Annotated in this window: 47 protein-coding genes, 1 tRNA gene and 1 pseudogene; 30 read left to right on the forward strand and 19 right to left on the reverse strand. The window is 69.1% G+C overall.

Features of this window, described 5'->3' with window-relative positions:
- Positions 1-315 (forward strand): hypothetical protein (locus tag AC3WLN_RS04765; protein WP_492479941.1); only part of this gene is annotated, 315 nt, incomplete at its 5' end.
- 280 nt (positions 316-595) lie between these two features.
- Positions 596-751: a hypothetical protein gene (locus tag AC3WLN_RS04770; protein ID WP_492479942.1), complete on the forward strand. Its 156-nt coding sequence runs from the start codon at positions 596-598 to the stop codon at positions 749-751.
- Positions 752-807: 56 nt separating this feature from the next.
- Here AC3WLN_RS04770 and AC3WLN_RS04775 read toward each other — a convergent pair whose 3' ends face one another.
- Both AC3WLN_RS04775 and AC3WLN_RS04780 read right to left on the reverse strand, forming a co-directional pair.
- Positions 808-1,446 carry a TetR/AcrR family transcriptional regulator gene (locus AC3WLN_RS04775; protein ID WP_492479943.1) on the reverse strand — a complete coding sequence of 213 codons (639 nt, stop codon included), beginning with the start codon at positions 1,444-1,446 and terminating at the stop codon, positions 808-810.
- Positions 1,447-1,788: 342 nt separating this feature from the next.
- Positions 1,789-2,634 carry an MBL fold metallo-hydrolase gene (locus AC3WLN_RS04780; RefSeq protein WP_492479944.1) on the reverse strand — a complete coding sequence of 282 codons (846 nt, stop codon included), beginning with the start codon at positions 2,632-2,634 and terminating at the stop codon, positions 1,789-1,791.
- 165 nt (positions 2,635-2,799) lie between these two features.
- On the opposite strand from AC3WLN_RS04780, the gene AC3WLN_RS04785 reads away from it, so the two are divergent.
- The 5 genes and pseudogenes from AC3WLN_RS04785 to AC3WLN_RS04805 all read left to right on the forward strand — a co-directional run bounded on the left by AC3WLN_RS04785 (position 2,800) and on the right by AC3WLN_RS04805 (position 5,767).
- Entirely contained in the window at positions 2,800-3,711 is a 912-nt protein-coding gene (locus AC3WLN_RS04785) for an alpha/beta hydrolase (RefSeq protein ID WP_492479945.1), read from the forward strand.
- A 36-nt stretch (positions 3,712-3,747) separates the two neighbouring features.
- Positions 3,748-4,251 (forward strand): tautomerase family protein, encoded by a 504-nt coding sequence (locus AC3WLN_RS04790; protein WP_492479946.1) that lies wholly within the window; start codon positions 3,748-3,750, stop codon positions 4,249-4,251.
- Between the two features lie 203 nt (positions 4,252-4,454).
- On the forward strand, positions 4,455-4,907 hold the full coding sequence (locus tag AC3WLN_RS04795) for a winged helix-turn-helix transcriptional regulator (protein ID WP_492479947.1): 453 nt from the start codon (positions 4,455-4,457) through the stop codon (positions 4,905-4,907).
- Positions 4,908-5,076: 169 nt separating this feature from the next.
- A pseudogene (locus tag AC3WLN_RS04800) lies at positions 5,077-5,133 on the forward strand (hypothetical protein); the annotation flags it as partial.
- Between the two features lie 172 nt (positions 5,134-5,305).
- A complete protein-coding gene (locus AC3WLN_RS04805; RefSeq protein ID WP_492479948.1) occupies positions 5,306-5,767 on the forward strand; it encodes a transposase in 462 nt (153 codons plus the stop codon).
- On the opposite strand, the gene AC3WLN_RS04810 is transcribed toward AC3WLN_RS04805, so the two are convergent.
- The 5 genes from AC3WLN_RS04810 to AC3WLN_RS04830 all read right to left on the reverse strand — a co-directional run bounded on the left by AC3WLN_RS04810 (position 5,730) and on the right by AC3WLN_RS04830 (position 12,086).
- Positions 5,730-8,129, reverse strand: coding sequence for a M10 family metallopeptidase C-terminal domain-containing protein (locus AC3WLN_RS04810; RefSeq protein ID WP_492479949.1), 2,400 nt, complete (start codon positions 8,127-8,129; stop codon positions 5,730-5,732). The genes AC3WLN_RS04805 and AC3WLN_RS04810 overlap by 38 nt on opposite strands.
- Before the next feature lie 651 nt (positions 8,130-8,780).
- A complete protein-coding gene (locus AC3WLN_RS04815; protein ID WP_492479950.1) occupies positions 8,781-10,091 on the reverse strand; it encodes a Gfo/Idh/MocA family protein in 1,311 nt (436 codons plus the stop codon).
- Between the two features lie 102 nt (positions 10,092-10,193).
- Positions 10,194-10,526, reverse strand: a complete 333-nt coding sequence (locus AC3WLN_RS04820) for a PilZ domain-containing protein (protein WP_492479951.1) — start codon at positions 10,524-10,526, stop codon at positions 10,194-10,196.
- 150 nt (positions 10,527-10,676) lie between these two features.
- Positions 10,677-11,450 (reverse strand): phosphatase PAP2 family protein, encoded by a 774-nt coding sequence (locus AC3WLN_RS04825; RefSeq protein WP_492479952.1) that lies wholly within the window; start codon positions 11,448-11,450, stop codon positions 10,677-10,679.
- A 105-nt stretch (positions 11,451-11,555) separates the two neighbouring features.
- Positions 11,556-12,086, reverse strand: a complete 531-nt coding sequence (locus AC3WLN_RS04830) for a 2'-5' RNA ligase family protein (protein ID WP_492479953.1) — start codon at positions 12,084-12,086, stop codon at positions 11,556-11,558.
- 196 nt (positions 12,087-12,282) lie between these two features.
- On the opposite strand from AC3WLN_RS04830, the gene AC3WLN_RS04835 reads away from it, so the two are divergent.
- The 8 genes from AC3WLN_RS04835 (at position 12,283) to AC3WLN_RS04870 (ending at position 18,477) form a co-directional block, all read left to right on the forward strand.
- On the forward strand, positions 12,283-13,263 hold the full coding sequence (locus AC3WLN_RS04835) for an alginate O-acetyltransferase AlgX-related protein (RefSeq protein ID WP_492479954.1): 981 nt from the start codon (positions 12,283-12,285) through the stop codon (positions 13,261-13,263).
- Positions 13,264-13,306: 43 nt separating this feature from the next.
- Positions 13,307-14,350, forward strand: a complete 1,044-nt coding sequence (locus tag AC3WLN_RS04840; RefSeq protein ID WP_492479955.1) for a glutathione S-transferase family protein — start codon at positions 13,307-13,309, stop codon at positions 14,348-14,350.
- The gene (locus AC3WLN_RS04845) at positions 14,350-14,859 is read left to right on the forward strand and encodes a hypothetical protein (protein ID WP_492479956.1); all 510 of its coding nucleotides are present in this window, start codon (positions 14,350-14,352) and stop codon (positions 14,857-14,859) included. The genes AC3WLN_RS04840 and AC3WLN_RS04845 overlap by 1 nt, the downstream gene beginning before the upstream one ends.
- A gap of 185 nt (positions 14,860-15,044) precedes the next feature.
- Positions 15,045-15,944, forward strand: coding sequence for a thioredoxin (trxA, locus tag AC3WLN_RS04850; RefSeq protein WP_492479957.1), 900 nt, complete (start codon positions 15,045-15,047; stop codon positions 15,942-15,944).
- A 28-nt stretch (positions 15,945-15,972) separates the two neighbouring features.
- Positions 15,973-16,641 (forward strand): LON peptidase substrate-binding domain-containing protein, encoded by a 669-nt coding sequence (locus AC3WLN_RS04855; RefSeq protein ID WP_492479958.1) that lies wholly within the window; start codon positions 15,973-15,975, stop codon positions 16,639-16,641.
- 26 nt (positions 16,642-16,667) lie between these two features.
- Entirely contained in the window at positions 16,668-16,874 is a 207-nt protein-coding gene (locus AC3WLN_RS04860; RefSeq protein WP_463772795.1) for a Trm112 family protein, read from the forward strand.
- Positions 16,875-16,888: 14 nt separating this feature from the next.
- Positions 16,889-17,884, forward strand: coding sequence for an asparaginase (locus tag AC3WLN_RS04865; RefSeq protein ID WP_492479959.1), 996 nt, complete (start codon positions 16,889-16,891; stop codon positions 17,882-17,884).
- Between the two features lie 197 nt (positions 17,885-18,081).
- Entirely contained in the window at positions 18,082-18,477 is a 396-nt protein-coding gene (locus AC3WLN_RS04870; RefSeq protein WP_056476981.1) for a hypothetical protein, read from the forward strand.
- A gap of 60 nt (positions 18,478-18,537) precedes the next feature.
- On the opposite strand, the gene AC3WLN_RS04875 is transcribed toward AC3WLN_RS04870, so the two are convergent.
- Together AC3WLN_RS04875 and AC3WLN_RS04880 are read right to left on the reverse strand one after the other, a co-directional pair.
- A complete protein-coding gene (locus tag AC3WLN_RS04875) occupies positions 18,538-18,897 on the reverse strand; it encodes a SpoIIAA family protein (protein ID WP_463772803.1) in 360 nt (119 codons plus the stop codon).
- 54 nt (positions 18,898-18,951) lie between these two features.
- The gene (locus AC3WLN_RS04880) at positions 18,952-21,207 is read right to left on the reverse strand and encodes a primosomal protein N' (protein WP_492479960.1); all 2,256 of its coding nucleotides are present in this window, start codon (positions 21,205-21,207) and stop codon (positions 18,952-18,954) included.
- A 96-nt stretch (positions 21,208-21,303) separates the two neighbouring features.
- Here AC3WLN_RS04880 and AC3WLN_RS04885 point away from each other — a divergent pair, with 96 nt between their 5' ends.
- The 5 genes from AC3WLN_RS04885 to AC3WLN_RS04905 all read left to right on the forward strand — a co-directional run bounded on the left by AC3WLN_RS04885 (position 21,304) and on the right by AC3WLN_RS04905 (position 26,111).
- Positions 21,304-22,020, forward strand: a complete 717-nt coding sequence (locus AC3WLN_RS04885) for an alpha/beta hydrolase (protein ID WP_492479961.1) — start codon at positions 21,304-21,306, stop codon at positions 22,018-22,020.
- Positions 22,017-23,093 carry an ABC transporter ATP-binding protein gene (locus AC3WLN_RS04890; RefSeq protein WP_492479962.1) on the forward strand — a complete coding sequence of 359 codons (1,077 nt, stop codon included), beginning with the start codon at positions 22,017-22,019 and terminating at the stop codon, positions 23,091-23,093. The genes AC3WLN_RS04885 and AC3WLN_RS04890 overlap by 4 nt, the downstream gene beginning before the upstream one ends.
- A gap of 136 nt (positions 23,094-23,229) precedes the next feature.
- Positions 23,230-24,252: an extracellular solute-binding protein gene (locus tag AC3WLN_RS04895; protein ID WP_492479963.1), complete on the forward strand. Its 1,023-nt coding sequence runs from the start codon at positions 23,230-23,232 to the stop codon at positions 24,250-24,252.
- A 45-nt stretch (positions 24,253-24,297) separates the two neighbouring features.
- On the forward strand, positions 24,298-26,022 hold the full coding sequence (locus AC3WLN_RS04900) for an ABC transporter permease (protein ID WP_492479964.1): 1,725 nt from the start codon (positions 24,298-24,300) through the stop codon (positions 26,020-26,022).
- A 14-nt stretch (positions 26,023-26,036) separates the two neighbouring features.
- Positions 26,037-26,111 (forward strand) — tRNA-Val (locus AC3WLN_RS04905).
- A gap of 329 nt (positions 26,112-26,440) precedes the next feature.
- Here the strand turns inward: AC3WLN_RS04905 and nhaA are convergent.
- From nhaA to AC3WLN_RS04925, 4 genes are all read right to left on the reverse strand, one after another.
- Positions 26,441-27,655 carry a Na+/H+ antiporter NhaA gene (gene nhaA, locus AC3WLN_RS04910; RefSeq protein ID WP_492479965.1) on the reverse strand — a complete coding sequence of 405 codons (1,215 nt, stop codon included), beginning with the start codon at positions 27,653-27,655 and terminating at the stop codon, positions 26,441-26,443.
- 98 nt (positions 27,656-27,753) lie between these two features.
- Entirely contained in the window at positions 27,754-28,011 is a 258-nt protein-coding gene (locus tag AC3WLN_RS04915) for a hypothetical protein (protein WP_492479966.1), read from the reverse strand.
- A 137-nt stretch (positions 28,012-28,148) separates the two neighbouring features.
- Entirely contained in the window at positions 28,149-29,693 is a 1,545-nt protein-coding gene (gene garD / locus AC3WLN_RS04920; RefSeq protein ID WP_492479987.1) for a galactarate dehydratase, read from the reverse strand.
- Between the two features lie 33 nt (positions 29,694-29,726).
- Positions 29,727-31,055, reverse strand: a complete 1,329-nt coding sequence (locus AC3WLN_RS04925; protein WP_492479967.1) for an MFS transporter — start codon at positions 31,053-31,055, stop codon at positions 29,727-29,729.
- Between the two features lie 275 nt (positions 31,056-31,330).
- Between AC3WLN_RS04925 and AC3WLN_RS04930 the strand changes: the two genes are divergently transcribed.
- Positions 31,331-31,561: a tautomerase family protein gene (locus tag AC3WLN_RS04930; protein ID WP_492479968.1), complete on the forward strand. Its 231-nt coding sequence runs from the start codon at positions 31,331-31,333 to the stop codon at positions 31,559-31,561.
- Between the two features lie 7 nt (positions 31,562-31,568).
- Here AC3WLN_RS04930 and AC3WLN_RS04935 read toward each other — a convergent pair whose 3' ends face one another.
- Positions 31,569-31,910 carry a hypothetical protein gene (locus AC3WLN_RS04935; protein ID WP_492479969.1) on the reverse strand — a complete coding sequence of 114 codons (342 nt, stop codon included), beginning with the start codon at positions 31,908-31,910 and terminating at the stop codon, positions 31,569-31,571.
- Between the two features lie 1,323 nt (positions 31,911-33,233).
- On the opposite strand from AC3WLN_RS04935, the gene AC3WLN_RS04940 reads away from it, so the two are divergent.
- Both AC3WLN_RS04940 and AC3WLN_RS04945 read left to right on the forward strand, forming a co-directional pair.
- The gene (locus AC3WLN_RS04940; protein WP_492479970.1) at positions 33,234-34,496 is read left to right on the forward strand and encodes a nucleotide sugar dehydrogenase; all 1,263 of its coding nucleotides are present in this window, start codon (positions 33,234-33,236) and stop codon (positions 34,494-34,496) included.
- A 35-nt stretch (positions 34,497-34,531) separates the two neighbouring features.
- Positions 34,532-35,821, forward strand: a complete 1,290-nt coding sequence (locus tag AC3WLN_RS04945; protein ID WP_492479971.1) for a glycosyltransferase family 4 protein — start codon at positions 34,532-34,534, stop codon at positions 35,819-35,821.
- A gap of 224 nt (positions 35,822-36,045) precedes the next feature.
- Here AC3WLN_RS04945 and AC3WLN_RS04950 read toward each other — a convergent pair whose 3' ends face one another.
- A complete protein-coding gene (locus AC3WLN_RS04950) occupies positions 36,046-36,168 on the reverse strand; it encodes a hypothetical protein (RefSeq protein WP_463772851.1) in 123 nt (40 codons plus the stop codon).
- A gap of 185 nt (positions 36,169-36,353) precedes the next feature.
- Complete coding sequence (locus AC3WLN_RS04955; protein WP_492479972.1) at positions 36,354-37,067, reverse strand: SDR family NAD(P)-dependent oxidoreductase; 714 nt, start codon at positions 37,065-37,067, stop codon at positions 36,354-36,356.
- 404 nt (positions 37,068-37,471) lie between these two features.
- Here AC3WLN_RS04955 and AC3WLN_RS04960 point away from each other — a divergent pair, with 404 nt between their 5' ends.
- Entirely contained in the window at positions 37,472-38,629 is a 1,158-nt protein-coding gene (locus tag AC3WLN_RS04960) for a helix-turn-helix transcriptional regulator (RefSeq protein WP_492479973.1), read from the forward strand.
- 28 nt (positions 38,630-38,657) lie between these two features.
- On the opposite strand, the gene AC3WLN_RS04965 is transcribed toward AC3WLN_RS04960, so the two are convergent.
- Entirely contained in the window at positions 38,658-40,157 is a 1,500-nt protein-coding gene (locus tag AC3WLN_RS04965; RefSeq protein WP_492479974.1) for a CoA-acylating methylmalonate-semialdehyde dehydrogenase, read from the reverse strand.
- Between the two features lie 33 nt (positions 40,158-40,190).
- Positions 40,191-41,528, reverse strand: coding sequence for an omega-aminotransferase AptA (gene aptA / locus AC3WLN_RS04970; RefSeq protein ID WP_492479975.1), 1,338 nt, complete (start codon positions 41,526-41,528; stop codon positions 40,191-40,193).
- A gap of 191 nt (positions 41,529-41,719) precedes the next feature.
- On the opposite strand from aptA, the gene AC3WLN_RS04975 reads away from it, so the two are divergent.
- From AC3WLN_RS04975 to AC3WLN_RS04985, 3 genes are all read left to right on the forward strand, one after another.
- Complete coding sequence (locus tag AC3WLN_RS04975) at positions 41,720-42,268, forward strand: cupin domain-containing protein (protein WP_492479976.1); 549 nt, start codon at positions 41,720-41,722, stop codon at positions 42,266-42,268.
- Between the two features lie 90 nt (positions 42,269-42,358).
- Positions 42,359-43,285: a histone deacetylase family protein gene (locus AC3WLN_RS04980; protein WP_492479977.1), complete on the forward strand. Its 927-nt coding sequence runs from the start codon at positions 42,359-42,361 to the stop codon at positions 43,283-43,285.
- 91 nt (positions 43,286-43,376) lie between these two features.
- On the forward strand, positions 43,377-44,204 hold the full coding sequence (locus tag AC3WLN_RS04985) for an endonuclease/exonuclease/phosphatase family protein (RefSeq protein ID WP_492479978.1): 828 nt from the start codon (positions 43,377-43,379) through the stop codon (positions 44,202-44,204).
- On the opposite strand, the gene AC3WLN_RS04990 is transcribed toward AC3WLN_RS04985, so the two are convergent.
- On the reverse strand, positions 44,095-45,540 hold the full coding sequence (locus AC3WLN_RS04990) for a phospholipase D-like domain-containing protein (RefSeq protein ID WP_492479979.1): 1,446 nt from the start codon (positions 45,538-45,540) through the stop codon (positions 44,095-44,097). The genes AC3WLN_RS04985 and AC3WLN_RS04990 overlap by 110 nt on opposite strands.
- A gap of 303 nt (positions 45,541-45,843) precedes the next feature.
- On the opposite strand from AC3WLN_RS04990, the gene AC3WLN_RS04995 reads away from it, so the two are divergent.
- The 3 genes from AC3WLN_RS04995 to AC3WLN_RS05005 all read left to right on the forward strand — a co-directional run bounded on the left by AC3WLN_RS04995 (position 45,844) and on the right by AC3WLN_RS05005 (position 49,050).
- Entirely contained in the window at positions 45,844-46,164 is a 321-nt protein-coding gene (locus tag AC3WLN_RS04995) for an ATPase inhibitor subunit zeta (protein ID WP_463772875.1), read from the forward strand.
- Between the two features lie 54 nt (positions 46,165-46,218).
- Positions 46,219-46,524, forward strand: coding sequence for a hypothetical protein (locus tag AC3WLN_RS05000; RefSeq protein ID WP_492479980.1), 306 nt, complete (start codon positions 46,219-46,221; stop codon positions 46,522-46,524).
- A gap of 444 nt (positions 46,525-46,968) precedes the next feature.
- Positions 46,969-49,050, forward strand: a complete 2,082-nt coding sequence (locus AC3WLN_RS05005; RefSeq protein WP_492479981.1) for a right-handed parallel beta-helix repeat-containing protein — start codon at positions 46,969-46,971, stop codon at positions 49,048-49,050.
- Positions 49,051-49,245: the final 195 nt, after the last annotated feature.

Raw genomic sequence — 49,245 nt, forward strand, 5'->3', positions numbered from 1 at the left:
CAGTATGTCTCGAAGCAGGTGATGGACTCCATCTTCTGCACGAGCGGTGCCTTCGGCGCGGACCCCGCCCCCGGGACGGTCAAGGCCTGTCAGATCGTCGGCGCCGCCGGCCCGGGGCCGACGAGTCCCGTCGTCACCGCCTGCTCGGCCGAACGCGAGACCTGCGTGGTGACCAACGGTCCGAAGACGGTCCGCTTCGGCGCCGACGGACAGTACGTTTCACGACAGGTGACGGGCTCGATCTTCTGCACGAGCGCCTCCTTCGGCTCGGACCCCATCCCCGGCGTCGTCAAGGCATGCCAGGTCGTCCAGTGACGGACCGCACCGACGCGCGCCTCCGGCCTTCGGCGCGCGTCGGTACACCCTCGGCCGGTCGATCGATGCCCGCCTGAACCGCGCGGTGAATCGAGCGACGTCGGCCGACGCCAGGACTGACCCACCACACGGACCGTGGCCGTCAATCCGCTGCCGAGGCTTATCGGACGGTGCTGGGCCCAGCATGGGGTCATCGGTTCGATGGGCCGGCGTGGCAATCCCTGCGACAACGCCAAGGCCGAGCGCTTCATGAACGGGCTCACGGTCGAGGGTGTCCCCAATGGCGTTCGAGACCTTCGCCGATGTGGCAGCCGAGCCACCGCGCTCCATCGACGTGGTCTACGATGCCAAGCGGCTGCACGCCGTGCTCGGGTATCTCAGCCCCGTGCCGTTCGAGGAGCAACCCGCCCGGCCGACGGTCAAAACCGCCGCCTGACCGTGCCCACCGTCAGGGGCCCACTCCAGTTGGAATCAATAGACGACGTGGACAATCTATTTTGGCAGAGCACAGTCGCCGACCGGCACGGGTTCGATCGGAGCGACGTTTGCGCGACCGGGTCCACCCAAACGAGATCGGCCTCCCGGGCCCAAACGGGCGACCGAGGAATGCGCCGCCTGTAGGAGATCGTTCGCCAACGTCTCGTCGTTGACGGCGCGCGCCAGGACAACGGCTCCGATGAGCGTCGTCAACGTTGCGAGGGAGTTCTGCCGACGGCGCTGCCGCGAGGCCTTCGGTGTCAGATTGGCGAGAACAGAGGCCAGATGTTCAACGCCATAGGTGAACCGTATCCGGACGGGACTGCCTGGCGCTTCCCGCGAGACGTCGATCGCCAGGGCCGCCAGGGGACACCCCTTCCCGGGCGACTGGACGTGCCCGAGGGAGAGGTAGGTCGCGAGAATGGTGTCCACGTTCCAGCGCAGATCCTCGGCGACCGCGCAATCGAATGCCTCGACGGCCAAGGCGTCCTTATTGGCGAATTGGCCGTAGAACCCGCCATGGGTCAGGCCGGCGGAGGCCATGATATCGGCGACGCCGACCCCGTTGAGGCCGCGCTCACGAAACAGGGCCGCGGCGACCTCGACGACGCGTTGGCGGTTGATCCTCGCCTGCCCCTGCGAAACCCTTGCCATAGGCCGATCGATCCCGTCTGCAAGACCTCTATAGATTATGTTTATCATTTTAGCCGGCCGATGTCCGCTCGGCAGGGGTTTGGCGCAAAACTGGAAACCCCTTTCGCGAAACCGGCTTGCCGGAAGGAACGAGCGTAAGCCCAAAGCCACCTCGGTCTGCGCCAAAGTGAGCGGGACCAGAGACTGGCCATTGGTCCGCTTGCCCAGCGCGCCGGGATACCGGCGCGGCAACCCGACTGAGCGGATCTCCTCCATCCCACACGACACGGGCCGCCTGCTCCAGTCTGTGGAGCACCTTTCGAGGTGCTCCACAGACGCCTCTTCCTGAAGTCGACGGGCCGATTACTTCATCTTCCGATAGTTTTCGAAATAACTCCAGGCTGAGAATTGAAGGGTCCAGAGATTACCGAAATCCCAGAACTTCTGCGCCATCGCACCCACAAATTCCTCGACGCTGCCAGCCTTCGGTGCCAGTTCCGCGAAGGTCTGAACATACGCGCGCGACTCGTCGATAATGCGGCGCGCGTCGGTGTCCGGTTTCTCCACACGCTTGTGCCCGCAGATGATGATCTTCGGGTCGAGCGCTTCGAGAATGTCGATGCTCTTCAGCCAGTCTTTCCATTGATCCGGGCCGGTAAAGGCGAGCATCATGTGAATCTTGTTGTAGAGCGCATCGGCGCTGATCAGGGCGCCGAGTTCGGGAACAAACACGGCCGTGGTCGGCGCGATGTCGGCCTGCGGCAGGCTGATGATGTCCATCGCGTGCCCCTCGATGGTGAGAGGGCCTTCCAGCAGTTCGGGCAGCGTATCCGGCACGATCGCGCGCGGGCCGAAGCTGGTGCGCCAAAAGTCGGTAAGCTCGGGCGATGCATTCTTGATGTCTTCGAGCACCGCCGCCGTGGCGAAGGCCCGGGCGCCCGGAAAGCGCCGGATGATCTCGCCAATGCCGAACCAGTGATCGGGGTGGCCGTGCGTGACATAGATCGACGTTAGACGCTTTCCAGTGCCGGCGATCATTTGGATCAGCTCTTCGACGTCTGCCCTCATGTGCTGGGCATCAATGAGCACCGCGTCCTTCTCGCCGACGAGCAGAGCCGAACTTGATGGAGAGAAGGACCCGGTCTTGTCGTCGTAGGAATGCATCTGCCCGACATAGGTCATGACCGACAGTGCGTTTGATTGAGCCATCGCTTGGAATCCTGCTGAGCGCTTCGACTGTGTGACAGGCCGTTTCTACTGCGAATGGTTTCATGACGCAACGGAAAAGGTTGCATCATAAAACCGGAATTGTTAGACGATGGCGTGCCTACCAGCGCAGCGACGCTGGAGTGCCAACGACAAGGGAGGTCTATGATGGAACGCAAGGTCGAATTCCGAGCGTGCGACGGCACGGTTCTGCGCGGCAAGATTTACGCGTCGGACAATGGGCCGGCGCCCGGAATCGTCATGGCGCATGGCTTCGGCGGCATGCGGGTGATGCTGGACCACTATGCCGACTATTTTTCGCAGGCAGGCTTTGCCGTGCTTGTCCATGACCATCGGGGCTGTGGTGAGTCCGACGGCCCCCGCCACGACATCAACCCCTATCAGCAGCTTTCGGACTGGAAGGACGCCATCACCTTTTTCGAGGCGCAGCCGGAACTCGACCGGGCGCGCGGTCTCGGGATCTGGGGATCGAGCTTTGCAGGTGGCCTGGCGATGGTCATGGCCGCGAACGACCCCAGGATCAGCTGCGTTGTCGCGCAAATTCCCAACGTGAGCGGGCATCGCAATACCAGCCGCATGTTCACCCCGCCCCAGTTGACCGATTTGCGCAACCGAATCGCGGGGGACCGCAAGGCGCGGCTCGCCGGGGCAGAACCGGGCACGTACCCGCTGTTCCAGGTAGAGCCGGATCAGTACGCGGCGTACATGTATGGCATTCCAAGCCACTTCATGGATCTGGTGCATTCAATGCCAGCAGAGACATGGAAGAACGAAGTAACGCTCACCTCAATGGAGCATCTCCTCGAATTCGAGCCGATCGCCTGGGGGCCCTATGTAGCGCCGAAACCCCTGATGATGATCGTCGCTACGAACGACGTCTGTACCTTTACAGATATCCAGCTCGTCGCCTTTGCCGGACTCAATGAACCCAAGAAACTGGTTACTTTTCCGGGCGGCCATTTCGACGCTTACGAAGCGTTCTTCGCCGAAACCGCAGGCCCGGCCCGTGAATGGTTCCGCGAGCATCTGCTGGCTGGTCCACGCGCCACCATGGCGTGAATTAAGAAAACATCCAACGAAGAGGAGGAAACTACCATGCCGCAATGGAACATTGCACATCCCCCGGGCGCCTTTGATCCAGAGATCAAGAAGGCATTCGCCAAAGAAATCACAAGGATTTATAGCGAGCTTGGGCTGCCGCGATTCTATGTGAACGTGTTCTTCTGGGAGTGCGCCAAGGACGACTGCTTCATCGGCGGCGAGCCGACGGATGATTTCGTTCGTATCTGGATCGACCATATCGCGCTCGATACCATCGACGAGACCAAGTACACGATGGATCAGACGCGCGCCTGGGTGGGAATGAGGATCGGTGCGACGGTCAAGCCGTTCGTCAAGGACCGGGGCTATCGCTGGGAATTGCACATCGACGATACGCCCTTCGAACTATGGATAGTCGATGGCATATTCCCGCCCCGGATCGGCTCGGACATGACGAAGACCTGGGCCGAGGCCAACAGGCCGATCGCTTTCGACTACAGCTCGCCAGAAAATATTCCTAAGCTCGAGAACATGCCTACTCCCCCGATTCCGGCGTAGTAGGTCCATCGCTCGTCGGAGGATTCGTCGCTGTGCCCCCTGACGCCAGGGGGCACAGGTCGCTAGCTGAGGCATGGGAACGCAGTTGCATGATGAGACCATAGGCGATATGCGTCGTAGCCGGACCAAGGGTTCATATAGGTGTTCGGCCACAGGGCCTTTTGGTTGGGATTGGGTCAAAGCCGGATGATTTGGCTTTCTTCATGCTGAAAAACGACTATGCCGACCAAAATTGTTCCATTGCGCGCACGCTGGAAGTGGTTGGAGAACGCTGGACGTTGCTCATCGTCCGCGAACTCCTGATGAAGGGTGCCTGCCGCTTTGTCGAATTACAGCAAACTTTAGGTATTGCAAAGAATGTGCTGGCCAATCGACTTGAAAAGATGGTGGCACGCGGGATCGTCGAGAAAATACAGCTTAACAAATCTGGAAGTTGGGGTGAATACAGGCTGACTGTGATGGGAAAAGATCTTTTTCCGATCATGAATGCGTTGATTGCCTGGGGCGATCGCCACGCATCGCCAGATCATCCGCCGGTCGTTCTCCGACACAAGACCTGCGGGAACCCGGTGGGGAACAAGTTGGTCTGCGAATGCTGCGGCGAGCCTCTCATTGCCGATGCTATTGACGTTATTTTCCAGGCTCCGGACCCATGAGTTTGGCTTGGCGGGCGTGCCTGTGATTCCTTCCGGGGGAAGGAGGCGCCCATGGCCGAGTTTTGGTTGACCCACGAGCAGTTTGCGAAGATCGCTCCGCACCTGCCGACCGACACCCGGGGCAAGGCGCGCGTCGACGATCGACGCGTGATCAGCCGGGATCATCCGCGTGTTGAAGTCCGGCGGGCGTTGGACGGACGCCCCGCGGGAGGTCTACGGCCCGAAGAAGAAACTCTACGATCGCTTCGTGCGCTGGGCGGCCAAGGGGGTCTGGGGTGATCTGTTCGAGACCCTGGCCCGGGCCGGTGGGCCGCCCTCCCAGGTGCTGATCGACTCCTCGGCCGTGAAGGCGCATCGCTGCGCCTCCGGTGGAAAGGGGTGGGGAGCAAAGCCAGGCCATGGGCCGCTCGTGGGGCGGCCGCACGACCAAGATCCATGCCCTCACCGACCCGTTCTGCCGCCCGCTCGCCGTCCTGTTGACGGGCGGACAGGTGGCCGACTGCAAGGCAGGCGCGCAACTCCTGGGGCGCGCGCCGACGTGCCGGATCATGATGGCCGACAAGGGCTCCGACAGCGACGCCATCCGTCGTCAGATCGAAGCGACGGGGGCGGCGCCCAACATCCCGCCCAAGCAAGTCCAACCGGCGATGGAAGCCGTGCTTCTCCCCCGTCCTGTACAAGGGAGGCAACGCCATCGAGCGCATGTTCGGGCGCCTCAAGGACTTCCGCCGCATCGCCACACGAAACGACCGTCTGGCCGCCAACTCCCTGGCGGCCGTCTGCATCGCCGCTACCGTCAGCTGCTGGTCATGTGTCCAGAGCCTAGGACGGGAAGTCGAAGTCGAAGTCTCTGGCGGTGAGGGCGTGGGTTCCGGCCAGATTGATGGCGAAGTCAGCCCGCCCATCGCCGCTGACATCGCCCTCGATCAGCGTCGCGCCATCGGAATGCGTGTACCGAATTTCACCGCGCGTTCCGCTGAAATCCACGTCGCCCACGACGTGCAGGAAGTTCGGATCCCAGTAGCCGAAGTCGTGCAGGTTGATCACGTCGCCCGTCTGGAAATCCAGGATCGTATCCGCCTGGCTGCGGAGCGATCCCGTGTCGCCGTCGAGGAACACGAAGATGTCGTTGCCCGCGCCACCGATGAGTTCGTCGACGCCCGCACCGGCGTGCAGGCGATCGTTCCCGGCGCCGCCGCTCAGAGAATCGTTCCCGGCGCCGCCGGTCAGGAGATCGTTCCCGTTGCCGCCGGTCAGGCGATCGTTCCCGGCGTCGCCACTCAGGGAATCGTTCCCGCCGTCGCCGTTCAGGCGATCGTTCCCGGCGCCGCCGGTCAGGAGATCGTCCCCCCCGCCGCCGGTCACGACGTCATCTCCCTCTCGTCCGTCCAGGACGTTCGCCGCCTGATTGCCGACGATGATGTTTGACAGGGCGTTGCCGGTCCCATCGATCGCCTGACGCCCGGTCAACGAGAGGTTCTCGACGTTGGCGCCGAGCACGTAGGAGATGCTGCTCTCGACGTGATCGATGCCCTCGCCGGTGCGCTCTGTCACCACGTCGCCCGCATTGTCGACCACGTAATGGTCGTCGCCACGTCCTCCCTTCATCTGGTCGCGGCCGCCGCGACCATCCAGCACGTCGTGGCCGTCGCCCCCGCTCAGCACGTTCGCCGCCTCGTTGCCGATGAGCGTGTTGTCGAGTTCGTTGCCGGTGCCGTTCAGGGCCGCGAAGCCCGTCAGGGTGAGATCCTGGAGCCACGCGCCCAGCGTGTAGCTGATCGAGGCCTCGACGGAATCATGGCCGCTGTTGCCGGCCTCCGAGACCACGTCGCCCCTGTGGTCGACCACGTAGGTGTCGTCGCCCTTGCCGCCGACCATCGTGTCCGCGCCGGTCCCGCCGTCGAGGCGATCGTTGCCGGCGCCGCCCTTCAGGCGATCGTTGCCGGTGCTGCCGGTGAGGATGTCGTCGCCGGCCCCACCGTCGAGGGTCCAGGCCGCTCCGGTGGTGGCGGTCAGCGTGTCGCCCCCAGCGGTTCCCGTCAGGGTGGGGACCGGCGCCGGTGTGCCGATCGGTTTGAAGACGCGCTGACCGAGATCGTAGACGCCGTCCGAGAAGATCGCCTGCTCGACGTTCTCGAGCCGGTCGACGCCCTCCCCGGTGACCACGGTGACGGCGCCTTCGACGCGCAGGGAATAGGTCTTGAAGGCTCCGCGGTAGACGGCGCTGTCGAAGCCCTCTCCGCCGTCGAGGGTATCGTTGCCGGCTCCGCCATCGAGCCGATCGTTGCCGGCATTGCCCCGGAGGACGTCCCTGCCGCCGAGACCCGTAAGCGTATTGGCGGCGTCGTTACCGACGAGGATATCGTCGGCCCTGTTGCCCGTCGCGTTCTCGATCGTGACGCCGTGTGCGATCGAGTAGCCCCCCTGCAACGGCTCGGAGGTGGAGATCCAGCCGCCGCCGCCGATCTCGTTCCCGAGGGTGGCGGCGCGCAGGTCGATCTTGGCCCGGCTGGTTCCGACATACTCGATGGTGTCGGAGCCGCCGGTGTCCCAGATCGTCGTGTAGCCGTGGTTGAAGTCGACATCGTCGCTGAAGCGATAGGTGTCGTTGCCGGTGTTGTGCGCGCGCGCTCCGTAGAGGTGCTGGAGGGCGGCGATGTCGAGAGCCGCGAAGGAGCCGGGCTGGACTTCGACCCTGGTGCCGGGATCGTAGGCAACCGTGAAGGGGTTGTCCTCCGGCAGGAACGACCACGTGTAGGTCAGGGTCGTGGTCAGTTCCGAGTTCAGGAAGGTCGTGCCCTGGTCGCGGTCGTCCTTGATGCCGGGCAGCATCCCGTAGGGGCCATCGGCGTCGTCGTGGGGATGCTTCAGGCCGAGCGCATGGCCGAACTCATGGAACCAATAGACGGAATGCGTTCCGAGGCGGACGACCTCCGCTGAGGCGGCCACGTCACGGGCGATCCCGACGACGCTGTCGACGTCAGTGACGCCGAGCGCCGGCGTACCGGACTCTCCGCCGCCGTCCAACCACAACTTGAAATTGATGTTTCCCTGCCCGGAGACTTCGCGCAGCCTGATATCGGCGAAGGTTTCGACGTTGGTCGTCATCTCACGATAGAACGATTTCCAGTCACCCTCGTCGAAATCGTTGATCCCGTTCTCGTTGATATCGCCATATCGGAAGCCGAACGTGATCTCGGAGCCAGACCAGGCTTGCCCCATCAGCAAGCCATCGATGACGGCATTTCCGGACGACGAAGCCGATATACCCATTGATGGCATAGGATAACTCTCCGACCAATCTATATTTTGTTCGAGGCAATATTCTATCAAACGTCCATTCCTGTTTCTATATTTATAGATCTGTCATATATCCTTGGATTTAATCTTAATGAATCAATCGCCAAATGGAAGGTTAGATTAAATCGCCAAAATGTGGGATTCGGGTTCCCGCTGATTGCTTCGGATCGAATTCCCCCTGAAGGCGTATGGGGTTAGCCTGTTCACCGTCCTGCGGAGGCGAACATGGCTCACGTCGCCGAACATCTGAGCGTGAAGGAACTGGGCCGGCGGGCTCGCACGAGCGCGGACGCCTGCGCGGCGCGGCACCATCAGGCGATCTGGCGTCTGCCCCCCGCGCTTCCGGATCGCCTGCACACGCGCCTGGAAACGGCGCCGCCCGATGGCGGGGCATGGAACACGACCAAGATCGCCGCCTGGATGGCAGCCGAACGCGCGCGGGCACGCCGCGGGCGGGGTCTGTTCGGTGAAGGAGCCAAGCGTCGAGCGATCCCGGGCGCGGTCCCGCGCCATGCCCGCCTCACCTCAGGCGGATTGCATGACGCCCAGGCAACCGTCCCCGACGGTGCCGGATCAGCCGGCCCCGTCGAGCTCGGGGCCGCGCGTGACGTCGAGGCCGCCCGGCGCGCCCGGGGGCGGACCGACCGGGACGGGCCGGCCGGTGCGCGCCGCCTCGTAGATGGCCTCCATCAGGACCTGATCCTGCAGCCCCTCCTCGCCGGGGGTGCGCGGGCGCCGATCCTCCTGGACGCAGCGGGCCATGTGGTCGATCTCCAGGGCGAACTGGTTCTTGGGCGTGAGGATGCGGGTGTCCTGCGATTCCACCGGCCCGTCCGGCCGCGCGATCACGAGGCGCTGGCCCCGGTAGGCGAAGGCGTTCTGCAGGTCGATATCGGCCTTCTCGGTGTGAAGCTGGAGCCGGCGCGATTCGTGCACCCCGTAGCTCGTCAGGCACTGGGCGATGAGATTCGAGGGGAAGCGCAGGGTGAAGGCGACCGATTCCTCGACCTCGGCGAATTTCGGATCGCCCTCGGGCGAGTGGATCTGCGCCGTCACCGAGACCGGCTCCTCGCCGGTGAGTGCCCGCACGCCGTTGAGGCAGTAGAGCCCGATATCCGGCAGGGCGCCGCCGCCGGCCAGCGCCTTCTTCAGGCGCCATTGCTGGGGCAGCCCGGTGGTCTGGCCGTTGAAGGCCTGGATCAGGCGCGGGCGGCCGAACTCGCCGGAGCGGGCGAGGCGCACCACCTCGCGGTTGTAGGGCTCGTACTGGCAGCGATAGGCGATCATCAGCTTGACCTTGGCCGCCGCGCAGGCCGCGATCATGTCCCGCGCCTCCGCCGAGGAAGTCGCCATCGGCTTCTCGCAGAGCACGTGCTTGCCGGCCTTGGCCGCGGCCAGCACGTCGCCGCGATGCACGGCGTTCGGCGTCACGATGTAGACCGCCTGGACCGCCGGGTTCTGCGCCAGGCGGTCCCACTCGTCGTAGCCGTAGACCGCCTCCGGCGCGATGCCGTACTGCTCGGCCACGAGCTTCGCCTTGGCGGGGGTGCCCGACATCAGCGCAACCACGCGGGCCCGCTTCGTCTCGCCGAAGGCCGGCAGGATCTCCTCCAGGCTGAGGCGCCCGAGGCCCACGATGGCGAAGCCCACGCGCTGGCCCGGCGGCATCGGCGCGGGCGGCGGCGGGGGTGCCCGGTCGCCGGGGCCGCGCCAGTTCGGGAACATCACCCTGCCGCCCTGCACCGCGCCGGTATCGGCCGGCACGGAGGGGCCCGGAAGCCCCGACTGCGCCCCCGCGCCCGTCACCCCGAGGGCGAGGCCGGTCAGCGTCGCGCTGCCCGCGCGAAGGACGTTGCGGCGGGAAAGGGGGCGTTCATCCGTCATGTCGCTCGCTGTCGGTTCCGGCGGGTCTCCCCTCGGGAACGTCACGGCGAGAAACGCGGTTCCGGCGATCCGGACGCCCGCGCCGACGGGAGGCCGGCCGGTTCAGGCCTCGTCGCCCCGCGCGGCCAGGCGGGCCCGCAGGGCGTCGACCTCCGCGCGCGCCGCCCGAAGGTCGCGCATCAGGCCGATGGGGACGGGCACGGCGGCCGGCGGGTCCGGCACGAACCGGACGCCGACGCCATCGTCCCCCCGCCAGATCAGGCGCACCGTCCGGCTCTGCCGGGTCTTGTGGATGTGGAGATCGAAGACCTCCGGCAGCGGCACGCCGTCGCTCAGGGCGAGGCGCAACCCGTCCGGGCCGCGGTCGCGCACCAGGCAGGCGGTGTCGGAGGCGAACGGGGCGATGCGGATATCGGCGCCGAGGAGGCTCCGCAACCGGCATCCGTTGCGACGCTCGCGAATGGGCGGAACCATGTGACCCTCTCCAGAAGTAGCAGGTGGGGTAACCTGGTTGCGAGCCGCCGGTGCCGCCCGGCACAAGCGTCGGCGCGATTTTTCGTCCCGTAGGGTTAAGGCGTCGTTCGGCTAAGGCGTTCTGCCGGGCTCCCCGTGGCGGGTCGGACCCTCGACCTCGCCGCGCTGCTGCAGCACCAGGGCGACGAACCAGCACAGGGCGGCCCAGGCCGCGCCGACGCACCAGCCCGCGACCACGTCGCTCGGCCAGTGCACGCCCAGATAGATGCGGCTCAGGCCCACCAGCAGCGTCATCGACACCCCGATGGTGAGCACCAGGATCTTCACCCCGCGCTGACGGTCGACGCGGGCGATCAGGCTCGCCAGGGTCAGGTAGGCGATGGCCGACATCATGGCGTGCCCGCTGGGGAAGCTCGCGGTGAAGACCTCCATCCCGTGGGGCACGAGGTCGGGCCGCGGCCGGTGGTAGAACAGCTTGAGCACCGTCGAGGCGATCTCACCGCCGCCGATCGCCGCGATCACGAACACGGCGATGCGACGGCGCCCGGTCATCGCCAGGTAGGCGCAGGCCGCCGCCGTCACGAACACGATGGTGAAGACGCTGCCGAGCCCGGTGATGTCGCGCATGGTCTCCTCGAGCCAGCGCGGCCCGATCGGGTCGGAGAGGTCGGCCGGATTGCGCAGGGCCAGCAGGATCTTGCGGTCCAGCGCCGCGGTCGAGCCCTCGCCGACCTCGTTGGCCAAGGCGAAGAAGCCGTAGCCGAGGAGGCTCACCGCCAGCAGCGCTAGGACCGGGCCGACCTCGTTGAGGCGCAGCGCCAGCCGCAGGGCGTTCGCCCGGGTCACGAGCGGATTGTTGCGGTAACCGGAGGGCAGGGCTTTCATGCGGGCGACTTCGCGAATGCGTCGATGAGGGGCCGGAGGCTCCCGGCATAGCGGATCGGCGGAGCGGCCTCCATCCGGGCGAACTCCACGGGAGCGAACCTCGCGCTACCCGAACGCGAAGCGGGCGCGGCGCTCCCAGGGACCGCCGAGGTAGCGCCAGAGCAGCAGGCCGGGCGCCGTGAACCGGAACGGCGTGAATGCCGCCTCCAGGTCGGCGTGGAGCGCCCGGGCGGTGGTGGCGTCGACCTTGTTCTGCACCGTGACGTGCGGGCGCCAGCCCTGCCGGTCCTGCGCGGTCAGGCCCTCGCCCAGGCCCTCGAACTGGTCGGCGAGGCGCGCCCGGAAGGCCGAGAGAGCGTCGGAGGCGAGCACGTAGGCGACGCCGCGACCGGTGAAGCGCAGGCCCGTCACCGCCACCTCGGGGGGCGCCTGCGTCCGGGTCATCGCCGCCAGGGTCTCGACGATGCCCGGCTCGTCCGGGCCGGGCAGGTGGTGGAACAGGGTCGCGTGGGCGGGGATGTGGTTGAGCGCCTGCGGGAAGTGCCGGCGGCGCAGGCCGTCGAACCGCGCGAAACTGTCGGGGTCCATCGCCAGGGTGAGAATGAGCGGATCGGGCGTGGGCGTGTGGTCTGTCATGGTCCGATCCGGCGTGAGGCAGGGAGATGGCGCGGCCGGGGCCGGCGTCCAGGGCCTGCGTTCGGGGCCTGCGTTCGGGGCCTGCGTCCGGGGCTTGGCGCGGCGGCGGCGTTGCAGGCCGGCCCGGCGACGGCCCGAGGCGGCGGCGGCACGGCGCGCCCTGTTCAGGGCCGCCCGGGCCGGCTAGAGAGCCCCGATGCGGCGCAAACACCGGGAAATCGTCCATGTGGGGCGCGAGGGCTGGCTCTTCCTGATCGGCGGCACCAACGGTGTCCTGGAGCAGTACCGCGCCACCCTGTCCCGGTGGTGGCGCCTGCGCGGCTGGGTCCGGCTCATCGAGGCGCGGGCCGCCCGCGCCCGGGCGCTCGGCATCCGGTACCTGCACGTGGTCGTGCCCGAGAAGCTCTCGGTCTACGACGACCGCACCCTGGACCTGCGCTTCGACGCGCGCCGGGCACCCACCCGCGTGCTGGCCCGGCGCCTGATCAACAACCCCCACTACGTCGACCTGCTGGCCCCGATGCGGGCGGCGCGCGACGGGGCCGTGCCCCTCTATTACCGCACCGACACGCACTGGAACTACGAGGGCTGCCGCCTCGCCTACGGGGTGCTGATGCGGGCCTGCGGGGCCGTGCCCCCGGCCGACATCGACGCCCGCGAGCGCTACGAGACCACGCGGGTGCGCGATCTCGGCGAGAAGCTGCCCGAGAAGCCGATCGAGACCGCCAGCCACGCGGTGCTCGACCGCGACGCCCGCCGGACCTATGCCAGCCCGCTCGTGGCCGCCTACGAGGCCGCCGGGCGCGCGCCCGACCTCCATGTCGGCGCCCATGTCTGCTTCCGGAACGAGCGGCCGGACGTCGATCCGCGCACTCTGATGCTGTTCGGCGATTCCTACGCGCATTTCGCGCCGATCATGCTCACCGGCATCCTGGCCGAGAGTTTTCGCGAGGTGCACTTCGTCTGGTCGTCGAGCATCGACTGGGCCTATGTCGAGCGGGTGCGGCCCGATCTCCTCGTGTTCGAGATGGCCGAGCGCTTCGTCACGCGCCTGCCCGACGACACCTTCGACATCGCGACCTACCAGAAGGGCGAGCATCTCGAGGCCGCCGCGCCCGCCGTTGCGGCCTCCCCGGGCGAGGCCCCCGCGCCGGAGGGGCTGTCCGCCGAGGCCTGAGCGCCCATCTTCCCGCGGACCGGCAACGCGGGAAGGACGCATCATGGGGCTGCTCGTCGACGGCGTCTGGCAGGAGACCTGGTACGACACCAAGGAGACCGGCGGCCGCTTCAAGCGCACGGACGCCACGTTCCGCAACTGGATCACCGCCGACGGCGCCCCCGGTCCGAGCGGAGAGGGCGGTTTCCCGGCCGAGGCCGGGCGCTACCACCTCTACGTCTCGCTGGCCTGCCCCTGGGCCCACCGCACCCTGATCGTGCGCGCCCTGAAGGGCCTGGAGGCGGCGATCTCGGTCTCGGTGGTCGATCCCCACATGGGCCGGGAGGGCTGGGTCTTCGGCGACTCGCCCGGCGCCACGCCCGACACCGTCACCGGCGCGACCCGCCTCTACGAGGTCTACCTGAAGGACGATCCCGGCTTCACCGGCCGCGTCACCGTGCCGGTGCTCTGGGACCGGCAGCGCGCCGCCATCGTGTCGAACGAGTCGGCCGAGATCATCCGCATGCTGAACGGCGCCTTCGGGGCGGCGGGGCCGGACCTCTACCCGGCCGACCTCGCGGGGGCGATCGATGCGGTCAACGCCCGCGTCTACGAGGCCGTCAACAACGGGGTCTACAAGGCGGGCTTCGCCACCGATCAGGGCGCCTACGCGGAGGCCTTCACCGCGCTGTTCGCCGAACTCGACGCCCTCGAGGCCCGCCTCGACACGGCGCGCTACCTCTGCGGCGACCGGCTGACGGAGGCGGATATCCGCCTGTTCACCACCCTGGTGCGGTTCGACGCCGTCTATGTCGGGCACTTCAAGTGCAACCGGCAGCGCATCGCCGACTATCCCAACCTGTCGAACTACCTGCGCGACCTCTACGCCCTGCCGGGGGTCGCCGGCACGGTGAACCTCACCCACATCAAGCGGCACTATTACGAGAGCCACCCGACCATCAATCCGACCCGCATCGTGCCCCTCGGGCCGGCCCTCGACTTCGCGGCCCCGAACGACCGCGCCGCGCGCTTTCCCGCCCGAGCGCGGGACCCTGCGCGCCCGCAGACCCTCGACGAACCGAACCGCAGCCTTACATCGGACTCATGATGCGCCTTCCGACCCCCCGCCTCGTCCTCGCAGCCGCCGCGCTCCTCGTCGCCGCCCCCGCCTTCGCCCAGACGGCCGTCAAGCTTGAGGGCCGCTGCGAGAAGCTCGTGATCGCCGGCAAGGACGTCTCGGCCACCTGCAAGAACACGCTGATGAACACGGTCTCGCGCAACCGCACGAGCTTCGACTTCGCGGCCGAGGGCCGGGCCCTGAGCTTCAGCGGCAACGGCGCCCAGCAGGAGCGCACGGAGGAGACCGACCCGCTCCAGCCGATCAACCTCGTGATTCCCAGCGAGACGACGAAGGACGGCGTGGCCCAGGGGCCCCTGGTCGCCGTCGGTTCCTGTGCCTTCAGCACGCCGGAGCCGGGCAAGACCGCGATCACCTGCGAGGCGAACGCCGCCAAGGGGATCTACCAGGGCGTGTTCGTGACCGATGCCAAAGCGCCTGACGGCAAGACGCCCGACGGCAAGGCGTCGGAGGCGGGCGGCGGGAGCGCCCCGCGCTAGGCGCGCCGGTCCTCCCGCGGGCGGCGGGTCCGCCGGAGACGGAACCTGCCGGAGACCCGGGGGCGATTGCGTGTGGACGTCCGCTCTGGTCCGAGCGCGCGGAGTTCCCATCTCTTGACGCAGGACGGGACGGGCGGACAGACCCGGCCCCTTCCACGGATCGAAACGAAGCCTTCGAGGACGTCATGCTGAACGATGCGCCGGTGCCGGGCGGCCCCACCCCCACCAAGGACGTGACCACGGCGAGCTTCCGCCAGGACGTCATCGCCGAGTCGATGCAGCAGCCGGTGCTCGTCGACTTCTGGGCGCCGTGGTGCGGCCCGTGCAAGCAGCTCGCCCCGGTGCTGGAGAAGGTCGTCCAGGGCTCCGCCGGGAAGGTGAAGCTCGTCAAGATGAACATCGACGAGCATCCCTCCATCGCGGGCCAGCTCGGCATCCAGTCGATTCCCGCCGTGATCGCCTTCGACAAGGGCCAGCCGGTGGACGGGTTCATGGGGGCGGTGCCCGAGGCCCAGATCAAGGAGTTCATCGCGCGCCTGGCCGGCCCCGCCGGTCCGACGCCGATCGAGGAGGCGATGTCGGAGGCCGAGGCCCTCCTCGGGGTCGGCGACCTGGCCCAGGCCGCGCAGCTCTACGCCGCCGTGCTCGCCGAGGAGCCCGAGAACGTCGACGCGATCGCGGCGCTCGCCAAGATCCAGCTCGATCTCGGCGACCTCGAGAACGCCAAGGAGCTCGTGGCCATGGCGCCCGCCGACAAGGCCGCCCATGCCGGCCTCGCCAGCGTGCGCGCGGCGATCGAGCTCGCCGAGCAGGCGGCGGCGCTGGGCGACCTCGGCACCTTCCAGGCCCGGATCGAGGCCGACCCGAACGATTTCCAGGCCCGCTTCGACCTCGCGCTCGGCCTCAACGGCCGCAACCTGCGCGACGAGGCGGTGGACCAGCTGATCGAGATCGAGCGCCGGGACCGGACCTGGAACGAGGGCGCGGCGCGCAAGCAGCTCCTCACCTTCTTCGAGGCCTGGGGCCTGATGGACAAGGCCTCGATCCGCGGTCGGCGACGCCTGTCGACCCTGGTCTTTGCGTGAGGCCGCGAACGAACCGCAGGGGGACACGATGAGCACGCATGCGGGCTACAAGGGACCGGCCGACTGCCCCGGGGTGATTCCGGTGTTCCCGCTGCCCGGTGCGCTGCTGCTGCCGCGCGGACAGATGCCGCTGAACATCTTCGAGCCGCGCTACCTCGCCATGATCGACGACGCCCTGCGGAGCGACCGGATCATCGGCATGATCCAGCCGGACGTGGAGGCGGGCGCGTCGCCGATGACGCCGAAGCTCTTCCGCGTCGGCTGCGCCGGGCGCATCACCCAGTTCGCCGAGACCGGGGACGGGCGCTACCTCATCTCGCTCACCGGCATCGCCCGGTTCCGGGTCGAGAGCGAGCTCGCCACCACCACCCGCTACCGCCGCTGCCAGGTCTCCTACGACGACTTCGCCACCGATTTCGAGGCGCGGGCGGGCGAGGAGGCGGTGGACCGGGAGGGCGTGCTCAAGGCCCTGCGCGACTTCGTGGAGGTCAACGACCTCAAGGTCGACTGGGCCGGCATCGAGGAGGCGCCCAACGAGGCCCTCGTCAACGCCCTGTGCATGATGAGCCCCTTCGGCGCCCGCGAGAAGCAGGCCATGCTGGAGGCGGCGGACCTCAAGACGCGGGCCGAGGTCTTGATTGCGGTGACCGAAATGGAGTTGGTGCGCGGGTCGGGCTCCGAGCCCACCCTGCAATAGTCCGTTCCGCCAAGGAGACGCCACAGATGGCCGCTGACACCCCGGGCCCCGTCGAGGCCACCCGCGTCGACCCCAAGCTCCTCGAACTCCTCGTCTGCCCGCTGACGAAGGACACCCTCGAGTACGATGCCGGCCGCCAGGAACTGGTGAGCCGCTCGGCGCGCCTCGCCTACCCGATCCGCGACGGAATCCCGATCATGCTGCCGGAAGAGGCCCGCGCCCTGACGGATTGAGGGGCTCCGCCGGCATGACCGATCGCCCGACCGTCGCCATCGTCGCCACCGGCGGCACCATCGCGATGAAGCACGATCCCGCCACGGGGGCGCCGGTTCCCGCCCTGACGGGGGCCGACCTCGCCGCGGCGGTGCCGCGCCTGGCCGAGCTCGCGCGGATCGAGGTGGTGGAATTCGCCAATGTGCCGAGCGCCTATATGGGGCCGGACCTCTGGCCGGACCTCAGCCGCACGGTGGCGGGCCTGCTCGCGCGCCCCGAGATCGCCGGCGCCGTCGTCCTGCACGGCACCGACACCCTCGACCAGACCGCCTATTTCCTCGACCTGACGCTGGCCGGCGACAAGCCGGTGGTGATGGTGGGCGCCCAGCGCAACGCCTCCGAGGCGGATGCCGACGGGGCGCGCAACCTCCTCAACGCGGTCCGCCAGATCCTGGCCCAGGGCGCGCGCGCGGATCTGCGGGGGCTGGGCGTGACGGTGACGCTCAATCACAACATCAACGCAGCCCGCGAGGTGCGCAAGTCCCACACCAACAACGTCGAGACCTTCCAGTCCGGCGAGGCCGGCTTCCTCGGCCACGTGGACGAGGACCGGGTGGTGTTCGCCCGCAGGTCCCTGCGCCGCCAGACCCTGCCGCTGCCCGACCGGCTCGCCCGGGTCGAGATCGTGGCGATGACGGCCGGCGGCGACGGGCGCCAGCTCCGCCACGCCGTGGCGGACGGGGCCGAGGGCGTGGTGATCGCCGCCTACGGCTTCGGCAACGTCAACGAGGCCCTGTACGACGCGGTGGTGAAGGCGATCGCCGTCGGCGTCACGATCGTGGTGGCGAGCCAGGTCCCGCACGGCCGGGCGCTCCCGGTCTACGGCTTCAAGGGTGGCGGCAGCACGCTGCGGGCGGCCGGCGCGGTCTTCGCCGATGACCTCTCGCCGGACAAGGCCCGGGTCCTGGCGCTGCTCGCTCTGCCGATCACGCGCGACCGCCAAGCATTGCAGGCGTATTACGACCGATAAGGCCAAGCTCTGCCTCGGTCATGGCCCGTTCAGGCAGCTTCGGCAACAAGTCTCATCCTCGAATCGTGGGGCCTGTCATAATCTTGCCGCTTCGGCGGATATGATCGGCGCATTCTCACTCCATCGCCTGCTTGCACAGCCGTTGCGCCGCCCTGCGGTCGCGGCTCGGGCGGACGCTTTTTGCCGAAGGATGATGCATGTCCAAAGTTGCGGTGGTTCTGGCGCTCGGAGCCGGCCTGTCCTCGCCCGCGATGATCCCGGCCGCCGCCCGAGACGGCGGAAACTTCAACGGGACCTGGTCGGTGGAACTCGTCACCGAGAGCGGCATGGTCTGCGACAGCCGCTACACCTACGGGGTGTCGGTGCAGGAGGGGCAGGTGCGCCTCACCTCCGCGGCGGCCGGCGCCACCCTGAACGGCCGCGTCGGGCCGGACGGCACGGTCGGCCTCAACGTCTCGAACGGCACCGCCTCGGGCGCGGTCTCGGGCCGCCTCCAGGCCCAGAGCGGCGGCGGCACCTGGAAGGTCTCGTCCCTGTGCTCGGGCCGCTGGACGGCCCGGCGTCACACGACGCGGACCGCCCAGGCGGAGTGAGGCCGGGCATCCCCTCGCGCCCCGCTCAGGCGGCGAGAGGGGACAGAAGGTCTTTCGTCGTCAGGCGGCCGCGAGCCACTGGCGCGCTTCCTCGATATGCGCGCGGTCGAAGGTCTTGATCTGGGCCGGGGAGACCTTGCCGAAGGTGTCGGCGATCATCCGCAGCCAGGAGGCGTCGGTCACCAGGGCCACGTGGCTGACGCCCTTCATCATGGCGAGGCCGAAGCGCGGGTCCTTGAAGAAGGCGGCCGGCTCCATGCCCTTGAAGTCGCGCACGTCCTCCAGCAGCTTGATCTTGCCGCCCTTGTCGAGATCGGCCTGCATGGCCGCGATCACGGTGTTCATCTCGGCGTCGGTGATCTGGCCGTCGACCACGATCTCGGCGACGCTCGAATCCGGCTTCTTGGTGTAGGTCAGCACGTTGTGGCACTCCTCAGGGGGTCGAACGCGACCCGAGCGAACGTCGCGCCAGCGTTATAGGAAACTCTGCGGGTCCACGTCGATGGCGACCTTCACGTTGCCGCGAATCTTGGGGCCGCGCGCCAGCCAGTCGCGCAGGTAGGTCTGCAGGTCGACGGAGCGCTCGGTCTTCACCAGCAGCCGGAAGCGATAGCGGCCGCGGATCAGCGCCAGCGGCGCCTCGGCCGGGCCGAGCACCATCACGCCGTCGGGCGGCTCGGCGGCCCGCGCCAGGGCCTGCCCGTGGGCCTCGGCCACCTCGCGCTCGTTGGCCGAGACGATCAGGGCGGCCAGGCGCCCGAAGGGCGGCAGGCCGGCGGCCTCGCGGGCGCCGATCTCCTCCTCGTAGAAGCGCTCCGAATCGCCCGAGAGCAGCGCGGCGATCACCGGATGCTCCGGCTGGTAGGTCTGGAGCAGGGCGCGCCCCGGCTTCTCGCCGCGCCCGGCGCGGCCGGTCACCTGCTGGAGCAGCTGGAAGGTGCGCTCGGCCGCCCGCGGATCGCCCGAGGTCAGGCCGATATCGGCGTCGAGGACGCCCACCAGGGTCAGGTGCGGGAAGTTGTGGCCCTTGGCCACGAGCTGCGTGCCGATCACGATGTCGCAGCCGCCCTCCGCCACGGTCTGGAGTTCGGCCCGCAGGCGCTCGGCCCCGCCGGGGAAGTCGCTCGACAGGACGATGACGCGCTTGTCCGGGAAGAGCTCGGCCACCTCCTCGGCGATGCGCTCCACCCCGGGGCCGCAGGGCGTGAGATTGTCGAAGGTGCCGCATTCCGAGCAGGAATCCGGGCGCCGCTCGGCATAGCCGCACTGGTGGCAGACGAGCGCCCGGCGGAAGCGGTGCTCCACCAGCCAGGTCGAACAGTTGCGGCACTGGTAGCGGTGGCCGCAGGCCCGGCACAGGGTCAGGGGCGCGTAGCCCCGGCGGTTGAGGAAGAGCAGCGCCTGGTCGCCCGATTCCACGGTCTCCCGCACGGCCGCCACCAGGGCCGGGGCGATGAAGCGCCCGCGCTCGGGCTTGTCGGCGCGCATGTCGATGGCGGCGATGTCGGGCAGGCGCCGGCCGCCGAAGCGCTCGGGCAGGAGGATGCGGCGGTAGCGCCCGCGCTCGGCATTGACCCGGGTCTCGATGGAGGGCGTCGCCGAGGCCAGCACCACCGGGCAGTTCTCGATCCGCCCGCGCACCACCGCCATGTCGCGGGCGTGGTAATGCACCCCGTCCTCCTGCTTGTAGGCGGCCTCGTGCTCCTCATCGACGACGATCAGGCCGAGATCCGCGAAGGGCAGGAACAGGGCCGAGCGCGCGCCCACCACCACGGCGATCTCGCCCGCCGTGACCCCGGCGCGGATGCGCTCGCGGCGCTTGCCCCCGATGCCCGAATGCCAGGCCGCCGGGCGGGCGCCGAAGCGCTCGGCGAAGCGGTCGAGGAACTGCGCGGTCAGCGCGATCTCCGGCATCAGGATCAGCGCCTGGTGGCCGCGGCGGACGCAATCGGCCACCGCCTCGAAATACACCTCCGTCTTGCCCGAGCCGGTGACGCCCTCCAGCAGCACGGTGGGCGCCTTCGCCTCGGCTCCCGGCGGCGGCACCTTCCCGTCCGCGGCGGGTGCCGGCAGGGGATCGCCGATGGCGTCCGTGGGCGGCGGCGCCTCCGGGCCTGGGTTCATCAGCGCGACGAGCTCCCGCACCGCCGCCTCCTGCGCCTCCGAGAGGGGCACGCGGGCGTGGTCCGGGTCCGGCGGCAGGGCGACGGGCTCGGGCGCCAGGGCCACGGCCTCGAGGGCGCCGTCGTCGATGAGCCCGTCCACGACGCTCAGGGAGACGCCCGCCTCCTTGGCCAGCGCGCTCTTGCCCCGCATTGCCCCGTCGGCCGCCGCCGCCAGCACCTTGGTCCGGGCCGCGGTCGGCCGGGCCGGGGCCTTGCCGGAGATGCGGACGCCGATCCGCACCGTCTCGGTCAGGGCCGCCTCGTCGGGCAGGCGCAGGGCCATGGCGAGCGCCGAGCCCTTCGGCGCCAGGGTGTAGCGGGCGAGCCAATCCACGAGCTCGCGGAGCGCGTCAGGCAGGGCCGGCACGTCGATCCGGCCGGTGACGGCACGCAGGTTCGAGCCGCCGGGGCTCTGGCGCACGCCCCAGACCACCCCCACGGTCTCGCGCGGACCGAGGGGGATCTGCACGACCTCGCCGACCGAGAGGTCGAGCCCGGCCGGCACGGCGTAGCTGTAGGCGCTGTCCAGCGCCAGCGGGATCAGAATCTCGGCGACGCAGGGCATCGGGCGGGGCTTTGATGGAACATAACCGGAATATAAGCATGCCGGAGGCAATGCGCGACCGCCGCGCCGCCGATCGTCGCCCGGAGGCGCCCCAGGATGGACGGACCCCAACCCCCGGCTCTCGGAACGACGGGCGATCCGGGTCCCGAGGGCGTGCTGCTCCTGCACGGCCTCGCCCGGCGGGCCGCCTCCCTGGCCCGGATGGACCGCGCCCTCCGGGCCGCCGGGTTCGCGACGCTGAACCTCGATTATCCCTCCCGCACGGCGGATCTGGCGGATCTCGCAGGCATCATCGGACCGCCCGCCGCCGCCTTCGCGGCCCGGGTGCGGACTCTCCACGTGGTCACCCACTCGATGGGCGGGCTCCTCGCCCGGGCCTGGCTCCGCGAAGGCCGGCCGGCCAATCTCGGACGGGTGGTGATGCTGGGGCCACCGAACGGTGGCAGCGAGGTCGCCGACCGCCTCCACACCCTGCGCGCCTATCGCCGGGTCTTCGGTCCGGCCGGCGCCCAGTTGACCACCAAACCGGACGAAAGCCTGCGCACCCGCCTCGGCCCCGTCGACTTTCCCCTCGGGATCATCGCGGGCGACCGCACGCTCTATCCCCTGGAATCCTGGCTGATGCTGCCCGGCCCCGATGACGGCCGGGTCACCGTCGCGCGCACCCGGGTCGCCGGGATGGCCGACCACATCACCCTGCACACCAGCCACGGCCTGATGATGCGCAACCCCGCAGTGATCGCCGAGACCCTGCGCTTCCTGCGCACCGGAGGGTTTTCGCCGTCCGCCCGCGATGACACAAGGCGCGCATGAGCCTCGACGCGCCCCCGCCCGACCCCGTGCCGCCGCGCCTCGACCTGCGCGGCATCGGGCTGCGCTTCGGCGCGGTGCGGGCGCTGGCCGACGTCTCGCTCCAGGTCCGGCCCGGCGAGATCCTCGCCCTGCTCGGCGATTCCGGCTGCGGCAAGAGCACGCTCCTGCGGGCCATCGCCGGGCTGGAGCAGCCCGAGACCGGCACGATCCGCCTCGACGGCGCCCTGGTAAGCGAGGACGGCCGCGGCGTCGCCCCCGAGGCGCGCGGGGTCGGGCTGATGTTCCAGGACTACGCCCTGTTCCCCCACCTGACGGTGGCGGAGAACGTGCGCTTCGGCCTCCATGGCAAGCCCGCCGCCGATGCCCGCGCCCTGGCCCAGGCCCGGCTGGAGCAGGTCGGCCTCGCCGACCGGGCCGGGAGCTATCCGGGCACGCTCTCGGGCGGCGAGAGCCAGCGCGTGGCGCTGGCCCGGGCCCTCGCCCCGGGGCCGCGCGTCCTCCTCCTCGACGAGCCGTTCTCGAACCTCGACCGGCGCACCCGCGACCGGGTCCGCGACGACACCCTGGCGGTGCTGCGCGCCAGCGGCGCCACCACGCTCCTCGTCACCCACGACCCCGAGGAGGCCCTGGGCTTCGCCGACCGCATCGCCCTGATGCGGCGGGGAGGCATCGTGCAGGTCGGCACCGGGCCGGAGCTGTATCGCCATCCCGCGACGCGCTTCGCCGCCCGCTTCTTCGGCGACTGCGTCGAGCTCGACGCCACCTGCCGCGACGGCGCCGTGGCGACGCCGTTCGGGCCGGTCCCGGCCCCGGGCCACGCCGAGGGCGCCGCCGTCACCCTCTGCCTGCGTCCGGAGGCGATCCGCCTCGGCGCGCCGGACGCGCCCCTCCGGGCCGTGGTGCGGGCGCGCCGCTTCCTCGGGGCGGGCGCCCTCCTGACCCTGACGGCGGAGGGGCTGCCCGAGCCCCTGCGCCTGCCCGTCCCGGCCGACGACCCGCGCCGGGAGGGGGAGGCCGTGGGCCTGAGCCTCGAGCCGCGACACGGCTTTATTTTTGCGCGCGGGACGGATTAAAAGACGGGCGCGGTCGAAAGTCCTGTCCGGCGCGCGGCTTTAGTTTTGAATTGTTTTAAATCCAGAACATCGTGCTTGTGTTTTTCTCGCCGATGCTTCTGAACACCCGCCACGTATTGACGGGAGGGTGTCGACCATGGCGGGTGGGATCAAGGCAATCGGGATCGCGGGCCTGGCGCTGGCGGCCCTGATCGGGACGGCGTCGGCGGCCGAGGTGAACCTCTACACCACCCGCGAGCCCGGCCTGATCCGGCCCCTGCTCGACGCCTTCACGGCCAAGAGCGGCGTCACCGTCAACACGGTCTTCGTCGAGAAGGGCCTCGCCGAGCGCGTGGCGGCCGAGGGCGCCCGCGCCAAGGCCGACGTGCTGATGACCGTCGACGTCGGCAACCTCATCGACCTCGTCGACCGCGACCTCGCCCAGCCGGTGCGCTCGGGCGTGCTCGAGGCGGCGGTGCCTGCCACCCTGCGCGATGCCGAGGGCCGCTGGTTCGCCCTCTCCATGCGGGCCCGCGTGCTCTACGCCGACAAGGACCTCGCCGACCTCAAGGCCATCACCTACGAGGGGCTGGCCGATCCGACATGGAAGGGCGGCCTCTGCCTGCGCTCGGGCCAGCACCCCTACAACACGGCCCTCATCGCCCATCACCTCGTCAAGCACGGCCCGGAGAAGACCGAGGCCTGGCTGCGCGCCCTGAAGGCCAACCTCGCCCGCAAGCCCGCCGGCGGCGACCGGGACGTCGCCCGCGACATCCTCGCCGACACCTGTAAGATCGGCCTCGGCAATTCCTACTATGTCGGCCTGATGCGCTCGGGCCGCGGCGGCCCCGAGCAGCAGAAATGGGGCGAGGGCATCAAGGTGGTGATGCCGACCTTCGCGGGGGGCGGCACCCACGTGAACATCTCGGGCGCGGTGGTGGCCAGGAACGCCCCCAACCGCGACGAGGCGGTCAAGCTCCTCGAATACCTCGTCTCCGACGAGGCCCAGAGTCTCTACGCCAAGGCCGATTACGAGTACCCGGTGAAGGCCGGCGCACCCATCGACCCGCTGCTCACGGCGCTGGGTCCCCTGACCGTCGATTCCGTGCCGCTCGTGGAGATCGCCCGCAACCGCAAGGCGGCGAGCCTCCTCCTCGACACGGTGGGCTTCGACAACTGAGGCACGCCCGCCCCCCGGTCGTCGGACAACGCCCTTGAGACCAGCATGACCGGGGCCGTCCCCGCCCTCCCGCTCACCGGCCGCCCGCGCGGCCTCGCCTGGAGCGCCGCCGCGCTGGCGCTCTGCGCCCTGGTGCTGAGCCCTGTCGTCGCCCTCGTGGTCGCGGCGGGGGACGGCGTCGGCGGCGGGGCGCTGTGGCCCCACCTCGTCGCCCACGTGCTGCCGCAGGCCCTGCGCGACACCGCCCTGCTGCTGGCCGGCGTCGGCGTGCTGGTGGTGGTGCTCGGGGCGGGCTCCGCCTGGCTCGTGGCGGCCTACGACTTCCCCGGCCGGCGCCTCCTCGAGGTGGGACTGCTGCTGCCGATGGCGGTGCCGACCTACATCGTCGCCTTCGCGTATCTCGACCTGATGCACCCGATCGGCCCGGTGCAGACGACCCTGCGCGGCCTCCTGGGGCTCGCCCGCCCGCGCGACCTCGTGCTGCCGGAGATCCGCTCCCTGCCCGGCTGCATCCTGCTCCTCGGCTTCGTGCTCTACCCCTACGTCTACCTGCCGACCCGGGCGCTGTTCCTGATGCAGGCCGCCAACCTGATCGAGGCGGCGCGGATGCTCGGGCGCCGACCCTCGGCGATCTTCCTGCGCGTCGCCCTGCCGATGGCGCGCCCGGCCATCGCCCTCGGGGCGAGTCTGGCCCTGATGGAGGCCCTGAACGACATCGGCGCGGCGGAATTCCTCGGGGTGCGCACCCTCACGGTCCAGGTCTACGCCACCTGGGTCAACCGCTCGGACCTCGCGGGCGCCGCCCAGATCGCCCTCGTGATGCTGGTGGCGGTCGTCGCCCTGGTGGCCCTGGAGCGCTGGGCCCGGGCCGGGCGCGGCTTCTCGGGGGGCGCCCAGCGCCCGCGCCGCCTCGCCCGGCAGCGCCTGACCGGCTTGCGCGCCGGGGCCGCCCTGGCCCTCGGGCTCGTGCCCGTGGCGATCGGCTTCGCGATTCCGGCGAGCTACCTCGTCTTTTCCGCGCTCCGGCGGGTCCGGCGCAGCGGCCTGCCGGAGACGATCCTGTCCGAGATCGGCCACACCCTGCTCTATGCCGGGGCCGCGACCCTGATCGCCGCCGCCATCGGCTTCGTGGTGGCGGCGGGCCCGCGCCTCGTGCCGCGCCGCTGGGGCGAGGCGCTGATCCGGGTGGCGAGCCTCGGCTACGCCCTGCCGGGCGCGATCCTGGCGATCGGCCTCCTCGGCCCCCTGGCCCTCGCCGACAGCGCCCTCTCGGCCGGGACGACGCGGCTCTTCGGGGTCGCCCCGGCCCTGATCGGCCTCGGCACCGGGGGCGCCCTCGTCACCGCCTATCTCGTGCGCTTCCTCGCGGTCAGCATCGGCACCTGCGAGGCCGGCCTCGGCCGGGTGCCCCGCAGCCTGCCCGATGCCGGGCGGATGCTGGGGCACGGCCCCGGCGCGACCCTGTGGCGGGTCCAGTTGCCCCTGGCCTGGCCGGCGGTGCTCAGCGGCGCGCTCCTGGTCTTCGTCGACTGCGTCAAGGAATTGCCCGCGACCCTGCTGCTGCGTCCCCTCAACGTCGAGACCCTGGCGACCCACCTCTACGGCGAGGCCGCGCGCGGCACCTACGAGGACGGCACCGTGGCGGCCCTGCTCATCGTCGCGGTCGGGCTCGTGCCCGTGGCGATCCTGCTCCGCCTCGGCACGCCGCGCAGCGAAGCCGGCGCAGAACCCGCCGATCAGCGCTTGACGCGGCCGCGCCCCTCGCCCTAGAAGGCCCTCGGTCCGGGTGCGTAGCTCAGCGGGAGAGCATTCGCTTCACACGCGAAGGGTCACAGGTTCGATCCCTGTCGCGCCCACCACTTCCCTCGAAGCCTCCCCGCCGCTTCGACGTTTCCCCTGAAGAACAGCGACACCGGCCCCAGGCCGCCGCCATCGGCCGGCAGCCGAGGATGCGCCAGAGCTCTGGGCTCTGGGCGAGTCCGAGCCATCCCGAGGGTCGAGCCGCGTCGCGGTCGCGATGGCGGCCGTCACGGTGAGCCCAGTGAGGCTCGCCGCCCCCGGGCGCTCCGCCCACGACGATCATCGCCGGCACGGAGAGCCCGCCACGGGCGGGACCGGCGCCGCGGGCAAGGCTTTCGGCGCCTGCGACGTCCCTGCGCAGGCGCGGACACGGAGCCGGCGCGAAATCTCAGGCGTCGGCGGCGGCCCGGACCTTCGGCGCCCCGGCCCGGCGCCGGGGCGCGACCAGCAGGACCAGGGCGCCGGCCGCCATGCAGACGATCGATCCGGCCAGCACGCCGACCTTGGTCTCGGATTCGAGCTCGGGCGCGTCGGCGAAGGCCAGGAGGCCGATGAACAGGCTCATGGTGAAGCCGATGCCGCAGAGGAGCGAGACGCCGTAGACCTGCATCCAGCCGGCCCCCGCCGGCCGCTGGGCGAGCCCGAGCTTCACCGCCGCGAGGACGAGGCCGAACACGCCGATCTGCTTGCCGAGGATGAGGCCGAGGGCGACCCCGAGGGTGACGGGTTCGAGCAGCATCCCCGGCGTGAAGCCCGCCAGCGACACGCCCGCATTGGCGAAGCCGAAGATCGGCAGGATCAGGTAGGCCGACCAGGGGTGCAGGGCGTGTTCGAGCCGGTGCAGGGGCGAGGTCGGGTCGTCCGGCCGGCCGAGGCTGGGCCGCAGGGGAATCGTCAGGGCCAGCAGGACGCCGGCCACCGTGGCGTGCACCCCGGATTTCAGGACGAAGACCCACAGCGCCGCCCCGAGGACGAGGTAGGGCGACAGGCGGCGGATGCCGGCCCGGTTCAGGCCGTAGAGCACCGCCAGGGTCACGGCCGCCCCGCCCAGCATCGGCAGGGACAGGCCGGCGGTGTAGAACAGCGCGATGATGAGCACCGCGCCGAGGTCGTCGATGATCGCCAGGGCGGTCAGGAAGACCTTGAGCGAGACCGGCACCCGGGCGCCGAGCAGGGCCAGGATGCCGAGGGCGAAGGCGATGTCGGTGGCGGCGGGAATCGCCCAGCCGCGGAGGGTCTCCGGCGAGTGCCGGTTCACCGCCACGTAGACCAGGGCCGGCGCCGCCATGCCGCCGAGGGCGGCGAGGCCGGGCAGGATCCGGTCCGGCCAGGTCCGCAGCCGCCCGTCCAGCATCTCGCGCTTGATCTCGAGGCCGACGAGCAGGAAGAACAGCGCCATCAGCGCGTCGTTGATCCAGTGCAGGACGCTCAGGCCCCCGACCTTGGCCTGCAGGGCCGCGAAGTAGCCCGCCGCCAGGGGCGAGTTCGCGACCACCAGCGCGAGGGCCGCGCTCGCCATCAGGACGAGGCCGCCGCCGGCCTCGCTGACGAGCATCGACCGGAAGGCCGAGAAGGGCCGGCGGAGCGGGGAGGGGGCGTGCATGGCCTGTGCTTTACAGGAGCCGGTCGCCGATACCAACGCGCCGGGGCCGAAACCGGGTCGACCCGCGGCGCGTCCCGGCCCCGGGGCCGCGCCGCGGTTCAGCGCAGCTCGGCCGAGCGGGTGCCGCCCTCGGCGCGCGTGCCGCCGTCGAACACCGCGCGGCAGCCGGGGCTGAGGCTCGCCCGGTTCACCTTCATGCACGACACGATCCGTCCGCGGTCCGGCACGGCGCTCAGGCACAGGCGCATGACGTCGCCGCGGCACAGGGCGGCCTGCTCCTCCTCGCCGGCCCGGGCACCGGTGGCCGCGAGGGCGGGCAGCACGCAGCAGGCGGCGAGAGCGATTCGGCCGAACATGGGCATCTCCAGATCTGGCCCCGAAATCCGGTGCGCGGGTCGGCTCGGATGGGGCTGACGACGATCTGCGGTTGTAATGCGGACCGGACGGCTAAGTTCCTCGGCGCGCGATCCGGGGGGCGGCCCCCCGCCCGGCCTCAGGTGATCGGGGCCGGATTGAACAGCGTCAGGTCGTTGAACAGGCCCCAGCGGTCGGACCAGGGCCGCTTGCGCCCGCTCGCCACGTCGAGGATCAGCTGGAACAGGTCCCGTCCGGTCTCCTCGATGGTCGCGTGGCCCGTGGCGATGCGGCCGGCATCGAGGTCGATGAGGTCGGACCAGCGCTCGGCCAGCTCGGTGCGGGTGGCCACCTTGATCACCGGGGCGTGGGCGAGGCCGTAGGGGGTGCCGCGCCCCGTGGAGAAGACCTGCAGGGTGATGCCGGAGGCGAGCTGGAGCGTGCCGCAGACGAAGTCGCTCGCGGGGGTCGCGGCGAAGATCAGGCCCTTCTCGCGGACCCGCTCGCCGGGGGCGAGGACCCCCGTGATGGCCGAGGAGCCGGACTTGGCCACCGAGCCCAGCGCCTTCTCGACGATGTTGTTGAGGCCGCCCTTCTTGTTGCCGGGCGACGGGTTGGCGCGCCGGTCGGCACCGCCCTTGGCGAGGTAGTCGTCGTACCAGGCCATCTCGCGGATCAGCGCGTCGGCGACCTCGGGGGTGGCGGCCCGGGGGGTGAGCAGGTGGATGGCGTCGCGCACCTCCGTCACCTCGGAGAACAGCACCGTGGCGCCGCAGCGGACCAGCAGGTCGGCGGCGTGGCCGAGGGCCGGGTTGGCGGTGACGCCCGAGAAGGCGTCGCTGCCGCCGCATTGCAGGCCGACCACGAGGTCGGCGGCCGGGCAGGTCTCGCGGGTGCGCCGGTTGAGGATTTCGAGGCGGGCCTCCGCCATGGCCATGATGCTGTCGAGCATCATGCCGAAGCCCGCGTGGCGCTCGTCCTGCAGGCGCACCACGCCGCCATCCGCCGCCGCAGGGCCTTCCGGCAGCAGCCGCTCGGAGACGAGCTTCTCGCAGCCGAGGCCGACCACCATGACCTCGCCGCCGAAATTCGGGTTGCGGGCGAGGCTCTGCAGGGTGCGGATCGGGATGACCGCCTCGGGGGCGTTGATGGCCACGCCGCAGCCATAGGCGTGGGTGAGGCCGACGACGTCGTCGACGTTGGGGAAGCGCGGCAGCAGCTCCTGCTTGATCCGCCGGATGGCGACGTCGAGGGTGCCGGCCACGCATTGCACGCTGATCGAGATCGCCAGGATGTTCTTGGTGCCGACCGAGCCGTCCGGGTTGCGGTAGCCCTCGAAGGTGTAGCCCTCGAGGGGCGGCAGGGGGGCGGGCACGCGGGTCGCCTTCTCGAGAGCGTCGAGGTCGGGCGCCACCGGCGTCTCGACGCTGGATTCCTCGACCCAGGACCCGCGCGGCAGGGGGCGCAGCGCGATGCCCACCACCTCGCCGTAGCGCACCACCGCGCCGCCCGGCGGGATGTCGGCGAGCGCCACCTTGTGCCCCTGCGGCACGAATTCCAGCAGGGTCAGTCCGTCGGCGAACACCGTTCCGGCGGGCAACCCGAAGGCGTTGACCACGATGGCGACGTTGTCGTGCCCGTGCAGGCGCAGGGTCCGGGGCGTGTCGCCGGTGTTCTCAGTCATGGCGGCCGGTTCACCGAGCATGGTCGTGTCCCTTCAGGCCTTGCGCAGTTCGACGCGCCGGATCTCGCCGACGATGACGAGGTAGGCGATCATCGCGATCAGCGCGTTGCAGCCGACGAAGACCAGGGCGCCGTTGAAGGAGCCCGAGGCCTGGACGAGGTAGCCGATGATGATCGGCGTGGTGATGCCGGCGGTGTTGCCGAACATGTTGAAGATGGCGCCGCTGAGGCCCGCCGCCTCCTTGGGCGAGGTGTCCGAGATCACCGCCCAGCCCAGCGCCCCGATGCCCTTGCCGAAGAAGGCCAGCGCCATGAAGCCGACGACGAAGGCCGGCGAGTCGACGTAGTTGCAGGCGATGATCGACATCGAGAGCAGCATGCCGGCCACGATCGGGATCTTGCGGGCCCGGGTGAGCGAGCCGGTACGCTTCAGGATCGCGTCCGAGAGGACGCCGCCCAGGATGCCGCCGAGGAAGCCGCAGAGCGCCGGCAGCGAGGCGACGAAGCCGGCCTGGAGCACGCTGAGGCCGCGCTGCTTGACGAGGTAGATCGGAAACCAGGTCAGGAAGAAGTACGTCATCACGTTGATGCAGTGCTGCGCCACGTAGATGCCGACCAGCATCCGGTTGGACAGGAGCTGGCGCACCACGCCCCAGTCGAAGCCCTTCATCTGAGCGGGCTTTTGCGCATCCAGCGCTAGCAAGGCGCCGCCGGAGGCGATGTGGTCGAGCTCGGCCTTCGTCACGGTCGGATGGTCGGCGGGATCGTGGATGACGCGGACCCAGATCGCCGCGAGCACGATGCCGATGACGCCCATGACGATGAAGGCGTAGCGCCAGCCGTATGCGTGCGTGACCCAGGCGGTCAGCGGCGCGAACAGGACGGGGGCGAAATATTGCGCCGAATTGAAGATCGCGCTGGCCTTGCCGCGCTCGGCGCTGGGGAACCAGGCGGTGACGATCCGGGCATTGCCGGGGAATGACGGCGCCTCGGCGATGCCCACGAGGAAGCGCAGGATGAAGAGCGCGGCCACCGCGCCGCCGCCGAGGAAGCCGACCCAGCCCTGCGCCAGGGTGAACAGCGACCAGAAGAAGATGCCCCCCGCATAGACCCACTTCGAGCCGTAGCGGTCGAGCAGCCAGCCGCCGGGCACCTGCGCGGCGACGTAGGACCAGGAGAAGGCGGAGAGGATGTAGCCCAGGGCCACCGGGCTCAGGCCGAGGTCCTGCGACATCGGCGTGCCGGCGATCGAGATGATGGCCCGGTCGGCGTAGTTCACGACCGTGGTCACGAACAGCATCAGGAGGATGCCCCAGCGCACGCGACCCTGCGCGCGCGCCTCCAGCGTTAGAGCCAGCGCCATCGTTTCCAACCCGATATTTTATTTGATGCCGGACTTCGTCGAGCGAAGACGCGTTTGACCACAGGGGTATCGGCGGCAATCGGGGGCGTCCAATGCGAAGGCCGGATCGATCGATGCCCGGACGGCATCGATCGGCGCGCGTGGAAGCGTCCGGCGGGATGATCCGGCGGGATGATCCCGGGCGCTGCCTTGCCGGTCCGGTCCCGCCCTGGCATGGACCCGGGCGACCGCTCCCGGCGGTCCTCCCTCCGCCATCAGCCTGCAGGACCGGACCCATGCCGCACGTGACCGTGAAGATGTACCCGGGCAAGACCGACGCGCAGAAGGCGGAGATCGCCGAGGCCCTCGCGGCCGCCCTCATGGCCAGCGCCGGCAGCGCCGAGCGCGCGGTCTCGGTCTCGATCGAGGATGTCGCCCAGGCCGACTGGGAATCGCAGGTCTACCGCCCCGAGATCGTCGGCCGGCCGGAGACCCTGTTCAAGAAGCCGGGCTACAGCCTGCCCTGAGGCGGCCTCAGCCCTTGGCGCCCTGGAACGGGCGCAGCAGCCAGGCGAGGCGCCCCGCGTCGTCGTCCTGCGCCTCGACCGGCGCCGGCACGACGGCCGCCGGCTCAGGCGCCTTCGGCGCGCTGGCGTCCTGCATGATCTGGTCGAGGGGAGACGGCAGGTCCATGCCGTACTCGTTCAGCAGCAGGGCCGCGTCGAGCAGGAACCGGATCTGGTCGTCGGGACTGGGACGGCCCTGGATCTGGTCCTCCAGCACCGTCCGCGCGAGGAGGGCGGCCAGCCGCGACAGCTCGGGCAGCCGGTCGGTGGGCGTCGCGGCCCCGATCGATGACGCTGGAGCGGCACTCACCCGCAATCTCCCTGTCCGGATGGCGCGACCTCGACGGATGCGCCGTGTATTTCGGGCCCTGTATACCGCGCGTTTCTCACCAGTTCGTTGAGCCGTGCCGCGTCCCCGCGCGCGGCGGCGCGCGGCCGAGGAGGAGGCCGTGCTGCTTTCGTCGACTCACAGGGGTACACGCACTTGGGACACGAAGAATGGCCGGTCCCGGTCTCGTGGCTCGGGACGCCGGGAGACCGGCCGCCGATCCGCTGCAAAGATCATCGGGGTTCACCCGGGTCCGGGTGGCGCGATCCGCGGGTCTTCGGCAGGTCTGCGCGTTCCACCGGCGCTCATTCGACCAAGGCCCGCAGCGAAGAGCGCGAAACCAGGCGGTGCGCGGATCGCCGAATGGGACCGAGTATTGGCGGTCCATCCGATCGGCCATCCGATGACGAGCCGCGACGCACGATGGGCGCCAGGCTGCGAGGATTTGATCTCGACAGATCGCGATGTGCGCTGCGCGGGTGTTGCGCCGCAGCAACCGCGTTGCCGCGCTGAAAAAAAACTGCTAATTCTGCACTCATATGCAAAAATACGGGTGAGGCCGGCCGCGCGAATGTCTCAGAGTGAGGTGGATCGCCCTTCGCGGAGGTCTAGATCGGGACGGCGTGCGGTCCTCCGGATAGGAAGTCAGTCTGTTGCGACAACTGAACTGGTCGGCTTGATCGTGAATTTGCAAAGCTCGTAGCGGTTCCGTTGCTCTGCATGCCGCTGCACCCCAAGGCCCTATTCGGTGTCGAGGTTTTGTTCGAGTCCCATTCGCGTTTGCTGACGTCGCGGACGAAGGATTTCCATCGATAACGGCGATGTGTGCGTCGCCGGAGGCACAGGATCGGAGGCGGCGATGCGTGGACGACTTCCGAGGGCCGAGACGATCCGCACTTCATCGGATGATTCGCTCTGCGAGGAAGCGAAGTATTTTTCCTGTGTGACAAGCCCCGACATGCGTTTTTGCAACTCATCTGTAGATGTCAAGACTGTCGGTTCAGGCTAATCATGAAGATCGTGATCCTCTGGCGCGAATTTTGCTCGGATGCTGGGCCGCCATGTGAAGTCCTGCGTCATCGTTTGGAGACAGAATCATGACATACGGGCAAAACAGATCTCTCGCGGTTCAGGCAAATGATCCCTTCGGGCGCTGAGCCGATGTTGTCTGACCCTACTCGACCGGGCGGGATCGGTTTTTGCATTCCCGGGGGGGTTCGCCTATGACGTGCGTGACCAACGCTAAAAAAATCTAAGACTTGATGCAATGTCGAGTTGTGACTCGAGGATTGTCGGAGCTACCTGATGCGTATTGCTGTATTTGGACTTGGCTACGTTGGACTTACGACAACAGCCTGCCTGACGCGGCAAGGGCACGAGGTGATCGGAGTCGACGTCAGCAGCGATAAAGTGCGCCAGGTCAACGAGGGGCGGTCGCCTATTCTCGAGCCCGGCATCGAAGATCTTCTTCGCGCCGCTCTGAAGGACAACCGGCTGAAGTGCGTCACGGCGGTGAGCACCGAACTCGAGCAGTGCGACATCGCGATCGTCTGCGTCGGCACCCCAAGTGCCGCGGACGGATCTCACAACATGAGTTTCATCGCAGAGGTGTCGCGTCAGATCGCGACCTCGCTCCGATCCGGCCGCACGGTTCCGCTCACGGTTGTCTACCGAAGCACCATTCGTCCCGGCACGATCGATGAGCTGATCCAGCCGATCTTCAAGTTCGTCCTGGGCGACAAGGTCGATGCCGTGGAGCTGGTCTACAATCCGGAATTCCTCCGCGAATCGACCGCGATCGAGGACTACTTCGATCCGCCGAAGATCGTCGTCGGCACGGCGGACGGCGAGCCCTGCGCGCGCCTCGAGCAGATGAACGAGGGAATCACGGCGCCGACGTTCTACACCCGCTTCCGCGATGCGGAGTTCACGAAGTTCGTCGACAACACCTTCCACGCTCTCAAGGTCGCGTTCGCCAACGAGATCGGTCGGGTGTGCGTCCAGCTGAACATCGACACGCGCCTCGTCCATAAGATCTTCGTGTCGGACACCAAGCTCAACATCTCTCCCTACTATCTGCGTCCCGGCGGCCCGTTCGGCGGCTCCTGCCTGCCCAAGGACGTGCGGGCACTTCAGTACATCTCGGGCGATGTCGGCGCGAACACGCCGGTCGTCGATGCGCTGATCCGGTCGAACGAAGCGCACAAGCACTTCCTGTTCACGTACTGCACGCAAGGGCTGAAGCCGGGTGCGAAAGTGCTGATGCTGGGTCTGGCCTTCAAGAGCGACAGCGACGATCTTCGCGAGAGCCCCCACATCGATCTCGCGCGCAAGCTGCTCCAAGGCGGGTACGGGCTCGCCGTCTACGATCCCTTCCTCAAGCCCGACAATCTGGTCGGTCAGAACCTCGGTTACGCGGTGTCCTACCTGCCCGAGCTGCCCAACATCCTCGTTTCGCGTGAGCACGCGGAGCGTGAGCCGTTCGACATTGTGATCGATACGAACGGACGGGGCTCGGATCTCAATCTTCGCGATCCGATTATCCTCGACATCAGTCGACTGAAGTAAGTCCCTCCTGAGGCTTGTTCGAGATCTGGTTGGGAATGGAAGAGGCCATGCAGCTCAAAGGGAAACGCGTTCTCATCATCGTGGAAAACCTGCCGGTGCCGTTCGATCGGCGCGTCTGGCAGGAGGCGCGTGCGCTCAACGAGGCTGGGGCGCTGGTCTCGGTCATCAGCCCGATGGGGAAGGGATTCGAGGCACCCTACGAGTGTCTCGAAGGCGTGCATGTCTACCGGCATCCGCTCCCGTCCGATGCCGAGAACGCCCTGGGCTATCTGCGCGAATACGGGGTTGCCCTGTTCCATGAAAGTCGTCTGGCCTGGAAGATCCTGTTCAAGCACGGCTTCGACGTCATCCATGCCTGCAACCCTCCCGACCTGATCTTCCTCGTCGCGTTGCAGTTCAAGCTCCTAGGCAAGGCCTTCATCTTCGATCACCACGACATCAACCCTGAACTCTACGAGGCCAAATTCGGCCGCCGGGGGTTTTTCTGGCGCCTGATGATCCTGTTCGAGCGGCTGACCTTCGCATTCGCGAACGTCTCGATCGCAACGAACGAAAGCTACAAGCAGATCGCGATCGAACGTGGCCGCATGGCGCCCGATCGGGTCTTCATCGTCCGGAGCGGTCCCGATCTGCGACGCCTCCAGCTGCTCCCGCCGAACCCGGCCCTGCGCCGCGGGCGCCAGCACATGGTCGGCTATCTCGGCGTCATGGGAGATCAGGAGGGCATCGACCTCCTTCTGGAGGCGGCCGCGCACATGATCTTCACCATGGGGCGTCAGGACGTTCTGTTCTGCCTCGTCGGTGGCGGATCGAGCTTGAAATCCTTGCAGGAGCAGGCTCGGACCATGGGCCTCGAAGACTACGTCGTCTTCACGGGGCGGATCCCGGATCAGGATCTGTTCGAAATCATCTCCACGTCCGACGTCTGCGTGAACCCCGACCGGGTGAACACGATGAACGACAAGTCGACCATGAACAAGATCATCGAGTACATGGCACTCGGCAAGCCGATCGTTCAGTTCGACGTCACGGAAGGGCGCCGGTCCGCAGAAGGGTCGTCGCTCTATGCGAAATCGAACGATCCGATCGATTTCGCCGAGAAGATCGTCTCTCTGCTCGACGATCCTGACAAGCGCGACGCTATGGGCGCGATCGGCCGCGAGCGGGTCGTGAACAGCCTGTCCTGGCAGCATCAGGTTCCCAAGTTGATCCAGGCGTACTGCAAGGCCTGCGGTGTCGTCCCGCAAGCGGCGACCTCCGATGCCTCGAACGACGATCGTTTTCGCAGCCGATCCGCGGTCGCCGGGCGGGGTGGCGATCGTTAGGTCGCCGTCCCGGGTTTCGAACGCCCAGGTCTCCTGGCTCCGGATTCCGGCACGACGTGTCGGACGCCCCCGGAGCACGGAGGGAGGGGATCGGTCGGGTCGCCCGCAAGGCCGCGCGCGCCTCGCGTGGCGAGGCTAAAAGCTTCCGGTTCGGACGGCACCTGCCGGCATCCCCCTGCGGGCCCTCGGGGCGCCGGAGCACGCCCGGTTCCAGCTGCGGTGGGCTAGGAGCGATCGGACGGCCGTTCCATCGCCCTACGGTTCGCCTTGAGCAGCTTTCCGAGCACGATGCCGGCCGGGATGGACAGGAGCGTCCAAGCGCGCAGGAAGCGCAGAAACACCAGCATGGACGTGTCGTTCCTTCCCGCATGGGCGTGGGGTCCGCTCACGCCAAACGGGTCAGGGTGCGCATCGTTCCGGCCAGCGATCCGAATCCCGAGACGGGCAGATCCAGGGCCGTTCGGGCAGGCGTCGAGCGTCGCGGGCGGAGCGGGGCCGCACGCAGGGTCCACGCCCGGCGCACACGTCTGTCTCAGGCCGGGATGCGCTGACCGTCCCAGGCGAAGACACCGCCGGAATCGGCTGGTTCCAGCCTGGCAAGCACGGCCAGGAGATGCGATGCGCTCGCTTCCGGCGTGAACAGCCCGGGGGCGTTCGTGTCGGGGCGGAAGGGCCGGGACAGGGGCGTCGTCACCGTGCCGGGATGAAGCCCGGCGATGATGGCCTCGGGATGCGTCCGCCTGACCTCGATGGCGAGGGTGCGCAGGATCTGGTTCAGCGCGGCTTTCGACGCACGATAGCTGTACCAGCCGCCGAGCCGATTATCCTCGATGGACCCGACGCGCGCCGACAGGACGGCGAAGACGCTTCGCCCAGCACGGGGCGTCACGGGAAGGAAGTGTTTGGCCACCAGGGCCGGACCGATCGTGTTGACGGCGAACACGGTGGCCATGGCCGCCGGGTCGATGCTTCGGAACGTCTTCTCGGGAGAGAGGCCGGCCTGATGGAGCAGCCCGCTGGCGACGATGACGAGGCCCGGCGGCGCCACCCGCGCCACGGCCTCGGCGGCCTCGGCGATCGAAGCCTCGTCGGTAAGATCGATGCGCCCGGCGTGGATCGGCGCAGGGAAGGACCGGCCCGAGCGCGACAGGGCGAACAGGGGCCGGTCGGCATGGTCGGCCGCGAGCGCGTCGACGAGCGCCCGTCCGATGCCGCCGGAGGCGCCGATCACCACCGCGCTGGTCACGACGGATCTTTCCCGGCGCGTCCGGGCCCGTCGAGGCACCCGAGGTCGCGGAGGTGTTCCGGAGCCGCCCTGACCATGATCCCGAACACCCTGTCCATCCGGTCCGAGCGTCCCGCCCCCGGTTCGTCCCCGACGCGATCGTGACGGGGCTGACCCCCTCGTCCGCATGCCGCCGAGCAAACCGCATCCGCGGCCGGAAACCAAATCACGATGCCCTGTCCGGCCCCTCCCGCCCGGCACGCAGGCGAAGGCCTTTCGGCAGGCGTCCGTCTCGGAATCCTTCACAAGGCGCACTCGCACATCCAGAAGTCTATACTCCTCGATCGAAAATCTGATCTAAGCTGCATATCCTGGCGGCTTGAGATCAGGCGCGCCCGGAAAAGATTTCGATTGCTGGACGACCGATGCATCTGGCGGCGTGGAACCTTGTCATCGAAGCCATCTATGGCGCCGCGTCCGCGCCCGATCGATGGCCGGAGGCGCTTCGGTCGATCGCTGAACTGCTCGATTCTCGGGGCGCACTGCTTCTGTACCAGCATCGGAATCATCGGTTCGGGGCGATCGTCTCGCCGCAACTCGTCTCGATGGCCCAGGAATACGACCGGAACTGGCAGCACCTCGACGTCCGGGCCGAGCGGGTCTTCCACGCGATCGCCAACGGCCACCGCGACGTGCAGGCCGACCACCAGCTCTTCAGCGCCGACGAGATCGCCACCCTGCCGATCTATCAGCGGTTCCTGCTGCCGCACGGCATCCTCTGGGGCATGGCGGTGCCGGTCTCGCCCCACCCGGAGGTGAGCGTCATCCTCTCGCTCCTGCGGGACAAGGACAAGCCGGCCTATTCGGACGCGCTGCAGGAGCAGCTCTTCGCCCTCAGCCGGCACGTGGAGCGCGCCCTGAGCCTGTCGATCCGGCTGATGGATGCCGAGGCCGAGCGTCTCGGATTCGCGCAGGCGCTGGACCGGATCGATTGCGGCGTCTTCGTTCTCGACGCCGACCGACAGGTCCTGTTCGCCAACCAGACGGCGCAGGACCTCCTGGGCGGCAGCCTCTCCCTGGCGGCGGGGCGGCTCGAACTCGGCGACGGGGCGGCCCGGCGCGCCCTGGCTCAGCAGCTCGGCCGCGTCGGGATCGGGGGAGGGGGTGACGGGACCACAGGCGACGGGCACGTCGGCCCGGCCCTGATCCTGCCCGACGGCGACCGCAGCCTGATCCTCCAGATCGTCCCGCTCCGGACGCCGATCGAGGGTCCGGCCCTGCAGACCGCGAGCGTCATCGTGCTGGTGACCGACCAGGCCCGGAGCCGGCCATTCGACCCGGCTGTCGTGCGCGACCTGTTTCACCTGACCCTGGGCGAGGCGCGCCTGGCCGCCCTCGTCGGGTCCGGGACGGCGCCGGCCGATGCGGCGGCCACCCTCGGCATCACGCAGAACACCGCCCGCACGGTGCTGCGGCGGGTCTTCGAGAAACTCGGCGTCGCCCGTCAGAGCGAGATGGCCGCGCTGATGGGCAAGCTGTTCATGCTGCGCCAGCAGCCGGGCTCGAGGACGCCACGGCCCTGAGGGCCAAGGGCGTCCCCGGCCGGAGCGGCTATTCCATCGTCGGCATGACGAAGTCGGCGCCGGCGCGGATGCCGGTGGGCCAGCGCGTCGTGATGGTCTTCAGGCGGGTGTAGAAGCGCACCCCCTCGGGGCCGTGCATGGCGTGGTCGCCGAACAGCGAGGCCTTCCAGCCGCCGAAGGAGTGGAACGCCATCGGCACCGGGATCGGCACGTTGATGCCCACCATCCCGACCTCGATCCCGTGGGCGAACTCGCGCGCGGCGTCGCCGTCGCGGGTGAAGATCGCGGTGCCGTTGCCGAACTCGTGCTCGTTGATGAGCCGGGCGGCGGTCGCGTAGTCCGGTGCCCGGGTGACCGCCAGGACGGGCCCGAAGATCTCCTCCCGGTAGATCGACATCTCGGGAGTGACCCGGTCGAACAGGGTGCCGCCGAGGAAGTAGCCGCCCTCGTAGCCCTGCAGGCTCAGGCCGCGCCCGTCGACCAGCAACTCGGCCCCTTCCGCCACGCCGGCATCGATGTAGCCACTAACCTTGTCGCGGTGGACCTTCGTCACGAGGGGGCCCATTTCCGAATCGGGATCGGTGCCGGGTCCGACCTTCAGCGCCCGCACCTTCGGGATGAGTTTGGCGACCAGGGCGTCGGCGATCTTCTCGCCCACCGGCACGGCCACCGAGATCGCCATGCAGCGCTCGCCGGCCGAGCCGTAGGCCGCCCCCATCAGCGCGTCCACGGCCTGGTCCATGTCGGCGTCCGGCATGACGATCATGTGGTTCTTGGCGCCGCCCAGGCACTGGGCGCGCTTTCCGTTCGCGGTGGCGGTGGCGTAGATGTACTTCGCGATCGGGGTCGATCCGACGAAGCTGACCGCGGCCACGTCGGGGTGGTGCAGGAGGGCGTCCACGGCCTCCTTGTCGCCGTTCACCACGTTGAAGACGCCGTCGGGCAGGCCCGCTTCCTTGAGCCAGGCCGCCACCAGCAGGGCGGGCGAGGGATCGCGCTCGGAGGGCTTCAGCACGAAGCAGTTGCCGCAGGCCAGGGCGACGGGAAACATCCACATCGGCACCATGACGGGGAAGTTGAACGGCGTGATGCCGGCCACCACGCCCAGCGGCTGGCGCAGGGAATGGCTGTCGACGCGGGTGCCGACGTTCTCGGTGACCTCGCCCTTGAGGAGCTGCGGGATGCCGGTGGCGAACTCGACCACTTCCAGGCCGCGCTGGATCTCGCCCTTGGCGTCGGAGAGCACCTTGCCGTGCTCGGCGGTGATCAGGGCGGCGAGCTCGTCGGTGCGGTCTTCCGCGATGCGCAGGAAGGCGTTGAGGATGCGGGCGCGGCGCAGGGGCGGCGTCAGCGCCCAGGTGCGGGCGACCGCCTTGGCGGCGGCCACCGCCGCGTCCACGTCCGCCGCATCGGCCAGGGCGACCCGGCCGGTCTCCTCGCCGGTGGCCGGGTTGAAGACGGGGGCGGAGCGCGTGGCCGTGCCGGGAACGGTCCGGCCGCCGATGAAGTGGGAAATCGCGGTGGGCATCGGGAATCCTGACGGACGGAGAGTCGGAAGAGTTCAGGCGGCGCGGGCGATGGCGTCGCCGAGGATCGACGCCATGGTGTCGATCTGGTCGCGCTCGACGATGAGCGGTGGCGACAGGGCGACGATGTCGCCGGTGACCCGGACGAGCAGGCCGCGCTCGAAGCAGTCGACGAAGACGTCGTAGGCCCGCGCGCCGGTCGCGCCCGGTCGCGGCGCCAGCTCGATGCCGGCGACGAGGCCAATGGTGCGGATGTCGATGACGTTTTTTGCGCCGCGCAGGTCGTGCATGGCGCCGGCCCAGTCCTCGGCGAGCTCCGCCCCGCGGGTGAGAAGGCCCTCGGCCGCGTAGATATCGAGGGTTGCGAGGCCGGCCGCGCAGGCCACCGGGTGCCCCGAATAGGTGTAGCCGTGGAACAGCTCGATCACGGCTTGCGGCCCGTGCATCAGGGCGTCGTGGACGGTGCGCTTGCAGAACACCGCGCCCATGGGCAGCGTGCCGTTGGTGAGCCCCTTGGCGGTGGTGACGAGGTCGGGCACCACGCCGAAATAGTCGGTGGCGAAGGGGGTGCCGAGGCGGCCGAACCCGGTGATGACCTCGTCGAAGATCAGCAGGATGCCGTGCCGGTCGCAGATGGCGCGCAGGCGCTCCAGGTAGCCCGTCGGCGGCAGCAGCACGCCGGTGGAGCCGGCCACCGGCTCGACGATGCAGGCCGCGATGGTCTCGGCCCCGTGGAGCGCCACGAGGCGCTCGAGATCGTCGGCCAGCTCCGCCCCGTGCGCGGGCAGGCCCTTCGAGAAGGCGTTGCGCTCCGGATCGTGGGTGTGGCGCAGGTGGTCGACGCCCGGCAGCAGCGGAAAGACGCGGCGGTTGTTGACGAGGCCGCCCACCGAGATGCCGCCGAAGCCCACGCCGTGATAGCCACGCTCGCGCCCGATCAGCTTGGTGCGCGTGCCCTGGCCGATGGCGCGCTGGTAGGCGAGCGCGATCTTCAGGGCGGTGTCCACGGATTCGGAGCCGGAGCCGGTGAAAAACACCCGGTCGAGCCCCGCCTCCGGGCCGCCCGGCGCGATGGCGGCGAGGCGCTCGGCGAAGTCGAAGGCCGCCGGGTGGCCCATCTGGAACGAGGGCGCGAAGTCGAGGGTGGTGAGCTGGCGCTCCACCGCCGAGGCGATGCCCTGGCGCCCGTGCCCGGCATTCACGCACCAGAGGCCGGCGGTGCCGTCGAGGACGCTGCGCCCGTCGCTGGCCGTGTAGTGCATGCCCTTGGCCGAGGCGAGCATCCGCGGTGCCGCCTTGAACTGCCGGTTGGCCGTGAACGGCATCCAGTAGGCGTCCAGCCCGGGGGCATTGGCGGCGTGGTGGTGATCCATGGCGATCCTCCCGTGGGGACGTCTATGGACCCGGAGGAGGCGCTGATTGCGCGGGACGAACAAGTCCTTTTCTTTCGCGCGCGATGTCCTTGAAAAGATGGGGCCGGCAGGGGCAATGTCGGTGAATCCTGAACATCCCTAACAGGGCGGCCCGCCCGAGGGGCGACCCCAAGGGTTTCCAAGGGCTACCGATGAGCATCGATCTCGGCGCGCGCCTGCGCACCATCCGCACCCTGCACGGCCTGTCGCAGCGGGCGCTCGCCAAGCGTACCGGCGTGCCGAACTCGACGATCTCGCTCATCGAATCGAACGGCGTGAATCCCTCGGTCGGCGCCCTCAAGCGCATCCTCGACGGCATTCCCATCGGGCTGTCCGAGTTCTTCGCCGTGGAGCCGGAGCGCCCGCGCAAGGCGTTCTACCGGGCCGACGAACTCACCGAGATCGGCAAGGGGCCGATCTCCTACCGGCAGGTGGGCGACAACCTGTTCGGGCGCGGCCTGCAACTCCTGAAGGAGCGCTACGAGCCCGGCGCCGATACCGGCCGGGTGCCCCTGGTCCACGAGGGCGAGGAGGGCGGCATCGTCCTGTCGGGGCGCCTGGAGGTGACGGTGGATTCCGAGCGCCGCATCCTCGGGCCGGGCGACGCCTATTCCTTCGAGAGCCGCCGGCCGCACCGCTTCCGCTGCGTCGGTCCGGTCGCCTGCGAGGTGGTGAGCGCCTGCACCCCGCCGACCTTCTGAGAGGGATGCGGGCGCCTCCGCGCATCGCAGCGCTGGCCTCCCGCGGTCCATCTGGTATACCACGCTGAGACGCAGGCTCGGGAGTGCCGCATGACCATCCTCTTCAGCCACGACGCCGCCCTCGGGCACCGGACGCCGCACGGGCATCCCGAGCGGCCCGAGCGGATGCTGGCGGTCAAGGAGGCCCTCGGCACGGAGGCCTTCGCGGCCCTCGACCGCCGGGCGCCGGAACCGGCGAGCCTGGAGACCGTCGCGCTGGCCCATCCGGAGGAATGGGTGCGGGCCATGGTGGCGGCGGCGCCCGTGGAGGGCTTGGTCCACGTCGATTCCGACACGGTGCTGTCGCCCGGCACCATGGACTGCGTGCTGCGCGGCGTCGGCGCCGCGGTCCAGGGGGTCGATGCGGTCATGGCGGGTCAGGCCCGGAACGCCTTCTCGGCCATGCGCCCGCCGGGGCACCATGCCGAGCGCACCCGCGCCATGGGTTTCTGCCTGTTCAACAACGCCGCGGTGGCCGCCCGTCACGCCCGGACGGTGCACGGGGTCGACCGCGTCGCCATCGTCGACTGGGACGTGCACCACGGCAACGGCAGCCAGGACATCTTCTGGGCCGATCCCTCGGTGCTGTTCTGCTCCACCCACCAGATGCCGCTCTATCCCGGCACCGGCGCCGTCTCGGAATCCGGGGACCACGACACGATCGTCAACGCGCCCCTGAAGCCCGGCGCCGACGGCGAGCGCTTCCGCGAGGCGTTCACGTCGCGCATCCTGCCGCGGCTCAAGGATTTCCGGCCCGACCTCATCATCCTCTCGGCGGGCTTCGATGCCCATTGGCGCGATCCCCTGGCCAACCTGATGCTGGAGGCGGAGGACTTCGCCTGGGCGACGCGCCAGGTGATGGAGGTCGCGGAACAGGCCTGCGACGGGCGGATCGTCTCCCTGCTGGAGGGCGGCTACGACCTCAAGGGTCTGGCCGAATCCACGGCCGCGCATGTCGCGGCGCTCATGGAGGCGTGAGCGGCGCTCCCGAAGCCGTGAGGCGCAAAAGCCCCCGACCGCGTTCCGGCCTGGGCTTTCCGCCGGGCGCGCCTGACCCACCTATGGGACGATGCTGAACGATCGCCGCCTCGCGCGCCTGACCGCCCGTGCCCTCCAGAATTCCCACGGGCGTCCGGGCCAGGACCGGCCCGGCCTTCGCAAGATCGTCAGCTGGAACCTCCTGCGGCGGGTCGGCGCGAATGTCGCCGGCATCGCCGTGCTGATCGAGCGCGAGCAGCCCGACCTCGTGCTGATGCAGGAGGCGACCAAGGACATCGAGGCCCTCCAGGCCAAGGTCGGCGGCCATTATGCCTGGGCGCAGATGCCGGGGCGCATCCATGGCCTCGCCGTCTGGAGCCCGACGCCGTTTGCCACCCCCCCGAAGGCGATCGAGCTGCCCGCGGGGGCGATGTTCGACCGGGTGAGCCAGGTGATCGATCTCGGCGAGTTCGGCGTCGCCAACGTGCACCTCTCGCACGGGCAGATGCTCAACCGGCGCCAGCTGCGCTGCATCGAGCAGAGCCTGCCGGACCGGGCCGCCGTGATCGGCGACTACAACCTCGTCGGGCCGACGCTCCTGCCGGGCTTCCGCGACGTCGGCCCGCGCCTGCCGACCCACGCCATGGCGCGGGTGGTGCCCCTGCGGCTCGACCGCTGCCTGGTGCGCGGGCTGACCTGCCACGGGCGCAGCGTGCTGCCGCGGGGCGCCTCGGACCACCGTCCGATCATCGTGCACCTCGCCCCCACCCACGAGGTCGCCCGGCAGGAGGGAGCGGAGCCGGAACGCATCAAAGGTATGGCAGGAGTAATCGGACGCCTGCGTCGCGCAGCCGGACGGGCAGACCGCGCCGCGACAGGTCCTCGCGCGTCAGCCGGACGTTCATCTTCTCCCGCATGAAGGCGTCGAGGTGCCGGGCGAGCCCGGGATCATAGACCTCGACGTTCAGCTCGAAGTTCAGGCGGAAGCTGCGGGTGTCCCAGTTGGCGCTGCCGATGAAGCACCAGGCATCGTCGACGACGAGGAGCTTGGCGTGGTCGAAGGGCGGGTCGTCGAGCCAGATCCGCACGTCGCTGCGCAGGAGCGGGTCCACGTGGGCCCGGGTCGCCCAGTCGACGACCGCGTGGTCGCTCTCCATCGGGATGATGACGTCCACCGTCAGGCCGCGCAGGGCCGCCAGCGAGAGGGCGCTCACCAGCACCTCGCTCGGCAGGAAGTAGGGCGTCATCAGGCGGATGCTGGTCCGGGCGCAGGTGATCGCCTCGAGCACCACGAGCTCGATCTTGCGCAGGTCCGCGTCCGGGCCCGAGGAGACGACCCGGGCCTGGGTCTCGCCGCGGGGGGGCAGCGGCGGGAACCAGGCCGGGCCTTCCAGCTCCTGGTCCATCACGAAGGCCCAGTCGCTGGCGAAGGCGGCCGTGAGCTGGGTCACGACCGGCCCCTCGATCCGGAAGTGGACGTCGCGCACCGGCTCCGGCGGACGGGTCGCCAGCCGGTTCTCGTCGGCGATGTTGATGCCGCCCGTGAAGGCGAGCGTCCCGTCGAGGATGAGCAGCTTCTTGTGGGTGCGCAGGTTCAGGAAGGGCATCCGCCAGGGCAGGACGGAATGCATGAAGCGCCCGACCGGCACGCCCCGGCGGCGCAGGCCGCCATAGACCGAGGCGAAGAAGTAGCCGCTGCCGATGCCGTCCACGAGGACCCGGACGGCGACGCCCCGCTGATGGGCCGCCTCCAGCGCGTCGAGGAAGGCGCGGCCGATCTCGTCCTTGCGGAAGATGTAGCTCGACAGGGCGATCGAGTGCCGGGCCGCGCCGATGGCCTCCAGCATCGCGGGATAGACCGCATCGCCGTTGCGCAGCGTCGCGATCCGGTTGCCCGCCTCGAGGGGAAGCGAGGTGATGCGCCGGACCGCCTGGTCGAGGGGTCGGAAACGCTCCGGAAGGACGGGGGCGGGCGTCCCGCCGTCGTCGCGCGGCGGAGTCGCCTGGGACGGCTTGATGCCGAGCTTCTGCGCCCGCCGGGTGACCCGGTTGACGCCGAACAGGGCGTAGAGCGCGCTGCCGAACAGGGGCGCCAGCCAGACCAGGCCGATCCAGCCGATGGCCGCGCCGACTTCGCGCTTGCGCAGCAGCACGTGGATGCTGACGAGGCCCGAGAGGCTGGCGCCCAGGATCCAGAAGACCTCGGTCCGGATCGACGTCAGGGCGCCGATCCATGAGAGCAATGCCTGTTCCAACGCCGCTCCCGTTCCGCGAGTCCCCGGGCCATACGCCAAGCTCGGCCGGAGCACCACGTGCGGGCGGCCGAATTCCCGTCTCCGTCCTGGTGCGGCCGTCCGGGGTGCCGCCGCGGAAGATGGGCCACGAGGCTCCCGCGCGCCAAGCGTCGACGCGATGATTCTTCCGTGAGTGCGGCGGTCTTCGCCGCGCGCGGACCGAACCTTGATCTTTGTAAAGGCAGGCCAGCCGTGCCGACATTAGATCTGTGCTGAGAAGCCGGCGAACAAAGCTTGGCCAATATTGATGGGAAGGAGACGGGCATGTCCCGGTTTTTCGAGGAGCGAGAACGCGCGGCCGAGATGCTGTTCGTTCGCGCCGAGGAAGCGCGGTTCCTGGCGCAGTGCCAGGGCGTCCGGTCGCTGGCCGCCTACGCCGCCGACGTGCTCGGCGTCGACCCGCGCAGCGCCGCCGCCTATGCGGACGAACTCCTGGCCTCGGTCGTCCAGGGCGTTCCGCAACAGGACCTCGTGGAGCGGGTGCGCGGCGACCTCGAAGCCAATGGCGTGACTGCCGATGCCGCCACCCTGACGCATCACCTGAGGAAGCCGTCGGGCTACGGCGCGCATCCGCCGGCGCCGTGAACTTCCGCGGGTCTGGGCGGTTGCGTCACGAAGCGCGACGGAACGGATGCACCGATGACCCCCTGGACCCTGGTACGCACGGCAGCCCTGGGACTCTGTCTCTGCGGTCCCGCTCTGGCCGAGCCGCTGGCGCCCACGGGGGGCGCGGGCAATACCGGCGTGACGCCGCCCACGCGGGGGCCCGGCGAGCTTCCGGAAGCCGGCAGCCCGACCTCCCGGCCGTCGCCCGCCATCCCGGGCAATCCGAGCCCGGCCTCCGTTCCGGGCAGCACGCCCGGCCTGATCATCGGCGGCACCCCCACGAGCGGCCCGCCCGGCACCGGGGGCGCTGCCGGCGGTCCCTCGATCGGAAACCAGTGATCCGGGCCGGATCGAACCCGGACAGGACTCCGTAATCGCGCCGCGATCCGGCGCGAGCTCCTGTCGTCGACAGGCCTGCAACCCGAAAATCGAAATATCCACAGAAACGCGGTCGTGATTCGATCGCGGGCGCGTTTCGCGTTGCGCCGGGAGCCCCCGGTTCGGACCACCGAAGACCGGCGCGTAGAGACTCCTTTGACATCAAGGGCTTGGTGCGTCCGCTGCTCGCGACGGGAGCCTTGTCACAACCCACGGATGGGCAAAGCAACTACCGCTCCCGGGAAGAAATGGCCCGGAAGGCCCTCGATCTTATGCAGTAAAGACCACGGTTAACGTACTCTGAATTAACTTGTCGAAGTTTAGTTACTTTCATGACTGGAGCGCAATTCACCCAAGGTACACCCAAGTCATCCGGCCTTCTTCTGATCCAGAGCGAAAAGCGCGATGACGATTTACTACGTCGACTCTTCTTTCACCGGCGGCTCGAACAAGAGCGGCCTCTCGGCCGACGCGCCCCTGACCAGCCTGGAGGCGGTCAACAAGCTCAAGCTCCAGGCCGGTGACACCGTCGCCTTCAAGGCCGGCACCGCCTACACCACCTCGGCCGCCGGCACGGGCGCACTCACAATCAGCGCATCGGGCACCGAGAAGGCCCCCATCACCTTCACCACCTACGGCACCGGCCCCGCCCCGACGATCACCAACACCGCCACGGGCTATTCCGACGGCATCCTGGTCGGCAACGCCAAGTATGTCGTCATCGACGGGCTGAACATCACCGGCGCCGGACAGGCCGGGGTCAACGTCAGCAAGTCCGCCAGCCACATCACGATTCAGAACGTCGAGGCGAGCAAGGTCGGCGAAGGCGTGATGCTCAGCGGCACCGACAACCTCGTCACGCGCAGCTACTTCCACGACCTGAAGATGATCAAGAACACGGCCAACGTCTACGACGACGATTACGGCGCCGTCGGGGTGATGATCGCCAACAGCAACAACGAGGTCTCGTACACCAAGATCGTCAACGCCAAAGCATCGAGCTTCGATTACGGCCATGATGGCGGCGGCATCGAGCTGTTCGGCTCGATGAACAACATCAAGATCCACAACAACTGGGTCGAGAACAGCGACGGCTTCCTCGAGGCGGGCGGGTTCAAGAGCGCCCTGACCAACATCTCGATCTCGAACAACGTCAGCCTGAACAACGGCGGCTTTCTCTCCCTGCACAACGGCGGCGGAGCCTTCGCCAGCACGTTCAAGAACGTCGATGTGAGCCACAACACGGTCGTCGAGCAGAACAACAGCCTGAAGCAGTCGGCGAGCGTCTTCATGGATGTGGACTACAAGCCCGGTCAGCTGTCGCTGCACGACAACGCCATCTACCTGAACGCCGGCGACTCCTTCTTCAAGCAGAACGGCGACTACCATTCCAACAACGTCTTCTACAAAAATTCGAGTGCGACCCATCTCTACAACGACTGGGGCATGACGCTCGGAAGCGGAGAGAAATTCGCGACCCTGGCATCCGCCGGCACGTCCTCCATCGTTCAGGCCGTCGCGGCGCAGTCGGGCGGGGCCGGCGCGACGCTCGTCGCGGCGACGCAGATTGGGCCGGGCTCCACCGCATCGCAGGCCGCGACCGGAACGACGCCGGCATCCGCGTCGACCGGGACCGGCACGTCGGCTCCGGTCTCCGGGACCGCGCCCGTACAGGCCCCGGCGCCCGCCCCGGCCCCCGCAACGGTCTCGACCGACAAGGCCAGGACGGCGTTCGCCCTGATCGACGGGGACCGGGTCACCTCCACCTACGACGCCTCCGGCACGCTCACCAGCAAGGTCGTGCAGCATCCCGACAAGTCCTACGAGCTCTACGTCGACGGCCTGACCGACCGGCCCTACGCCTCGGCCCACACCAGCTACGACAAGACCGGCAAGGTCGTGCTGCAGGAGCAGTTCCGCGAGGACGGCAGCCTGATGTCGAAGAAGGTCGTCGGGACCGATCTCACGCTGGAGACCTACGACACCCACGGCGCCGTCGTCAGGAAGGTGGTCCAGCACGCGGACAAGACGTCCGACATCTACTCCAGCGGCGTCACCGGCCGGGCCCATGTCGCCGAGCACGCCAGCTACACCGCCGACGGCCGGATCGGCTTCGTCGACCAGACGAAGCCGGACGGCTCGCACACCCAGACCGCCTTTCGGGCCGATCAGACGCTGGTCTCCACGCCCGGTGCGAGCGACGCCTTCAAGAGCTTCGGCGGCGATACCTTCGTGTTCGCCTCCGGCTTCGGCAGGGACACGATCACGGGGTTCCATGCGGGCTCGGGCAGCGGGCACGACACCCTGCAGCTGGACAAGGCCCAGGTCTCGAGCTTCGCCGACCTGCAGGCCCATATGACGGATACGGGCGCCGACACCCTGCTCGCGCTGGGGGCCCACGACACGATCCTGCTCAAGGGCGTCGAGAAGGCCCTGCTCACGGCGGAGAACGTCCACTTCGTCGATCACGGCCTGCTTCACGCGTGATCCCGGGCGCTCGGCGGGTCCTGTCCCGCCGATATCGGCGGTGGGCGACGGAAAACGCCGCCCTGGCGTTCGCCCTCCGATCCGGAACCGGGTATGCCTCGGACCGACCGGCCCTGCCGGCCGATCGGACAGCGAGGAGCGACGGGTGAACCTGCCGGGAGAGCCCCCGAACCCTGCCCCCGGGCCGAGCCCGAC

The sequence above is a fragment of the Methylobacterium sp. FW306-05-D genome (assembly GCF_058782155.1).

Coding starts and splice junctions, on each gene's coding strand:
- AC3WLN_RS04915 (WP_492479966.1), bottom strand. CDS start 28,011: ATGTTCGGCCGAATCGCTCTCGCCGCCTGCTGCGTGCTGCCCGCCCTC.
- AC3WLN_RS04950 (WP_463772851.1), bottom strand. CDS start 36,168: ATGCTGGTGTTTCTGCGCTTCCTGCGCGCTTGGACGCTCCTGTCCATC.
- AC3WLN_RS04995 (WP_463772875.1), top strand. CDS start 45,844: ATGTCCCGGTTTTTCGAGGAGCGAGAACGCGCGGCCGAGATGCTGTTC.
- AC3WLN_RS04770 (WP_492479942.1), top strand. CDS start 596: ATGGCGTTCGAGACCTTCGCCGATGTGGCAGCCGAGCCACCGCGCTCC.
- nhaA (WP_492479965.1), bottom strand. CDS start 27,655: ATGCACGCCCCCTCCCCGCTCCGCCGGCCCTTCTCGGCCTTCCGGTCG.
- AC3WLN_RS04885 (WP_492479961.1), top strand. CDS start 21,304: ATGGACGGACCCCAACCCCCGGCTCTCGGAACGACGGGCGATCCGGGT.
- AC3WLN_RS04960 (WP_492479973.1), top strand. CDS start 37,472: ATGCATCTGGCGGCGTGGAACCTTGTCATCGAAGCCATCTATGGCGCC.
- AC3WLN_RS04940 (WP_492479970.1), top strand. CDS start 33,234: ATGCGTATTGCTGTATTTGGACTTGGCTACGTTGGACTTACGACAACA.
- AC3WLN_RS04925 (WP_492479967.1), bottom strand. CDS start 31,055: ATGGCGCTGGCTCTAACGCTGGAGGCGCGCGCGCAGGGTCGCGTGCGC.
- AC3WLN_RS04870 (WP_056476981.1), top strand. CDS start 18,082: ATGTCCAAAGTTGCGGTGGTTCTGGCGCTCGGAGCCGGCCTGTCCTCG.
- AC3WLN_RS04825 (WP_492479952.1), bottom strand. CDS start 11,450: ATGAAAGCCCTGCCCTCCGGTTACCGCAACAATCCGCTCGTGACCCGG.
- AC3WLN_RS04930 (WP_492479968.1), top strand. CDS start 31,331: ATGCCGCACGTGACCGTGAAGATGTACCCGGGCAAGACCGACGCGCAG.
- AC3WLN_RS04900 (WP_492479964.1), top strand. CDS start 24,298: ATGACCGGGGCCGTCCCCGCCCTCCCGCTCACCGGCCGCCCGCGCGGC.
- AC3WLN_RS04890 (WP_492479962.1), top strand. CDS start 22,017: ATGAGCCTCGACGCGCCCCCGCCCGACCCCGTGCCGCCGCGCCTCGAC.
- AC3WLN_RS04815 (WP_492479950.1), bottom strand. CDS start 10,091: ATGACGGATGAACGCCCCCTTTCCCGCCGCAACGTCCTTCGCGCGGGC.
- AC3WLN_RS04775 (WP_492479943.1), bottom strand. CDS start 1,446: ATGGCAAGGGTTTCGCAGGGGCAGGCGAGGATCAACCGCCAACGCGTC.
- AC3WLN_RS04780 (WP_492479944.1), bottom strand. CDS start 2,634: ATGGCTCAATCAAACGCACTGTCGGTCATGACCTATGTCGGGCAGATG.
- AC3WLN_RS04845 (WP_492479956.1), top strand. CDS start 14,350: ATGCGCCTTCCGACCCCCCGCCTCGTCCTCGCAGCCGCCGCGCTCCTC.
- AC3WLN_RS04985 (WP_492479978.1), top strand. CDS start 43,377: ATGCTGAACGATCGCCGCCTCGCGCGCCTGACCGCCCGTGCCCTCCAG.
- AC3WLN_RS04865 (WP_492479959.1), top strand. CDS start 16,889: ATGACCGATCGCCCGACCGTCGCCATCGTCGCCACCGGCGGCACCATC.
- garD (WP_492479987.1), bottom strand. CDS start 29,693: ATGACTGAGAACACCGGCGACACGCCCCGGACCCTGCGCCTGCACGGG.
- AC3WLN_RS04830 (WP_492479953.1), bottom strand. CDS start 12,086: ATGACAGACCACACGCCCACGCCCGATCCGCTCATTCTCACCCTGGCG.
- AC3WLN_RS04880 (WP_492479960.1), bottom strand. CDS start 21,207: ATGCCCTGCGTCGCCGAGATTCTGATCCCGCTGGCGCTGGACAGCGCC.
- aptA (WP_492479975.1), bottom strand. CDS start 41,528: ATGGATCACCACCACGCCGCCAATGCCCCCGGGCTGGACGCCTACTGG.
- AC3WLN_RS04805 (WP_492479948.1), top strand. CDS start 5,306: ATGGGCCGCTCGTGGGGCGGCCGCACGACCAAGATCCATGCCCTCACC.
- AC3WLN_RS04945 (WP_492479971.1), top strand. CDS start 34,532: ATGGAAGAGGCCATGCAGCTCAAAGGGAAACGCGTTCTCATCATCGTG.
- AC3WLN_RS05000 (WP_492479980.1), top strand. CDS start 46,219: ATGACCCCCTGGACCCTGGTACGCACGGCAGCCCTGGGACTCTGTCTC.
- AC3WLN_RS04980 (WP_492479977.1), top strand. CDS start 42,359: ATGACCATCCTCTTCAGCCACGACGCCGCCCTCGGGCACCGGACGCCG.
- trxA (WP_492479957.1), top strand. CDS start 15,045: ATGCTGAACGATGCGCCGGTGCCGGGCGGCCCCACCCCCACCAAGGAC.
- AC3WLN_RS04860 (WP_463772795.1), top strand. CDS start 16,668: ATGGCCGCTGACACCCCGGGCCCCGTCGAGGCCACCCGCGTCGACCCC.
- AC3WLN_RS04895 (WP_492479963.1), top strand. CDS start 23,230: ATGGCGGGTGGGATCAAGGCAATCGGGATCGCGGGCCTGGCGCTGGCG.
- AC3WLN_RS04855 (WP_492479958.1), top strand. CDS start 15,973: ATGAGCACGCATGCGGGCTACAAGGGACCGGCCGACTGCCCCGGGGTG.
- AC3WLN_RS04795 (WP_492479947.1), top strand. CDS start 4,455: ATGCTGAAAAACGACTATGCCGACCAAAATTGTTCCATTGCGCGCACG.
- AC3WLN_RS04790 (WP_492479946.1), top strand. CDS start 3,748: ATGCCGCAATGGAACATTGCACATCCCCCGGGCGCCTTTGATCCAGAG.
- AC3WLN_RS04975 (WP_492479976.1), top strand. CDS start 41,720: ATGAGCATCGATCTCGGCGCGCGCCTGCGCACCATCCGCACCCTGCAC.
- AC3WLN_RS04785 (WP_492479945.1), top strand. CDS start 2,800: ATGGAACGCAAGGTCGAATTCCGAGCGTGCGACGGCACGGTTCTGCGC.
- AC3WLN_RS05005 (WP_492479981.1), top strand. CDS start 46,969: ATGACGATTTACTACGTCGACTCTTCTTTCACCGGCGGCTCGAACAAG.
- AC3WLN_RS04835 (WP_492479954.1), top strand. CDS start 12,283: ATGCGGCGCAAACACCGGGAAATCGTCCATGTGGGGCGCGAGGGCTGG.
- AC3WLN_RS04810 (WP_492479949.1), bottom strand. CDS start 8,129: ATGGGGCAAGCCTGGTCTGGCTCCGAGATCACGTTCGGCTTCCGATAT.
- AC3WLN_RS04840 (WP_492479955.1), top strand. CDS start 13,307: ATGGGGCTGCTCGTCGACGGCGTCTGGCAGGAGACCTGGTACGACACC.
- AC3WLN_RS04965 (WP_492479974.1), bottom strand. CDS start 40,157: ATGCCCACCGCGATTTCCCACTTCATCGGCGGCCGGACCGTTCCCGGC.